Origin of the sequence: Streptomyces sp. NPDC058469 (genome assembly GCF_042721125.1) — a bacterium.
In the GTDB taxonomy this organism is placed as follows: domain Bacteria; phylum Actinomycetota; class Actinomycetes; order Streptomycetales; family Streptomycetaceae; genus Streptomyces.
In genome coordinates this window covers 1-53,112 of record NZ_JBHXME010000028.1, presented here as the reverse complement: position 1 = coordinate 53,112, position 53,112 = coordinate 1, and the positions used below count along the sequence as shown (strand labels likewise).

At 70.3% G+C, this 53,112-nt stretch carries 47 protein-coding genes and 2 pseudogenes; 22 read left to right on the top strand and 27 right to left on the bottom strand.

The features are described 5' to 3' along the window. Nucleotides 1-244: DUF397 domain-containing protein (locus tag ACFWP5_RS15835; RefSeq protein WP_384155659.1), on the bottom strand; the 244-nt coding region annotated here is incomplete at its 3' end. An 8-nt stretch (nucleotides 245-252) separates the two neighbouring features. Continuing rightward, nucleotides 253-1,089 (bottom strand): helix-turn-helix domain-containing protein, encoded by an 837-nt coding sequence (locus tag ACFWP5_RS15830; protein WP_384155656.1) that lies wholly within the window; start codon nucleotides 1,087-1,089, stop codon nucleotides 253-255. On the opposite strand from ACFWP5_RS15830, the gene ACFWP5_RS15825 reads away from it, so the two are divergent. The 6 genes from ACFWP5_RS15825 (at nucleotide 1,057) to rbsD (ending at nucleotide 7,609) form a co-directional block, all read left to right on the top strand. After that, on the top strand, nucleotides 1,057-1,371 hold the full coding sequence (locus tag ACFWP5_RS15825) for an ATP-binding protein (RefSeq protein WP_384155653.1): 315 nt from the start codon (nucleotides 1,057-1,059) through the stop codon (nucleotides 1,369-1,371). The genes ACFWP5_RS15830 and ACFWP5_RS15825 overlap by 33 nt on opposite strands. A 276-nt stretch (nucleotides 1,372-1,647) precedes the next feature. After that, a complete protein-coding gene (locus ACFWP5_RS15820; protein WP_384155649.1) occupies nucleotides 1,648-2,685 on the top strand; it encodes a LacI family DNA-binding transcriptional regulator in 1,038 nt (345 codons plus the stop codon). Next, the gene (locus ACFWP5_RS15815; RefSeq protein WP_384155646.1) at nucleotides 2,682-4,220 is read left to right on the top strand and encodes a sugar ABC transporter ATP-binding protein; all 1,539 of its coding nucleotides are present in this window, start codon (nucleotides 2,682-2,684) and stop codon (nucleotides 4,218-4,220) included. The genes ACFWP5_RS15820 and ACFWP5_RS15815 overlap by 4 nt, the downstream gene beginning before the upstream one ends. After that, nucleotides 4,210-6,156 (top strand): substrate-binding domain-containing protein, encoded by a 1,947-nt coding sequence (locus ACFWP5_RS15810; protein ID WP_384155643.1) that lies wholly within the window; start codon nucleotides 4,210-4,212, stop codon nucleotides 6,154-6,156. The genes ACFWP5_RS15815 and ACFWP5_RS15810 overlap by 11 nt, the downstream gene beginning before the upstream one ends. Nucleotides 6,157-6,203: 47 nt before the next feature. Next, nucleotides 6,204-7,223, top strand: coding sequence for a ribokinase (locus ACFWP5_RS15805; protein ID WP_384155641.1), 1,020 nt, complete (start codon nucleotides 6,204-6,206; stop codon nucleotides 7,221-7,223). Next, nucleotides 7,220-7,609, top strand: coding sequence for a D-ribose pyranase (gene rbsD, locus ACFWP5_RS15800; protein WP_384155638.1), 390 nt, complete (start codon nucleotides 7,220-7,222; stop codon nucleotides 7,607-7,609). The genes ACFWP5_RS15805 and rbsD overlap by 4 nt, the downstream gene beginning before the upstream one ends. A gap of 20 nt (nucleotides 7,610-7,629) precedes the next feature. On the opposite strand, the gene ACFWP5_RS15795 is transcribed toward rbsD, so the two are convergent. The 3 genes from ACFWP5_RS15795 to ACFWP5_RS15785 all read right to left on the bottom strand — a co-directional run bounded on the left by ACFWP5_RS15795 (nucleotide 7,630) and on the right by ACFWP5_RS15785 (nucleotide 10,246). Next, complete coding sequence (locus tag ACFWP5_RS15795; protein WP_384155635.1) at nucleotides 7,630-8,505, bottom strand: hypothetical protein; 876 nt, start codon at nucleotides 8,503-8,505, stop codon at nucleotides 7,630-7,632. Nucleotides 8,506-8,582: 77 nt separating this feature from the next. Further along, a complete protein-coding gene (locus tag ACFWP5_RS15790) occupies nucleotides 8,583-8,993 on the bottom strand; it encodes a hypothetical protein (RefSeq protein ID WP_384155632.1) in 411 nt (136 codons plus the stop codon). Nucleotides 8,994-9,232: 239 nt separating this feature from the next. Further along, nucleotides 9,233-10,246, bottom strand: coding sequence for an ArsR/SmtB family transcription factor (locus ACFWP5_RS15785; protein WP_384155629.1), 1,014 nt, complete (start codon nucleotides 10,244-10,246; stop codon nucleotides 9,233-9,235). A gap of 362 nt (nucleotides 10,247-10,608) precedes the next feature. On the opposite strand from ACFWP5_RS15785, the gene ACFWP5_RS15780 reads away from it, so the two are divergent. Continuing rightward, nucleotides 10,609-10,998: a DUF937 domain-containing protein gene (locus ACFWP5_RS15780; protein WP_384155626.1), complete on the top strand. Its 390-nt coding sequence runs from the start codon at nucleotides 10,609-10,611 to the stop codon at nucleotides 10,996-10,998. Between the two features lie 116 nt (nucleotides 10,999-11,114). On the opposite strand, the gene ACFWP5_RS15775 is transcribed toward ACFWP5_RS15780, so the two are convergent. The 4 genes from ACFWP5_RS15775 to ACFWP5_RS15760 all read right to left on the bottom strand — a co-directional run bounded on the left by ACFWP5_RS15775 (nucleotide 11,115) and on the right by ACFWP5_RS15760 (nucleotide 14,995). Beyond that, complete coding sequence (locus tag ACFWP5_RS15775) at nucleotides 11,115-11,471, bottom strand: hypothetical protein (RefSeq protein WP_384155623.1); 357 nt, start codon at nucleotides 11,469-11,471, stop codon at nucleotides 11,115-11,117. A 379-nt stretch (nucleotides 11,472-11,850) separates the two neighbouring features. After that, entirely contained in the window at nucleotides 11,851-12,651 is an 801-nt protein-coding gene (locus ACFWP5_RS15770; RefSeq protein ID WP_384155708.1) for a sugar phosphate isomerase/epimerase family protein, read from the bottom strand. A 35-nt stretch (nucleotides 12,652-12,686) separates the two neighbouring features. Further along, a complete protein-coding gene (locus ACFWP5_RS15765; RefSeq protein WP_384155620.1) occupies nucleotides 12,687-13,841 on the bottom strand; it encodes a dihydrodipicolinate synthase family protein in 1,155 nt (384 codons plus the stop codon). Next, a complete protein-coding gene (locus tag ACFWP5_RS15760) occupies nucleotides 13,838-14,995 on the bottom strand; it encodes a Gfo/Idh/MocA family protein (RefSeq protein WP_384155617.1) in 1,158 nt (385 codons plus the stop codon). The genes ACFWP5_RS15765 and ACFWP5_RS15760 overlap by 4 nt, the downstream gene beginning before the upstream one ends. Nucleotides 14,996-15,255: 260 nt before the next feature. Here ACFWP5_RS15760 and ACFWP5_RS15755 point away from each other — a divergent pair, with 260 nt between their 5' ends. Further along, the gene (locus tag ACFWP5_RS15755; RefSeq protein WP_384155614.1) at nucleotides 15,256-16,302 is read left to right on the top strand and encodes a LacI family DNA-binding transcriptional regulator; all 1,047 of its coding nucleotides are present in this window, start codon (nucleotides 15,256-15,258) and stop codon (nucleotides 16,300-16,302) included. Between the two features lie 370 nt (nucleotides 16,303-16,672). Here ACFWP5_RS15755 and ACFWP5_RS15750 read toward each other — a convergent pair whose 3' ends face one another. Continuing rightward, complete coding sequence (locus ACFWP5_RS15750; protein ID WP_384155612.1) at nucleotides 16,673-16,939, bottom strand: DUF2625 family protein; 267 nt, start codon at nucleotides 16,937-16,939, stop codon at nucleotides 16,673-16,675. Next, nucleotides 16,930-17,118 (bottom strand): annotated as a pseudogene (locus ACFWP5_RS15745) (DNA mismatch repair protein MutT); the annotation flags it as partial. The pseudogene ACFWP5_RS15745 and the gene ACFWP5_RS15750, both read right to left, overlap by 10 nt. Nucleotides 17,119-17,250: 132 nt before the next feature. Between ACFWP5_RS15745 and ACFWP5_RS15740 the strand changes: the two are divergent. Further along, on the top strand, nucleotides 17,251-18,288 hold the full coding sequence (locus tag ACFWP5_RS15740) for an NAD-dependent epimerase/dehydratase family protein (RefSeq protein ID WP_384155609.1): 1,038 nt from the start codon (nucleotides 17,251-17,253) through the stop codon (nucleotides 18,286-18,288). A gap of 63 nt (nucleotides 18,289-18,351) precedes the next feature. Here the strand turns inward: ACFWP5_RS15740 and ACFWP5_RS15735 are convergent, their stop codons facing one another. Together ACFWP5_RS15735 and ACFWP5_RS15730 are read right to left on the bottom strand one after the other, a co-directional pair. Beyond that, nucleotides 18,352-19,020 (bottom strand): Type 1 glutamine amidotransferase-like domain-containing protein, encoded by a 669-nt coding sequence (locus tag ACFWP5_RS15735; protein WP_384155606.1) that lies wholly within the window; start codon nucleotides 19,018-19,020, stop codon nucleotides 18,352-18,354. Between the two features lie 151 nt (nucleotides 19,021-19,171). Next, nucleotides 19,172-19,720 carry a GNAT family N-acetyltransferase gene (locus ACFWP5_RS15730; RefSeq protein ID WP_384155603.1) on the bottom strand — a complete coding sequence of 183 codons (549 nt, stop codon included), beginning with the start codon at nucleotides 19,718-19,720 and terminating at the stop codon, nucleotides 19,172-19,174. Between the two features lie 117 nt (nucleotides 19,721-19,837). Between ACFWP5_RS15730 and ACFWP5_RS15725 the strand changes: the two genes are divergently transcribed. The 6 genes and pseudogenes from ACFWP5_RS15725 (at nucleotide 19,838) to ACFWP5_RS15700 (ending at nucleotide 24,000) form a co-directional block, all read left to right on the top strand. Then, nucleotides 19,838-20,773, top strand: a complete 936-nt coding sequence (locus ACFWP5_RS15725; protein ID WP_384155600.1) for a GNAT family N-acetyltransferase — start codon at nucleotides 19,838-19,840, stop codon at nucleotides 20,771-20,773. Between the two features lie 24 nt (nucleotides 20,774-20,797). Next, a complete protein-coding gene (locus ACFWP5_RS15720; RefSeq protein WP_384155598.1) occupies nucleotides 20,798-21,598 on the top strand; it encodes a sugar phosphate isomerase/epimerase family protein in 801 nt (266 codons plus the stop codon). Between the two features lie 70 nt (nucleotides 21,599-21,668). Then, nucleotides 21,669-21,932 carry a hypothetical protein gene (locus tag ACFWP5_RS15715; protein WP_384155595.1) on the top strand — a complete coding sequence of 88 codons (264 nt, stop codon included), beginning with the start codon at nucleotides 21,669-21,671 and terminating at the stop codon, nucleotides 21,930-21,932. Beyond that, entirely contained in the window at nucleotides 21,929-22,315 is a 387-nt protein-coding gene (locus ACFWP5_RS15710; protein ID WP_366432601.1) for a hypothetical protein, read from the top strand. Before ACFWP5_RS15715 ends, ACFWP5_RS15710 begins: the two co-directional genes overlap by 4 nt. Before the next feature lie 61 nt (nucleotides 22,316-22,376). Continuing rightward, nucleotides 22,377-22,679, top strand: a pseudogene (locus ACFWP5_RS15705) (sugar phosphate isomerase/epimerase family protein); the annotation flags it as partial. A 79-nt stretch (nucleotides 22,680-22,758) separates the two neighbouring features. Then, complete coding sequence (locus ACFWP5_RS15700; RefSeq protein ID WP_384155592.1) at nucleotides 22,759-24,000, top strand: MFS transporter; 1,242 nt, start codon at nucleotides 22,759-22,761, stop codon at nucleotides 23,998-24,000. A 45-nt stretch (nucleotides 24,001-24,045) separates the two neighbouring features. On the opposite strand, the gene ACFWP5_RS15695 is transcribed toward ACFWP5_RS15700, so the two are convergent. Together ACFWP5_RS15695 and aroA are read right to left on the bottom strand one after the other, a co-directional pair. Further along, nucleotides 24,046-24,633, bottom strand: coding sequence for an RBBP9/YdeN family alpha/beta hydrolase (locus tag ACFWP5_RS15695; protein WP_384155589.1), 588 nt, complete (start codon nucleotides 24,631-24,633; stop codon nucleotides 24,046-24,048). A 73-nt stretch (nucleotides 24,634-24,706) separates the two neighbouring features. Further along, nucleotides 24,707-25,948, bottom strand: a complete 1,242-nt coding sequence (gene aroA / locus ACFWP5_RS15690; RefSeq protein WP_384155586.1) for a 3-phosphoshikimate 1-carboxyvinyltransferase — start codon at nucleotides 25,946-25,948, stop codon at nucleotides 24,707-24,709. Between the two features lie 436 nt (nucleotides 25,949-26,384). Between aroA and ACFWP5_RS15685 the strand changes: the two genes are divergently transcribed. Further along, a complete protein-coding gene (locus ACFWP5_RS15685) occupies nucleotides 26,385-28,169 on the top strand; it encodes a glycoside hydrolase family 3 protein (protein ID WP_384155583.1) in 1,785 nt (594 codons plus the stop codon). Between the two features lie 111 nt (nucleotides 28,170-28,280). After that, nucleotides 28,281-28,943, top strand: a complete 663-nt coding sequence (locus ACFWP5_RS15680; protein WP_384155580.1) for a hypothetical protein — start codon at nucleotides 28,281-28,283, stop codon at nucleotides 28,941-28,943. A gap of 62 nt (nucleotides 28,944-29,005) precedes the next feature. Here the strand turns inward: ACFWP5_RS15680 and ACFWP5_RS15675 are convergent, their stop codons facing one another. The 5 genes from ACFWP5_RS15675 to ACFWP5_RS15655 form a co-directional block, all read right to left on the bottom strand. Further along, the gene (locus ACFWP5_RS15675) at nucleotides 29,006-30,436 is read right to left on the bottom strand and encodes a S28 family serine protease (RefSeq protein WP_384155577.1); all 1,431 of its coding nucleotides are present in this window, start codon (nucleotides 30,434-30,436) and stop codon (nucleotides 29,006-29,008) included. 136 nt (nucleotides 30,437-30,572) lie between these two features. Continuing rightward, nucleotides 30,573-30,953, bottom strand: coding sequence for a hypothetical protein (locus ACFWP5_RS15670; protein WP_384155705.1), 381 nt, complete (start codon nucleotides 30,951-30,953; stop codon nucleotides 30,573-30,575). Nucleotides 30,954-31,141: 188 nt separating this feature from the next. Next, complete coding sequence (locus ACFWP5_RS15665; RefSeq protein ID WP_384155574.1) at nucleotides 31,142-34,873, bottom strand: ABC transporter ATP-binding protein; 3,732 nt, start codon at nucleotides 34,871-34,873, stop codon at nucleotides 31,142-31,144. A gap of 157 nt (nucleotides 34,874-35,030) precedes the next feature. Then, a complete protein-coding gene (locus ACFWP5_RS15660) occupies nucleotides 35,031-36,098 on the bottom strand; it encodes an esterase-like activity of phytase family protein (RefSeq protein WP_384155571.1) in 1,068 nt (355 codons plus the stop codon). A 46-nt stretch (nucleotides 36,099-36,144) separates the two neighbouring features. After that, entirely contained in the window at nucleotides 36,145-36,957 is an 813-nt protein-coding gene (locus ACFWP5_RS15655; RefSeq protein WP_384155568.1) for a serine hydrolase, read from the bottom strand. A gap of 184 nt (nucleotides 36,958-37,141) precedes the next feature. Here ACFWP5_RS15655 and ACFWP5_RS15650 point away from each other — a divergent pair, with 184 nt between their 5' ends. From ACFWP5_RS15650 to ACFWP5_RS15640, 3 genes are all read left to right on the top strand, one after another. Further along, nucleotides 37,142-39,424 carry an ArnT family glycosyltransferase gene (locus ACFWP5_RS15650; RefSeq protein ID WP_384155565.1) on the top strand — a complete coding sequence of 761 codons (2,283 nt, stop codon included), beginning with the start codon at nucleotides 37,142-37,144 and terminating at the stop codon, nucleotides 39,422-39,424. Nucleotides 39,425-39,664: 240 nt separating this feature from the next. Continuing rightward, nucleotides 39,665-40,450 carry an endonuclease I family protein gene (locus ACFWP5_RS15645; RefSeq protein WP_384155562.1) on the top strand — a complete coding sequence of 262 codons (786 nt, stop codon included), beginning with the start codon at nucleotides 39,665-39,667 and terminating at the stop codon, nucleotides 40,448-40,450. A 301-nt stretch (nucleotides 40,451-40,751) separates the two neighbouring features. Continuing rightward, the gene (locus tag ACFWP5_RS15640; protein WP_384155559.1) at nucleotides 40,752-41,534 is read left to right on the top strand and encodes a VOC family protein; all 783 of its coding nucleotides are present in this window, start codon (nucleotides 40,752-40,754) and stop codon (nucleotides 41,532-41,534) included. A gap of 57 nt (nucleotides 41,535-41,591) precedes the next feature. Here ACFWP5_RS15640 and ACFWP5_RS15635 read toward each other — a convergent pair whose 3' ends face one another. From ACFWP5_RS15635 to ACFWP5_RS15620, 4 genes are all read right to left on the bottom strand, one after another. Next, nucleotides 41,592-42,386: a GntR family transcriptional regulator gene (locus ACFWP5_RS15635; protein ID WP_384155702.1), complete on the bottom strand. Its 795-nt coding sequence runs from the start codon at nucleotides 42,384-42,386 to the stop codon at nucleotides 41,592-41,594. A 163-nt stretch (nucleotides 42,387-42,549) separates the two neighbouring features. Beyond that, nucleotides 42,550-44,235 (bottom strand): thiamine pyrophosphate-binding protein, encoded by a 1,686-nt coding sequence (locus ACFWP5_RS15630; protein ID WP_384155556.1) that lies wholly within the window; start codon nucleotides 44,233-44,235, stop codon nucleotides 42,550-42,552. A gap of 69 nt (nucleotides 44,236-44,304) precedes the next feature. Further along, nucleotides 44,305-45,273, bottom strand: coding sequence for an agmatinase (speB, locus tag ACFWP5_RS15625; RefSeq protein ID WP_384155553.1), 969 nt, complete (start codon nucleotides 45,271-45,273; stop codon nucleotides 44,305-44,307). A gap of 83 nt (nucleotides 45,274-45,356) precedes the next feature. Beyond that, complete coding sequence (locus ACFWP5_RS15620) at nucleotides 45,357-46,832, bottom strand: sodium:solute symporter (protein WP_384155550.1); 1,476 nt, start codon at nucleotides 46,830-46,832, stop codon at nucleotides 45,357-45,359. A gap of 145 nt (nucleotides 46,833-46,977) precedes the next feature. Between ACFWP5_RS15620 and ACFWP5_RS15615 the strand changes: the two genes are divergently transcribed. Both ACFWP5_RS15615 and ACFWP5_RS15610 read left to right on the top strand, forming a co-directional pair. Beyond that, nucleotides 46,978-48,543: a PucR family transcriptional regulator ligand-binding domain-containing protein gene (locus ACFWP5_RS15615; protein ID WP_384155547.1), complete on the top strand. Its 1,566-nt coding sequence runs from the start codon at nucleotides 46,978-46,980 to the stop codon at nucleotides 48,541-48,543. Between the two features lie 108 nt (nucleotides 48,544-48,651). Then, on the top strand, nucleotides 48,652-49,440 hold the full coding sequence (locus ACFWP5_RS15610) for a phosphatase (RefSeq protein WP_384155544.1): 789 nt from the start codon (nucleotides 48,652-48,654) through the stop codon (nucleotides 49,438-49,440). A 31-nt stretch (nucleotides 49,441-49,471) separates the two neighbouring features. Here ACFWP5_RS15610 and ACFWP5_RS15605 read toward each other — a convergent pair whose 3' ends face one another. The 3 genes from ACFWP5_RS15605 to ACFWP5_RS15595 are packed head-to-tail and all read right to left on the bottom strand — an operon-like array spanning nucleotide 49,472 to nucleotide 52,513. Further along, on the bottom strand, nucleotides 49,472-50,443 hold the full coding sequence (locus ACFWP5_RS15605) for a cation diffusion facilitator family transporter (protein ID WP_384155541.1): 972 nt from the start codon (nucleotides 50,441-50,443) through the stop codon (nucleotides 49,472-49,474). Nucleotides 50,444-50,447: 4 nt separating this feature from the next. After that, nucleotides 50,448-51,320 carry an acyl-CoA thioesterase gene (locus ACFWP5_RS15600; protein WP_384155538.1) on the bottom strand — a complete coding sequence of 291 codons (873 nt, stop codon included), beginning with the start codon at nucleotides 51,318-51,320 and terminating at the stop codon, nucleotides 50,448-50,450. 35 nt (nucleotides 51,321-51,355) lie between these two features. Then, nucleotides 51,356-52,513, bottom strand: a complete 1,158-nt coding sequence (locus ACFWP5_RS15595) for an acyl-CoA dehydrogenase family protein (protein ID WP_384155535.1) — start codon at nucleotides 52,511-52,513, stop codon at nucleotides 51,356-51,358. Between the last annotated feature and the right edge of the window lie 599 nt (nucleotides 52,514-53,112).

The window sequence follows — 53,112 nt, the reverse complement described above, 5'->3', positions numbered from 1 at the left end:
GCCGCGTACTTTTCGTCCTCCCATACGGTGCGGGCGAGTTGAGCCGTGCGGCGCAGCGCGTCGTACGCGTAACCCTGCGCAGGGCTTCGATGAAGGCGGTGAAGGTGGGGGTGGGGAAGGTGAGGGTGGCTCGGGCGGGGGTCTTTGAGTCGCGGACGGCTATGTGAGTCGGGGAGTTTGCGATCTCCACACAGTTGTTCCCGTCGTCCGGGCCCGAGTAGGACGACTTCCGCCAGTTGCCCATGGCATGCCTCACAACTCTTTCGCCAGCCTGTTGATGAAGTCACGCGACCGTTCCGGGGCGAGTGACACCGCTTCCACCTTACGGAAGCGCGTTCGAAAGGCGCCGAGCTGTGCTTCGGAGTCGATGAAAGCCGAGCCATGGGGTACGTCGCGCACCACCGTGTCCAGTTTCGGAACTTGGCCGCCCGCGTACGTCATGGCGCTCGCGGCTCTGGCGAAGCCGTCCAGGTCGAACGGGATGACACGCACGGTGATGGTGTCCGATCGGGAGAGTTCGAGGAGCTTGGCGAGTTGGGTTCGGGAGGCTGCGCGGTCACTGACCCTGATCCGCAGGGCCGACTCGTGGATCACCAACTCGTACGGAATGTTGGTCTGCTGACGTCTCATCCGGTGACGGACACGCAACTCAAGCTCGTCGTGAGTGAGTTCGGGCACCCTGGCGGAGAAGACCGCGCGGGCGTAGTCCTCCGTCTGCAGCAGACCCGGTACGTACAGGATCGCCACCTCCTGCAGAAACGTGGCGTGGTGGTCCAGTTCGGCAAGGTCCAGGAACGACGTGGGCAGCAGGCCCCGGTACTCCTCCCACCAGCCGCGCGTACGGTCGGTGGCCATCGCGACCAGGGCGTCAATGAACTCCTTGTCCGTACAGGCGTAGTGGGAAGCGAGACGGCGTACCCGTTCCTCACTCACGCCGACGAGTCCAGATTCGATGTGGCTCATCTGAACGCGGTTCGCTCCGAGCAACGCTGCCGCCTCGACGGCGGTGAGCCCCGCCGCCTCGCGGAGCCTGCGCAGTTCAATCCCCAGGCGCATGTGTCGTGCGGTTGGTTCGCGCCTCTGGACCATGAATTGCTCCTCGCGACCGAGCTGGTCGGCAACGCCGTACTGCACGCGAAGGGGCCCGCCGCCCTGCGCGTGGGCTGGGCGGCGGGGGTGCTGCGGCTCGGGGCCTGGGACGCCGACCCCGAACCGCCGGAGCCGCCGCGGGCGTTGGAGGAGCTCAGTGACTCGGAAGACGGCCGCGGCCTCGCACTGGTCCGGGCCTGCGCCGACCAGTGGGGCTGGCAACCGCTGCCCCGGAACGGCAAGCGGGGGAAGCTCGTGTGGTGCGAGCTTGGCGCCGCCTGAGGCGACCACCGGGGTCTTCGAGCTTGGGCAGTACGCCCCCAGCCCTCCCGACGGGAACCTCCCCGGGAAAGTGTGACACTTCAGCGCCCAGTGTCACACTTTCCCGGGCCGCACCCCCTCCTGGCGCCGAGAATCCTCGCGCACCGCCGCCCAGACACCCACCCCGCGAGCCAGTCCGACACCGTTCATCACAATCCGGTCTCAAGGTCTTGTTAACTCGCATGTAATCGATTCCAATCCTCCATGTAATCGATTCCACGAGGAGGTGGAACGGCGATGGCGAGCATCAAGGACGTCGCCGCCGGGGCCGGGGTTTCCGTGGCCACGGTGTCGCGGGTGCTGAATGACCATCCGTCGGTCAGTGACGACGCACGCACGCGTGTGCTGGCCGCCGTAGAGGCGCTGGGCTACCGCCCGAACGCCGTCGCCCGTTCGCTGCGCACCGATCAGACCCGCACCCTCGGCCTGGTCATCAGCGACGTGCTCAACCCGTACTTCACCGAGCTGGCCCGCTCCGTCGAGGAGGAGGCCCGCGCGCTCGGTTACAGCGTCATCATCGGCAACGCCGACGAGCGGCCCGAGCTGCAGGACCACCACGTACGGACCCTGCTGGACCGTCGTATCGACGGGCTCCTCCTCTCCCCCACCGACGGCGGCTCCGCCGGGATGCTGGACGCCGCGCGCGCGGGGACCCCGATGGTGTTCGTGGACCGGTGGATCCCGGGCATGGACGTGCCCGTCGTGCGGGCCGACGGACGGGCCGCCATCCGGGATCTCGTCGCGCATCTGCACGGGCTCGGGCATCGCAGGCTCGCCATCATCGCCGGGCCCGCTGCCACCACCACCGGCAGTGAGCGCGTCGCGGCCTTCCGGGACGCGCTCGCCGAGTACGGGATGCCGCTCCCGGACGCCTACATCGGGCAGGGCGACTTCCAGGCCGAGAGCGGGCGGCGGGTCACCGAGGGCTTCCTCGATCTGCCCGAGCCGCCCGAGGTCGTGTTCGCCGCCGACAACCTGATGGCCCTGGGTGCCCTGGACGCCGTACGCGCGCGTGGGCTGCGGGTTCCCGAGGACCTCGCGCTGGCCGCGTTCGACGACATCCGGTGGTTCGTGCACACCGATCCGCCGATCACCGCGATCGCCCAGCCCACCGGCGACCTGGGGCGGGCCGCGGTGCGCGCCCTGGTCGACCAGATCGAGGGGCGGGCCCCGCAGTCCGTCACCCTCCCCGCCCGGCTCGTCGTGCGCCGCTCGTGCGGTGAGCGCGGCGACTCCAACCCCTCGCAACCCCCTGTTCGAAGGAGCCAGTCGTGAGCGACCAGGACGAGTTGCTGCGCATCGAGGGCATCCGCAAGACCTTCCCCGGTGTCGTCGCGCTGGACGGCGTCGACTTCGATCTGCGCCGGGGTGAGGTCCATGTGCTGCTCGGTGAGAACGGTGCGGGCAAGAGCACCCTCATCAAGATGCTCTCCGGCGCCTACCGCCCCGACGGCGGCCGCATCCTGGCCGGCGGCGAGGAGGTGCGCATCCACAGTGCGCAGGACTCCGCGCACCTCGGGATCGCCACCATCTACCAGGAGTTCAACCTCGTTCCCGATCTGACGGTCGCGGAGAATATTTTTCTGGGACGGCAGCCGCGTCGCCTCGGGATGATCGACCGGAAGCGGATGGAGGCCGATGCCGCCGTTCTGCTGAAGCGGGTCGGCGTGAACGTGTCTCCACGCGCGCGTGTCCGTGAACTCGGTATCGCGCGGCTTCAGATGGTCGAGATCGCCAAGGCGCTCAGTCTCGACGCGCGCGTGCTGATCATGGACGAGCCGACCGCCGTGCTCACCTCGGAAGAGGTCGAGAAGCTGTTCTCCATCGTGCGCCAACTGCGCTCGGACGGCGTCGGGATCGTGTTCATCACCCATCATCTTGAGGAGATCGCCGCCATCGGTGACCGCGTCACCGTCATTCGGGACGGCCGGTCCGTTGGGCAGGTGCCTGCCTCCACCCCTGAAGACGAGCTCGTACGGCTCATGGTCGGGCGGTCCATCGAGCAGCAGTATCCGCGTGAACGGGCCGACGCCGGCGCCGCGTTGCTCACCGTCGAGGGGCTCACCCGGGACGGGGTCTTCCACGACATCAGTTTCGAGGTGCGGGCCGGTGAGGTCGTCGGTATCGCCGGGCTCGTCGGAGCCGGTCGTACCGAGGTCGTACGGGCTGTCTTCGGGGCCGACCCGTACGACAAGGGGGCCGTCACGGTCTCCGGTGACCTGGTCCCCAGGCACGACGTCAACGCGGCGATGACCGCGGGCATCGGGCTGGTGCCCGAGGACCGCAAGGGCCAGGGGCTCGTGCTCGACCAGTCCGTGGAGGAGAACCTCGGGCTCGTCACCATGCGCGCCGCCACCCACGGCGGGCTCGTCGACCTCAAGGGGCAGCGCGAGGCCGCCGCGCGGATCGCGAAGCAGCTGGGCGTACGGATGGCCGGACTCGGCCAGCAGGTACGGACGTTGTCCGGCGGCAACCAGCAGAAGGTCGTCATCGGCAAGTGGCTCCTCGCCGACACCAAGGTGCTGATCCTCGACGAGCCGACGCGCGGCATCGACGTCGGCGCCAAGGTCGAGATCTATCAGCTGATCAATGAGCTGACAGCCGCCGGCGCCGCCGTCCTCATGATCTCCAGCGATCTGCCCGAAGTTCTCGGCATGAGTGACCGGGTGCTGGTCATGGCCCAGGGGCGCATCGCGGGCGAACTGTCCGCCGACCAGGCCACCCAGGACTCCGTGATGGCACTCGCCGTCAGCACACCCAGCACACCAACCCAAGCAACTACCGCTGTGGAGGGCCACCGTGGCCACTGACACGCTGAAGAGCACGCCGGGCGCGAGTGGCGCCTCGGGGATCCGCCGACTGCTCCTGGACAACGGGGCGTTGACCGCGCTCATCGTCCTGGTCATCGCCATGTCGGCGCTGTCCGGCGACTTCCTGACCACCGACAACCTCCTCAACGTCGGTGTCCAGGCGGCCGTGACCGCCATCCTCGCCTTCGGCGTCACCTTCGTGATCGTCTCGGCGGGCATCGACCTGTCGGTCGGTTCGGTGGCGGCCCTGTCGGCCACCGTGCTGGCCTGGAGCGCCACGCAGCACGGCGTCCCGGTCGTCCTCGCCGTAATCCTCGCGATCGCCACCGGCATCGCGGCCGGCCTCGTCAACGGCTTCCTCATCGCCTACGGCAAACTGCCGCCGTTCATCGCGACGTTGGCGATGCTCTCGGTGGCGCGCGGTCTGTCCCTGGTGATCTCACAGGGCTCCCCGATCGCCTTCCCCGACTCGGTCTCGCACCTCGGCGACACCCTCGGCGGCTGGCTGCCGGTGCCGGTGCTCGTGATGATCGCGATGGGGCTCATCGCCGCCTTCATCCTCGGCCGGACCTACATCGGCCGCTCCATGTACGCGATCGGCGGCAACGAGGAGGCCGCGCGCCTCTCGGGGTTGCGCGTGTCCAAGCAGAAGCTCGCGATCTACGCCCTGTCCGGCGTCTTCGCCGCCGCCGCGGGCATCGTCCTCGCCTCCCGGCTCTCCTCCGCGCAGCCGCAGGCCGCCGACGGCTACGAGCTGGACGCGATCGCGGCGGTCGTCATCGGCGGCGCCTCCCTCGCGGGCGGCACCGGCAAGGCGTCCGGCACGCTCATCGGCGCGCTGATCCTCGCGGTGCTGCGCAACGGCCTCAACCTCCTTTCCGTGTCCGCCTTTTGGCAGCAGGTCGTCATCGGTGTCGTCATCGCGCTGGCGGTGCTGCTCGACACCGTGCGGCGCAATGCGGGCGCAACTCCCGTCGCCGGTGCGGGCGGTGGCGGCAAGGGCAAGCAGGCGACGACGTACGCACTCGCGGCCGTCGTGACCGTGGCGATCGTCGGCGCGACCTCGTTCCTGCACAACGACTCCTCTACGTCCGCGAAGCCCAAGCTCGGTCTGTCGCTCTCCACGCTCAACAACCCGTTCTTCGTGCAGATCCGGGCCGGTGCCCAGGCCGAGGCGAAGAAGCTGGGCCTGGACCTGACGGTCACGGACGCGCAGAACGACGCGTCCCAGCAGGCCAACCAGCTGCAGAACTTCACCAGTTCCAACTACGGCGCGATCATCGTCAACCCGGTGGACTCGGACGCGGCGAGCAACTCCGTGAAGGCCGCCGACAAGGCGAAGATCCCGGTGATCGCCGTCGACCGTGGCGTCAACAAGGCGGCCGTGGACACCCTCGTCGCCTCCGACAACATCGCGGGCGGTGAACTCGCCGCCAAGACCATCGCCGAGAAGCTGGGCGGCACCGGCAAGATCGTCATCCTCCAGGGCCAGGCGGGTACTTCGGCGGCGCGCGAGCGGGCGGAGGGCTTCGCCAAGGGGCTGAAGGCCTACCCCGGCATCCAGGTCCTGGCCCAGCAGCCGGCCGACTTCGACCGCACCAAGGGCCTCGACGTGATGTCGAACCTGCTCCAGGCCCACCCCGACGTCCAGGGCGTCATCGCCGCCAACGACGAGATGGCCCTCGGCGCGATCAAGGCGCTCGGTTCCAAGGCCGGCAAGTCGGTCTCGGTCGTCGGCTTCGACGGCACCCCCGACGGCCTGACCGCCGTCAAGCAGGGCACGCTGTACGCGTCCGTGGCGCAGCAGCCGAGCCAGCTCGGCAAGATTGCCGTGGACAACGCGCTGCGCGCGGCTCAGGGCAAGAAGGTGGAGACGACGGTCAAGGTGCCGGTGAAGGTGGTCACGAAGGAGAACGTGGCCGGGTTCACCGGCTGACAACGACCGGATCAACACTCCAAGTCACCACTGTGGGGAGTCAATTGATGTACGACTACGACCTCCTGGTCGTGGGATCGGCCAACGCCGACCTCGTGATCGGCGTCGAGCGGCGGCCGGGCGCCGGTGAGACGGTCCTCGGTTCCGACCTGGCCGTCCACCCCGGCGGCAAGGGCGCCAACCAGGCGGTCGCCGCCTCCCGGCTGGGAGCCCGTACGGTCCTGCTGGCCCGGGTCGGCGACGACGCGCACGGCCGGCTGCTGCTCGACTCGCAGCGGGCCGCCGGTGTCGACACGGTGGGCGTGCTCGTCGGCGGTGCGCCGACCGGGGTCGCGCTGATCACGGTGGACCCGTCCGGCGACAACAGCATCGTGGTGTCGCCGGGGGCCAACGGAAAGCTGTTCCCCATCGACATCCAGGCCGCCGCGTGTCTCTTCCAGGCCGCCCGGGTGGTCTCCGTACAGCTGGAGATCCCGTTGGAGACGGTCGTGGAGGTCGTACGGAATCTGGCGGACTCAAGCCGCTTCGTGCTGAACCCGTCGCCGCCCCGGCCACTCCCGTCCGAAGTACTGGCCGCCTGCGACCCGTTGATCGTCAACGAGCACGAGGCGAAGGTGATCCTCGGGGACGCGTGTGTGAGCGAGCGGCCCGAGGACTGGGCGCGGATCCTGCTGGCGAAGGGGCCGCGTTCGGTGGTCGTGACATTGGGCGCGGAGGGCGCGTTGGTGGCCTCCAAGGACGGGGTCACGCGGGTGCCGTCCGTGACGGTGGACGCCGTGGACACCACGGGCGCGGGCGACGCGTTCACCGCGGCGCTGGCCTGGAAGCTGGGCACGGGCGTCGGCCTCGCGGAGGCGGCGGTGTACGCGGCCCGGGTCGGGGCGGTGGCCGTCACGAGGAAGGGCGCCCAGGACTCCTTCCCGACGGCGGACGAGGTCGCCGCACTGTGCTGTGCCGGCCCGGGGGACGCAGCATCCGACAGCGGCTCCGCCGCGGGCCGGACCCCCGGCAGCGAAGACGAGTCGGGCAGCGTGTCCGGAACACCCGAGCGAGGCGAATCCCCGTGAAGAAGGCAGGGATTCTCAACCGTCATCTCTCCGGTGCGCTCGCCGAGTTGGGGCACGGGGACGGGGTGCTGGTGTGCGACGCCGGTATGCCGATCCCCAAGGGGCCGCGGGTGGTGGACCTGGCGTTCCGGGCCGGGGTGCCGTCGTTCGCGGAGGTGCTGGACGGGCTGCTGGCCGAGCTGGTGGTGGAGGGCGCGACGGCGGCGAGCGAGGTGCGCGGCGCCAATCGGGCGGCCACGGCGCTGCTCGACGCCCGCTTCCCCGACCTCGATCTCGTCTCCCACGAGCGGCTCAAGGAGTTGTCGGCGGGTGCGCGGCTGATCGTACGGACGGGCGAGGCGCGGCCGTACGCGAACGTGCTGTTGCGGTGCGGGGTGTTCTTCTAGGGCCCGATCCAGGCTCGGGGTCAGGGTTCCGGGAACACCAGGGTCAGCCCGTACTGTCGCTCGGCGCGGTGCACGGCCGGGAGGAGTCTCGTGCGGAGGGTGCGGATCTCGGCGGTGCGGGCGGTGCGGAAGCCGGTGCGCAGGTGCAGGCGGGCGGGGGTGCGGACGGCCTCGACGGGGCGCATGCAGGTGGCGTAGACGCGACCCGACTCGGCTTCCACAGCCGGGAGTTCGGCCGCGGTGGCGGACTGCTGGCGGGCGTCGGCCATGGCCATGAAGGCCTGCTCGTCGCGGGCCTCGACGCCGTGCGCGGACAGGCAGCGGGACAGCCCTCGTCGGGCCCGGACGGTGGCGGGATCGCGATCCACGGAGCCGAGTTCGCCGAACCACCGCTGTTCCACCGGCAGGTAGATGTCACTCAGTACGGCCGCGGCCTGCGCGCCCTCGGCCCGGCAGCGGCGCACCTCCGCCGCGGTGCCGGTGTGGGCCGTGGAAGGGGCGGTCGTGGTGGCGGGGACGGCCGCGCTGGTGCTCAGGCCGTGCCGGGCGATGAAGTCCAGGTCGGGCAGGGCGAAGAAACGGATGAACGCGAGGGGGATCTCCTCGGGCAACGCGAATCCACCCCTGCGCGCGCAGTCGGCGGCGGCCGCCCGGCCCACCTGCTGCCCGAACACGTACAGGCCCTGGGTCCACCGGGTCTCGGCGCCCGTGGCCGGCAGGACCATGCGCACGGGGTCGTCCGGCAGGGTGTGGCCGAGGCGGGCCGGAGTCACCGGGGCGGCCCGGGTGCCGGACGGCCGGTCGGCGACGTCGGCGGCATGGGCGGAACACGCGGTGACGAGCAGCGCGACGGCCACCGCGAGGGCCGCGCGCACCAGGACCGGGCGCCGGAGCATCCGGGCACTCCTCTCCTCCCGCCGACCGGGGGCACCGTCCGGCGTGGACGGCACCCCCGGCGGATGCGGGACCGGGGTCAGTGGACGACCTTGACGGTGTCGCCGCCGTTCGCGGCACTCGCCACCGTGAACAGAGTGTTGTCGGAGACGTTGGTGCACAGCAACTCGCTGTTGACGGCGTAGCTGCCGTCATAGAGCCAGATGTAGCCCGCGTCGCAGGTTTTCCAGGAGCTGGTGGACGTGTGGTAGAGGCGACCGGCGTAGCCGTCGTAGCCGTAGACCGTCTTGTCGTCGACGTAGACGAGGTTGAGGTCGTTGCAACTGCTGGTCGACGACTTCCGCACCTGGGTGCCGACGCCCTCGTAGTTTCCGGTGGACAGGGTGCTCGTCGCACAGGCGGCCGGTGCGGCGGACGCGGTCGGCGCCAGGACCAGACAGGTGGCCGCGGCGACGAGCGCGAGCGCGCCGGCCGCGATGGCGTTCTTCATGGGTTCCCCCTTCGACAGTGGTCACGGGCGGGGCGGTTCGCTGCCCCCGCCGGTGCTTCGCCGGACACGTTGGCAGCGTGGGCCCGGTGCGGACGAGCACCTTCGAACTGGCTCGAATGTCGCTGGCCGGGCGGCGGAGGCCGTTGTTCCACCGGTGGCTGTGGGGCGGTCGGGGCGAAGGGTGTGGGTGGTGTTCGGCGCGCGAGGGTGCCGTGTGACGCGAAAGCGACTGCGCGGGCCTACGACTCGGCGGGCGCCGCGCGTACGGCCGGTGCGGTGGGGACCGGCCGGCGGAGCAGAGCCGCCCCGAGCGGGGTGAGTGTGTGCAGCACGGTGTTGCCGACGCGATGGCTGGTGGTCAGGCCGGAGTCGCGCAGGACCGTGGTGTGGTGGGTCGCGGTGGCGGGTGAGATGCCCAGGCGGCGCGCCAGTTCCGAGGTGGTCGCGCCGGACGCGACGCCGCGCAGTGCCGCCGCCCGGGTCCGGCCCAGCAGTGCGGCGAGGGAGGCGTCGGCGGGACGCACGGGGGCGGGCGGGCGCTTGTGGTGCAGGGGGTAGATCAGCACGGGCTGCAGCTGCGGGTCGGCCATGGAGACCGGCGACTGCCAGCAGAAGTAGGTGGGGACGAGGCGCAGTCCGCGGCCGTCGAGATACAGGTCCCGGTCCTCGACGTAGTCGATGTGGAGCACCGGCGGGTGCCAGCGCATGGACGGCGAGAGGCCGGAGAGCAGTCCGTCGACGCCGGTGTCGAGGACCTCGTGGGCGCGCAGGGCCCGTTCGCCGGTGAGCTCCGTGTGGATGCGGTCGTGGTGGGGGGCGACGACGGCGTCGTAGTAGGCGCGCAGGACCTTGGCCAGCTCCTCGCGCGCCGGGCGCTCCACCAGACGCGCGGCCCAGGTGGGCACCCCGCTCGAACTGCGCAGCAGGCCCAGCTCATGGGCGACCCGGGCGGGCGGGGTGTCGACGACCGCCGCGAGCCCGCGGTCCAGGCCGTCCGCCGACTCGGCGGGGGTGAGGAAGTCGGGCAGGTACCGCGCCCGGGGCAGAAGCGGGACGAGCAGCCGGCGTACGGCCGCGCCGAGCGGCGTGCCCGCGAGGGTGGCCCGGGCGCCGCGGTGCCAGTCGGCGTACGCCCAGCGGCCCTGGGTGGTCTGCAGCCGGTGCAGGGTGCAGACGACCTCCCAGAGCGGGTCGGGGTCGCTCGCGAGGCGGAGGCGTCTCAGGTCTTCGGGAGAGAAGTGGATCCGCAGCACTGCACCCGCCCCCGGCTCGGTCGTCCTTCGCCACATGATGGAGCGTGGGCGACGACCGTCACGGAGGCAACGTACGGATTCGGCCGCTTCTTCTTGTCCCGTCCGACGCGCTGGTTCCGGCCGGGGCACGGCGTGGGCGGCGCGAAGGCGGCACAAATTCGAGGGGGCCCGGTCCGTCGACCAAGCCCCCTCGGGTTTTCCCCTCCAGCATCAGAACCCCCGCGATCCCCCCAGATCCCCCTCCAAGAGTCCTGATGCCAAGTACGACCCGCATGGTGGGGAGAGGGTTGTACGACATCTTGAGAATTCTTCAAAACGGCTTCCGGGTGCCGACGAATCGGGGCGGACGTAGCGTTTCAGGCATGAGCGAAGACTCTGCTACGACCTTCCGCGACGACGTCCTCGACGAGCTGGGCGGCGACAAGGTCCAGGAGATCGCGGGCCTGCTGGGGACGGACGAGGCGGGCGCCCGGGACGTGGTCGGCACGACCGCGTCGGCGCTGTCCGGCGAGGCGGCGGCCGTCGGGACCGTGGAGACACCGCAGGAGGCTCCGCTCCAGGGCGTGGCCACGCTGGGCGGTTTCGCGACCGGTGGGCTCATGGCCGGGGTGCTGGCCAAGGCGGCCAGGCCGGTGGCGAACGCCGTGGCCAAGAAGACGGGGCTGCCGCCGGCGACCGTCACGCGGGTCGTCGAGATGCTGGTCCCGGTGGTGCTGACCGTGCTGACCAAGCGGGCGGCGAAGAAGAAGTAGCCCGTGCGGTGCGGGTGTTGGCCGGTCGGTACGGCATACTCCTGACCTCCTGTCCCACCCCGGATCGAACGGGGTGGGGCAGGGTTCAGGGGTGTGTCAGTGCGGGGCGGTCGGCGTCAGCGGACGGTGACCGAGACCGACTTGGACACGGCGGCGCCGTCCTTGACGCGCAGGACCTCGACGCCCTTCTTCTGGAACTTGTCGGTCAGCTTGTAGGCGCTGTGGCCGACCTTGGCGGTCACGGGCAGGGACTTCCACGTCGCACCGCTCTTGACCTGGAGCGTCACCTTGGTGCCCTCCTTCAGACCGGCGGTCTTGCCGGTGAAGGTGACCACGTCGCCGAGCTTCACGGCGGCGTGGTTGGCCTTGAGGGTGATGCTCCGCGCCGGGGCGGGCGCGGCGACGGCGGAGGTGGCGCCGGCGGCGACGAGCGCCGCGGAAACCACGGATACGGCGGCGATACGCACGTTCACAGATAACTCCTTGTTTTGTTTCTCGAATTACTTCTCTTATGCATCTCTCAGGCTTCTCTCATACGGGAGAAAGCCCGGAAGGCCGCGCTTCCGGGCTTTCTCCCGGCCCCGCGGCGAGCACGATCCTACAGACATGACCTGGGGAGATACGGTTCCGGAAAGCTCCGAAAAACCTAAATCGACAGGCTGGTCACAGGAATTGCGCACACCGCACCGACCCTGATCTGCATTTATAAGGAGGAGCTGTGTGAAGGTGGCTCTCACATTCCGGCAGCCGCCGGACGCGGACATGAAACTGCCCCGCACCGACGAATCGCCGATGCGGGGCAGAACACTCAGACAGTGACGAACTGCCGGTGCGAGCGGGTCGCTCACGGACTCATCGGATCACGTGCTCCACGAACCGCGCCGCCGTCTCGGCGAGCACCTCGCGCCCGTCCCGTGCCCACAGCCCGTCGTTGAACAACTCGACCTCGATGGGCCCGGTGTATCCGGCGGCCTCGACGTACGACAGCCACTCCCGCATGTCGATCGCACCGTCCCCGATCTGCCCGCGGCCGTTGAGCACGCCCTCGGGCAACGGGGTGGTCCAGTCGGCGAGTTGGAAGGTGTGGATACGGCCGCCCGCGCCCGCCCGGGCGATCTGCTCGGGCGCCCGGTCGTCCCACCAGATGTGGTACGTGTCCACCGTCACGCCGACCTGCTGTGCGGGGAAGCGCTCGGCGAGGTCGAGGGCCTGGGTGAGCGTCGAGACCACGCAGCGGTCGGAGGCGAACATGGGGTGCAAGGGCTCGATGGCCAGCCGTACGCCCCGCTCCTCGGCGTAGGGCCCCAACTCCCCCAGCGCGTCGGCGATCCGCTCCCGCGCGCCGTGCAGGTCCTTGGAGCCGGCCGGCAGACCGCCGGACACCAGGACCAGCGTGTCCGTGCCGAGGGTGGCGGCCTCGTCGACGGCCCGGCGGTTGTCGTCGAGGGCGCGGGCGCGCTCGTCCGGGTCGGTCGCCGTGAAGAAACCGCCCCTGCACAACGTTGTCACCGCGAGCCCCGCGTCGCGGACCAGCTTCGCGGTCGCCTCCACGCCGTACGACTGGACGGGCTCGCGCCACAGTCCGACGCCGGGGACGTCCAACTCCAGGCAGGCGTCCACCAGTTCGGGGATGCTGAGCTGCTTCACCGTCATCTGGTTGATGGAGAAGCGCGCCAACTCGGGATTGCTCACTGGGTCACTCCGTACAGGGCGAGCAGGTTCTTCATCCGTTCCTCCGCGAGCTTCGGGTCGGGGAACAGGCCCAGGCCGTCGGCGAGTTCGTAGGCGCGGGCGAAGTGCGGGAGGGAGCGGGCCGACTGGAGGCCGCCGACCATGGTGAAGTGCGACTGGTGGCCCGCGAGCCAGGCCAGGAACACCACGCCCGTCTTGTAGAAGCGGGTCGGCGTCTGGAAGAGGTGGCGGGACAACTCGACGGTGGGGTCGAGGAGTTCACGGAATCCGGCCGCGTTCCCGGTGTCCAGGGCCCGGACCGCCTCCGCCGCCAGCGGGCCGAGCGGGTCGAAGATGCCGAGCAGGGCGTGACTGAAGCCCTGGTCGTCGCCCGCGATCAGCTCGGGGTAGTTGAAGTCGTCGCCGGTGTAGCAGCGGACGCCCTGCGGCAGCCGGCGCCGGATGTCGATCTCCCGCTGAGCCTCCAGGAGCGACACCTTGATGCCGTCGACCTTGTCGGGGTGCGCGGCGATGACTTCGAGGAACGTGTCGGTGGCCGCGTCGAGGTCGGCCGAACCCCAGTAGCCCGCGAGCGCCGGGTCGAACATCGGGCCCAGCCAGTGCAGGACCACGGGCTCGGACGCCTGGCGCAGGAGATGGCCGTAGACCTCCAGGTAGTCCTCGGGCCCCTTCGCGACGGCCGCGAGCGCCCGGGACGCCATCAGGATGGCCTGCGCGCCCGACGCCTCGACGAGGGCCAACTGCTCCTCGTACGCGGCCTGTACGTCGGCCAGGGACGCCGGGCCGGTGAGCTGGTCGGTGCCGACGCCGCAGGCGATCCGGCCGCCGACCGCCTTGGCCTCGGCGGCGCTGCGGCGGATCAGCTCGGCCGCGCCCGCCCAGTCCAGGCCCATCCCGCGCTGGGCGGTGTCCATCGCCTCGGCGACACCGAGCCCGTGGGACCAGAGGTGGCGGCGGAAGGCGAGGGTGGCGTCCCAGTCGACGGCGGCGGGCGAGTCGGGGCTCGTGTCGGCGAAGGGGTCGGCGACGACGTGCGCCGCCGAGAACACCGTACGAGAGGTGAAGGGGGTGCCGGAGGTGACGGCGAGGGGTTCGGGCCGGGGTTCGTAGGACCGCAACCCGCCCTTGGAGTCGGGGAGTCGGATGGTCACAGGGTGATCTCCGGTACGTCGAAACGGCGGCCCTCGGCGGACGACTTCAGGCCCAGCTCGGCGAGCTGGACGCCGCGGGCGCCGGCCAGGAGGTCCCAGTGGTACGGGGCGTCGGCGTAGACGTGGCGGAGGAACAGCTCCCACTGGGCCTTGAAGCCGTTGTCGAAGTCGGTGTTGTCGGGGACTTCCTGCCACTGGTCGCGGAAGACCTCGGTGGCGGGGAGGTCCGGGTTCCAGACCGGCTTGGGGGTCGAACTGCGGTGCTGGGCACGGCAGTTGCGCAGACCGGCGACGGCCGACCCTTCCGTCCCGTCGACCTGGAACTCGACGAGTTCGTCGCGGTTGACGCGGACGGCCCAGGAGGAGTTGATCTGGGCGATGGCACCGCTGTCGAGTTCGAAGATGCCGTAGGCGGCGTCGTCGGCGGTGGCGTCGTAGGGCTTGCCGTTCTCGTCCCAGCGCTGCGGGATGTGGGTGGTGGCGATGGCCTGGACGGACTTGACGCGGCCGAACAGCTCGTGGAGGACGTACTCCCAGTGCGGGAACATGTCGACGACGATGCCGCCGCCGTCCTCCGCGCGGTAGTTCCACGACGGGCGCTGGGCGGTCTGCCAGTCGCCCTCGAAGACCCAGTAGCCGAACTCGCCCCGGATGGACAGGATGCGGCCGAAGAAGCCGCCGTCGATGAGCCGCTTGAGCTTGAGCAGACCCGGGAGGAAGAGCTTGTCCTGGACGACGCCGTGCTTGATGCCGGCGGCGTCGGCGAGGCGGGCCAGTTCCAGCGCGCTCTCGAAGTCGGTGGCCGTCGGCTTCTCGGTGTAGATGTGCTTCCCGGCCGCGATCGCCTTCCTGAGCGCCTCCTCGCGGGCCGAGGTGACCTGGGCGTCGAAGTAGATCTCGACGGTCGGGTCGGCGAGGACCGCGTCGACGTCCGTGGAGACGTTCGCCGGGTCCAGTCCGTGCTGCTCGGCAAGCGCCTTCAGCGCGTGCTCGCGGCGGCCTACGAGGATCGGTTCCGGCCACAGCACGGTTCCGTCGCCCAGGTCTAGACCACCCTGCTCGCGCAGTGCGAGGATCGAGCGGACGAGGTGCTGTCGGTAGCCCATGCGCCCGGTCACGCCGTTCATGGCGATACGCACCGTCTTGCGTGTCACGTGTTTCCCTTCGTCCGCATGCGTTTCAAGAACGCAGCAAGCGCTTTCTATATATGCAGAAGCTAGCCTTTGCCCACTGGTCTGTACAAGACCGTGATGGGGTCGAGTTGTTCGAGGGGGCGAACAGCGGGGGCAGATGGCCTTATCGTCTGCTCGGACGGGGGCTTCCTTTGGGCAGCCTGTGTACGACTGAGCAGCCTATGTACAACGGCGTACGACAAGATGCGCGACCGAAGATGCGCGACCGGAGGACGAACAACATGACGGTGACCCTGGCGGACGTGGCGGCCCGCGCCCAGGTCTCCCCCGCGACGGTGTCGCGCGTACTGAACGGCAACTACCCGGTCGCGGCCACCACCCGTGAGCGCGTGCTGCGGGCGGTGGACGATCTCGACTACGTCCTGAACGGGCCCGCGAGCGCACTCGCCGCGGCCACCTCCGACCTGGTCGGCATCCTGGTCAACGACATCGCCGACCCCTTCTTCGGGATCATGGCGAGCGCTATCCAGTCCGAGATCGGGGGACCCGGGGGGCGTGCGGGCGGGGAACGGCTGGCCGTGGTGTGCAACACGGGCGGCGCCCCGGAGCGCGAGCTGACGTACCTGACCCTGTTGCAGCGGCAGCGGGCGGCGGCGGTCGTGCTGACCGGCGGCGCCATGGAGAACGCGCCACACGCGGCGGCGGTCGCGGCGAAGCTGCGGAAGCTGGGCGAAGCCGGGACGCGGGTGGTGCTGTGCGGGAGGCCGCCGGCGCCGGACACGGGGGCGTTCGCGCTGACCTTCGACAACCGCGGGGGCGGGCGGGAGCTGACCGAGCACCTGATCGGGCTTGGGCATCGCCGGCTGGGCTACATCGCGGGCCCGGAGGAACGGACGACGACGCGGCACCGACTTGAGGGCCACCGGGAGGCGCTGGCCGCGCACGGGATCGTAGAGGACCCGCGATGGACCGTGCACGGGCGGTACGACCGGCGGTCGGGGTACGAGGCCACGCTGGAGCTGCTGCGGCGGGATCCGTCGTTGACGGCCGTGGTCGCGGCGAACGACTCCGTCGCGGTGGGGGCGTGTGCGGCGCTGCGGGAGTCGGGGCGGCGGATTCCGGACGACGTCTCGGTCGCCGGGTTCGACGATCTGCCGTTCAGCGTGGACGCGGTGCCTTCGCTTACGACGGTGCGGTTGCCGTTGTCGGAGGCGGGGGCCCGGGCGGGGCGGATCGCCATGGGGCGGGAGGAGCCGCCGCCGGGGGGGATCGCCACGGTTCGGGGGGAGTTGATGGTTCGGGGGTCTTCGGGGGTGCCGCGGAAGTAACGGCGGTCGGGAGTGGGCGTGTTGGGGCGCGGTGTTGCCAGGTCTACGCCCCAGGGCCCTTCGCTCGTTTTGGTTCGCTCGTTTTGGTTCGCTCGCTTTGGTTCGCTCGTTTTGGAGAGCCGGATGGCTTGTGGGAGTTGTTCCAGCGGATGGTTCCGGCTCCTCCGATACGGCCCCCAGGCGGTGGCCGCCGCAGGTGTGGAGACCGGCAGTTGCTGTCGGCCATCCTCGCCTCCCAGCGACTGGACCGTCACCGTTGGACCGCGGAGCGGACGGTGGCATGGTTGGCCGGGTGCCGCCGCCCGCGTCGTCGCTATGAGCGCGAGGCGATGCGTTTCCTGGCTTTGCGTCGCCGCTGCCTTGGTCTGCTCTACCGCCGACCGGCCGGGTCGAACGCCTCAGGGAACCGATTCAGGTCGGCCAGGCCCGGCACGTCGTGCGCAGCTCCACTTGCGGGGCTGCCGAAGACCCGTAGCCATCCCTCCTCTACCAGCAGACCACCGCAGTGCAGTACCACCGCGCCCAGGTACGACCTGGCCGTGATCTGCGGCTGAAGAATCGACGCCCTGCCCAGAGCGCTATCGGATGGAAGCACCTCGACAGACACCGGACTCGTGTCAAGTGCTGTCAGTTCCAACCGTCGAGTGAGACCTGTGCCCCGCCTGACACATAGTGCGGCAGGGCGCTGGCGGTGGTGTTCACGAACTCTTCGGGGATGGCGTCGGTGTCGACCCAACTGACCTGCGCGTGCTTGTGCGGTTCGCGGTTTTCGGGTTCGCCGGTCCATTTGAGGGCGGCGAAGACGACAGTAAGGACCCGTCGAACTCCAGGTACGCCAAGCACTGCTCGACCACTTGACGGTGACGAGCATCCAGCGCAGGAGGTGACCTCAATGCATGGGTCTGAGAAGTACTGACCGCCGCCAAGAAGTTGCCCTACGCTCCCCCAATGCCTCGTGCCCTGATCCTCGGCGGAACCGGTCTCGTCGGACGGGCGACCGCGCTGCGGTTGCTGAAGGCCGGTTGGCAGGTGGATGTCACCGGCCGGAACCCCGCTCACATGCCGCCCGAACTGAGCGCGCTCGGGGGCGAGTTCAGGGCAGTGGACCGCGCGGACTCCACCGCCCTGCGGGCCGCAGTCGGCGAGGGAACCGACCTCCTCGTCGACTGCCTCTGCTTCACCACCGCCGACACCCGTTCACTGCTGCCGTTGGCCGCGCACGCGACCTCCACCGTGCTGATATCCAGTCGAGCCGTCTACATCGACGCGGCGGGCAACCACGTCAACTCATCGACCCCGCCCCACTTCTCCGGCCCGATCTCCGAGACCCACCCGACCATGGCCCCGCGCGACGACATCGACTACCGCTCACGCGAGGGCTACGGCGCGAACAAGGTCGCCGCGGAGCAGGTCGCGTGGGAGAGCGGGTTGCCCATCAGTGTGTTGCGGCCGTCGCAGATTCACGGGGTCGGCGCGTCCCCGGCGCGTGAATGGGCCGTCGTCAAGCGGGTGTTGGACGACCGTACGGCCTTGCTGCTGGCCGATCGGGGCGCCGGGGTCGTCCACACCTCCGCCGCCGCGAATCTCGCCGCGCTCATCGAGACGGTCGCCGAGCGGCCGGGTAACCGCGTCCTCAACTGCGCCGATCCGGACGCGCCCAGCGCGCTGGAGATCTGCCGGGCGATCGCGGGGCACTTCGGCCATGAGTGGGAGGAGGTCCTGCTGGACGACACGGCACCTGCCGGCCTGGGCCGTACTCCCTGGGACTCCCCGCACCCGATCGTCCTCGACACCTCCGCCGCGACGGCACTCGGCTACCGGCCGGCCGGTACCTACGCGACCACGATCGCGCCCGCACTCGACCGGCTGGTGGAAGCGGCACGGAACGGCCAACCTCCCGTCGACGACGGGTACTTCGCGGAGTACCTCGACTATGCGGCCGAGGACGCGTTTCTTGCGGGGCGGGGCGGGCGGTCGGGGCGGTGACGAGGAAGGACGAGAGCGGGGAAGCGGCACTGCCCTGTCCAGGGCTCCCCGCCACGCGTTGCGTCACTGATGGAACCGCCACCGGCCTTCAGAGATGACATCCACCTTGCCGTCCCTGACGCGAACGGCCGTGTCGTCGTCGATGAAGTAGATCGGGAAGTCCGCCCGCGCAGCGATGCGATCGGCCCAGGCGTCGTCCCGCTCGGGGAAGTTCGGCGAGTACAGGTGGGGCTTGAGATACCAGTCGAAGAGACCGAACGGCGGCTCCACGGTCGTCGCGCCGAGCACGTGGAGGTCCGCGGTGTCCCCGATGACGTCGGCGGAGTGTCCGGTGAGATGGCGGCTGAAGATCATCGATCCGGCGCTGACCCCCACATAGACCCGGTTCTCCAGCGCCTCAAGGAAGCCGTCGGCCAGGCCGTTGCCGGTGATGCTGCGCGCGAGGTGATAGTGGTTGCCGCCCTCGACATAGATGACGTCGGCGCGGAGCAGCCGGTCGAGCACCAACTGCCGGGGCAGGCCGTTCAGCTCCAGGACGTCGAACTCCCGCCAGCCGAGGCCGTGCAGCCGGTTCATGTCCGCGACGAACCACCCGTGGTCGCCGGGCTCGGCGACGGATGCCGTGGGAACGAACACGATGTTCGCCGATCCGAACGGCTTTCCCAGCATGTCCCGCAGCGCATCCCGCAGCGTCTCGTTGCGCAGGCCACTCGCCGTCAACAGAAAGTTCATCGGGCGAGCCAAGCACGGCTGACGGCCCCGCGCAACGAACCCGGGATCCGCCCATACCGTCACGGCACGGCCGCGTCAGGAGCAGCCACTGAGGCACTGAAGTCCGTCATCCTGGATCGGTCGACTTACCTCCGCTCTCGGCGGCAACCGCTCAACCGGACTGTCCGGCCGACGACCACTCACCCATCCACTGCTCCGCGCCCCACGCCTCGAACCGCCCCACCTCGGTGAACCCCAGCTTCGCCGCGAGCCGCATCGAGCGGGCGTTGGCGGTCTGGGTGCAGAGGATCACCGGCTCGCCGGGAAGCGTGTCGGCGAACCAGGCGAGCGCCGCCGCGGATGCCTCGGCGGCGTACCCGCGCCCCCACGCCTCCGGCAGGAACAGGTAGCCGAGGTCGGCCTCCCCGGCGTCCGGACGGACCTGACTCCGGTGCTCCCCCTCGCGCCGGTTGAACTCGACGGTGCCGATCATCGCTCCGCCGAGTTCGATCACGAAAAGGCCGGGGCGCCGCCCCGGTATCTCGGGCACCGTGCGTTCGAGCTCGTCACGCGGTCGGGGGCCGCCGACGTACGCGCCCACCTCCGGCGATGCGAACAACTCGATGAACGCCGCACGGTCCCGGGCCTCGGACTCGCGGAGCACGAGCCGCTCGGTCCGGATCGGGGCAGGTGGCCACGCGACGGGGCCGAGTCCGGTCATGGCGGGCAACCTATCCCAGCCCAAAACCATGGACGCGCACCCCTCCTCAGTACTACGGTCAGAACCGCCATACCTCTGACTGAGTCAACTACCCTGAGCGACCACCGGGGATCGATCATGACCGTCCAGGACATCCGCGCCTTCAACCGCTTCTATACGAACGTCATCGGCGCCCTCGACTACAGCCGCCACCTCTACGCCCCGTTCACCCTCACCGAGTCCCGCGTCCTGTACGAACTCGCGCACTCCCCGCGTACGGACGCCGCCGATCTCCGTTCCGAACTCTCCCTCGACGCCGGGTACTTGAGCCGGATCCTGAACCGGTTCGAGCAGGACGGGCTGGTCGAACGGGCGCCCTCGGAGCGGGATCCGCGGCGGCGGCAGGTCACGCTCACCGTGCGGGGGCGGGAGACCGCCGAGTTGTTGGCCGAGCGGGCGGACGAATCCGTGGGGGCGCTGCTGGCGACCGTGCCGGACGCCGACCGGCCGCGGCTCGCCGAGGCGCTACGCACCGTACGGACCATTCTGTCGGTGTCGGACAAGCGGCGGCCACGGCCCGAGGACGTCGTGCTGCGGGAGCCGGGGCCCGGTGATCTGGGGTGGATCGTGCAGCGGAACGCGGCGCTGTACGCCGCCGAGTACGACTTCAACGCCGACTACGAAGGGCTCGTGGCGCGGATCGTCGCCGATTTCGCCGAGGATCACGATCCGCATCTGGAGCGGGTGTGGATCGCCGAGCTCGACGGGCGGGCGGTGGGGTGTGTGATGTGTGTACGGGACGATGCTCCGGGTACCGCCCGGCTGCGGTTGCTGCTCGTCGAGCCCGACGCGCGCGGGCTGCGGATCGGGGATCAACTCGTCTCGGCGGTCGTCGAGTTCGCGCGCGGGGTCGGTTATCGCGACCTCGTGCTGTGGACCAACGACATCCTCGGTGCCGCCCGCCGTATCTACCAACGGCATGGTTTCGTCCTCGCCGCCGAGAAGCCGCACCGCTCCTTCGGCCAGGACCTCGTCGGCCAGGACTGGCGGCTCGACCTGCACGAGCCACAGTGAGCGGTGACGAGTAGGGTCCCTGGCATGAAGCTCGCCTTCTCCACCCTCGGTGTCCCGGGCCTCCCCGTGGCCGACGTGCTGCACCTCGCCGTCACGCACGGCTACCACGGCGTCGAGCTGCGCGCGCATCCCGAGGAGCCCGTGCACCCTGGTATCGACGCCGCCCAACGAGCCGACGTGGCCGCCGAGTTCAAGGCATCCGGGGTCGAACTCCTGGGCCTCGCCGGGTATGCGCGGGTGGCCGCACCGGGCGACGACGACGCCGTACTCGCGGAGATCCGTGGACTGCTGGAACTGGCACGGGACTTGGGCGCGCCCTTCATCCGCGTCTTTCCCGGCGGCGGTACCGAGCAGCCCGTAGAAGAGGCCGACGCCACGGCCGCGCGGCGACTCGGTACGGCGGCGGAGTGGGGTGCCGATCTCGGCGTACGGGTCCTGCTGGAGACCCACGACTCGCACCGGACCGGTGCGGACGCGCTCCGCGTGCTCGGCCCGGTCGGGCACCGGCAGGTCGGTGCGCTGTGGGACGTCATGCACACCTGGCTCGGCGGCGAGCAGCCCTCGGAGACACTCGCCGCACTGGGCCCATACCTCGGATACGTCCAGGTCAAGGACATCGCCTCGGCCGACGACACCACCCCACTGCCCCTCGGCTCCGGCGTCCTCCCGCTCGCCGAGTGCGTCGAACTCCTCTCCCGGCACGCATGGGACGGATGGCTGTGCTGGGAATACGAGAAACGGTGGTACGACGCCGCCGCGCCACTCCCCGAACTGCTGACCGCCGGCCACGATCACCTGGCACGGCTGCTCAACGACTCCGCGTAACGCCCCGCCCCGACCTGGGATCCCGGCAGAGCACCTGCCGATGCGTATACGCCAACGTATACTCACCCTTATGTCCGATGCCATGATTCGTGTGCCTGCCGAGGTACGAGACCGCCTTGCCGTCCTCGCCGAGTCCCGGGGTACGTCAATCCGCTCCCTTGTCCAAGAGTTCGCGGAGACCACACTCACGGATGAGGAGCGGCGTGAACGGGCTGAGCGGACGCGCGCCTACCTGGCCGAGCACTTCGGGGTCGAGGTGACGGAGGAGGAGAGCGCGGCGATGGGCCGCAAGCTGCGTGACGCCTTCTCTCACGAACAGGGCATGGCCGCGTGATCCAGCACCACCTCGTAGTGGACACGCCCACGATCCTCGCGCTGTCCGGCAATCGTCAGGTGTCCGCGCTGATCCACCGGGCGCACTTCGAGCCCGAGACCCGCCTCTGGGCCCCCGTCCTGTCGATTCTCGAAGCAGACGCCGAGCACCTGGGGATCGCCGAGCATATCGGCCAGCTCGACGTCATCCACACCGTCGACCTCGACTACCCGGCGATGCTGGCCGTCACCCAGCTGCGCCGCGATGGCGTTCCGCCGGGGATCGCGGCCGCCATCCATGCTGTACGGCATCTTCCCGCGTGGGGCGCGGACGCACTGCTCGCCACCGTCGCCCCGAAGGCGTACGAAGGCCGGGGCCTGCCCGTGCTCGACCTCAACCGTTAGGCGCGGCAGGTCGGCCTGAGTGCGCGGCGCGCTGCTCACCGACCTGGCCGCGACGGTCCTCCGCACCGGCGCGGACGCGCTCCGCGTGCTCGGCCCGGTCGGGCACCGGCAGGTCGGTGCGCTGTGGGACGTCATGCACACCTGGCTCGGCGGCGAGCAGCCCCCGGAGACACTCGCCCCCCTGCTCCTCGGCTCCGGTGTCCTCCCGCTCGCCGAGTGCGTCGAGCTCCTCTCCCGGCACGCATGGGACGGCTGGCTGTGCTGGGAATACGAGAAGCGGTGGTACGACGCCGCCGCGCCACTCCCCGAACTGCTGACCGCCGGCCACGATCACCTGGCACGGCTGCTCAACGACTCCGCGTAAACGACTGGCGGCGCCGACGGGCCGCGGCTTAGGGTCCCCCGGTGCCTCCTCACCCCGCCCCGCGCCCTGTCATGCCCTCATGAGCCTCACCCGGACGTTGATCGACGTCCGGCCGTTGCGGACGTCCCCGGTGTTCCGGCGGTTGCTGATCGGGCGGACGGTGTCCGTGCTGGGCGCGTTCATGACCATGGTGACCGTCATGTACCAGGTCTGGGACATGACCCACAGCACGGTCTGGACGGGTGCGGTCGGGCTGGCGAACGCGGTGCCCACGGTGGTCGTCGGGCTGTTCGCCGGTTCCTGGGCGGACCGCGGCGACCGGCGGCGCATCTACCTCTTCAACACGGTCGGCCAGGCCGTCTGCTCGCTCCTCCTCGCCGTGCAGGGCTTCACCGGTCACGTCCCGGTGCTCGGCGTCCTCGCGCTGATCGCCGCGCAGTCGTGCTTCGGCGCGGTGGGCGGCCCGGCGTCGGGCGTGTTCATACCCCGGCTGCTGCCGAAGGACCAGGTGGCGGCGGGCCTGGCGCTCAACACCATGTCGTTCACGACCATGATGCTCGTCGGCCCCGCGCTCGGCGGCCTGCTGATCGGCTGGGCGGGCATCGGCGCCTGCTACCTGGTCGACGCACTCACCTTCCTCCTCGCCTTCTACGGCGCCTTCGGCCTGCCCGCGCTGCCGCCCGAGGGCGAACCGTCGCGGGCCGGACTGCACGGTGTCCTGGACGGCCTGCGTTTTCTGGCCGGTCACCGGGTGGTGCGCGGCGCGCTCCTCACCGACCTGGCCGCGACGGTCCTCGCGATGCCGGTCAGCCTCTTCCCTCTCATCAACTCCGAGCGTTTCGGCGGCAGTCCACGCACCCTGGGACTGTTCCTGTCGGCGATCTCCGTCGGTGGCATCACGGCCTCCGTCTTCTCCGGCGCGGTCACCCGGCTGGGCCGCCCCGGCCTGGTGATGCTGCTCGGCGCGAGCACGTGGGGCGCCGCGCTGGCGGCCTTCGGCCTGATGACGGACCCGTGGGCGGGCCTCGGGTTCCTCGCCCTGGCCGGCGCCGCCGACTCCACCTCCGTGATCTCCCGCAGCACGATCATCCAGACCCACACCCCGGACGCCCTCCTGGGCCGCGTCTCCGCCGCCGAACAGATCGTCGGCCAGGCGGGCCCCAACCTCGGCAACCTTCGCGGCGGCCTGGTCGCCGGCTGGACCTCGGGCGCGACGGCCCTGTTCACCGGTGGGCTGTTGTGCGTGCTGGCGGTGGCGGGCGTGGGGGCGAGCACCCCTGAACTGCGGACCGGCGGAACGGCTGCGCCGGACGAGCCATGAGCCGCGTCATCGCGCCCACCTGCGCGGACCGGCCCGGAGACAGCCCTACACCGGACGCCCCACAAGCCGTGTCGTCCCGTCCAGGCACCAGTCCAGCACCGCGGGCCACGAGCCGTAGCCCGCGACCAGGTCCAAGTGGCCCGCGCCCGGGATGAGTTCGGTGGAGATGCCGAACGGGTCGCCGTAGGCGGTGCGGGCGTTCTCCGGGCAGTGCGGGTCGTCGTCGCCGGCGACGAGGCGGACGTTTCCGGGAAGGGTGAAGTCGGGGGCGGGCGGGGCGAATCCGGCGACCTCCGGATACTGGGCGACCACGGCACGGGAGGGCGGTCCGACCAGGAGCACCCGGTCCGCCTCACCGCCCTGGACCTGCCCGCGGGCGACGGCGTGCAGCCAGAGCAGCGCCGAGGCACTGTGTCCGAGGACGACCCGCTCGGCGCCGGCGCTGTTCTTCAACTCGTCGAGACAGCGCGCGAGTTCACCCAGCCACACGTCCAGGTCGGGGGCGTCGGGGTCGGGCAGCTGGGGGTAGACGACGTGATGACCGAGTTCACCGAGCCGGTCGGCCAGCCAGTGCTGCCAGTGCTCCTTCGGGCGGTGGTTCTGCCAGCCGTGGAGGATGAGGTAGGAGTTCATGAGGGCGATGGTTTCCGATCACCGGCCGATCGGTCCAACTGAACGCGTACGCAACCCGGTTCTTCTCCGCCCCTCATGCCGGCAACTGCCCCCGCAGCACCCCGAACGCCTCATGGAAACCCGGGAAAGTCTTCCGCACACACCCCGGGTCGTCGAACGAGATACCCGGCACCCGCAACCCGGTCACCGCGAAGGACATGACGATGCGGTGGTCGCCGTAGGACTTGATCTCCGTACCTGTGACGGGAGTTGACCCCGGTCGGATCTCGATCCAGTCCGGCCCTGTCACCACCTCCACGCCCAACCGCCGGAGGCCCTCCGCGCAGGCCTCCAGTCGGTCGCACTCCTTCACCCGCGTGTTGCCGACGTCCTCGATGCGGACCGGGCCGGAGGCGAACGGGGCGATCGCGGCCAGCGTCGGCATGGTGTCCGAGATGTCGCGCATGTTGACCGTGAGGCCGCGCAGCTCGCCCGTGCCGCGCACCCGGGTGCCCTTCGTCCCCGTCTCCACCTCCGCGCCCATCCGGCGCAGTACGTCGACGAAGCCCAGGTCGCCCTGGAGCGCGCCCGCGCCAAGGCCCGGGACCGTGACCTCGCCGCCCGTCACCGCCGCAGCCGCGAAGAAGTAGCTCGCGGTCGACGCGTCCGGCTCGATGCCGTACGTGGTCGCCGTGTAGCCGCCCGGCGGGACCACGTAAACGGTGCCCTCCCTGCGGACCTCCACCCCGAACTCCCGCATCATCGCGATCGTGATCTCGACGTACGGCGCGGAGACCAGGTCCGTGACCCTGATCCGCAGGCCCTTCCTGGTCAGGGGGCCCAGCAGAAGCAGCGCGGTCAGGTACTGGGAGGACTGGCCGGCGTCCAGGACCACCTCGCCGCCCTCTACACCCGACGCCTCGACGCGCAACGGGTGGTGGCCCTCGGCCTCCTCGTGGCGCAGGTCGACGCCCAGGTCGCGCAGGGCCTGGGTGAGCGGAAGGAGCGGGCGGCGGCGCATCTGCGGTGACGCGTCGAAGCGGAAGCTGCCGTGCCCGGCCGCCGCGAGGGTGGGCAGGAAGCGGGCCGTCGTCGCGCCGTCCCGGCAGTACACGTCCGCCTCCGCGACCGCCGGTCCCTGCGGGCGGCCGTCGATCTGCCAGGTGTCCGGGGTCCGGGCCACGCGATAGCCGAGCCGGGTCAGGCCCTCGGCGAAACCCTCGGTGTCGTCCGAGCGGAGGGGGCGCCGGAGGGTGGTGACGCCGTCGGCCGCCGCCGCCAGGAAGAGCGCGCGGGCGGTGATGGACTTGGAACCGGGGATGTCGACTACGGGCATGCCCTCATGATCGGGCGGCGGCCGCCGCCCCGCCGGGACGTCCACGGGATGGACGACCGCCGTTCGCCCGTACGTCCCTGTGCGTGACCGCATCCGTCCCGTTGTGCACCGCTTCACCAACTTCCGGGAATCGGGCCGAAACGGGGAACCCGGACCCCTTCCGCTTCGTCCAAACCGCATGCTGTCGGATGAGTCTCCGTGGTGCGGCGTCGGCCTCGCTGCTGGCTGCGAAAGCTGACAACCCTCTCCTCCGTGCCGCGGCCGGCAGCAAGCCGTCATCGGCGCGCCCCCCTCCAACTGCGCCGATGGCGGCCCCCTGTCTGGGTACTGTGCGTTCCCTTGACTGGCAGAAACTTCCCGGATATTCGTGAAGTCTTGGAAGTTTCCTTCAGCGGATCCGAGGATCCGAAGTGGAACACCTCCGGAAGGAGCGCACGTGCCCTCCAGACGTACCGTCCTCGCCGCGACCATGGGCGTCACCGCGTCCCTCGCGGTCGGCGGCACCGCCCACGCCGACGACAAGAGACTCCGCTCGCTGATCTCCCGCATGACACTGCCGGAGAAGGTCGGCCAGCTGTTCGTGATGCGGGTCTACGGCCACTCCGCCACCGCCCCCGACCAGGCCGACATCGATGCCAACCTGAGCGAGATCGGCGTCCGCACGGCCGCCGAGCTGATCGCCAAGTACCGGGTCGGCGGCATCATCTACTTCACCTGGGCGCACAACACCCGCGACCCCCACCAGATCGCCGACCTCTCCAACGGCATCCAGAAGGCCTCCCTCAGCCAGCCGCGCGGGCTGCCCGTGCTCGTCGCCACCGACCAGGAACACGGCATCGTCTGCCGTATCGGCGCGCCCGCGACGCTCTTCCCCGGCGCGATGGCGATCGGCGCCGGCGGCTCCCTCAGCGACGCCCGCACCCTCGGCCGGATCTCCGGCGCCGAGCTGCGCGCGATGGGCGTCAACCAGGACTACTCCCCCGACGCCGACGTGAACGTCAACCCGGCCAACCCGGTCATCGGCGTACGGTCCTTCGGCGCCGACCCGGACGCGGTGGCCGGCCTCGTCGCCGCCGAGGTGAAGGGCTATCAGTCGGCTCAAGTCGCCGCGACCGCAAAGCACTTCCCGGGGCACGGCGACACCGCCGTGGACAGCCACTTCGGGTTTCCCGTCATCACGCACAGCCGCGAGGTGTGGGAGGCGCTCGACGCCGTCCCCTTCCGGGCGGCCGTCAAGGCGGGCATCGACTCGATCATGACCGCCCACATCATGGTCCCGGCCCTCGACGACTCCGGCGACCCGGCCACCCTCTCCCACCCGATCCTCACCGGCATCCTGCGCGGTGAACTCGGCTACGACGGGGTCGTGATCACCGACTCGCTGGGCATGCAGGGCGTACGCCAGAAATACGGCGACGACCGGGTGCCGGTGCTCGCGCTGAAGGCCGGCGTGGATCAGCTCCTCAACCCGCCCTCGCTGGACATCGCCTGGAACGCCGTCCTCAAGGCCGTGCGGGGTGGGGAGTTGACCGAGGCGCGGCTCGACGAGTCGATCCTGCGGGTGCTGCGGCTGAAGGCGCGGTTGGGGTTGTTCGAGGAGGCGTACGCCAGCCGGGCGGGCGTGGGCCGTACGGTCGGGAGCGCGGCGCACCTCGCCGCCGCCGACCGCATCGCCGAACGGACGACCACCCTGCTGGTCAACAAGGCGGGGCTGCTGCCGCTGTCCCGTCGTACGCACGGAAGGGTTCTGGTGGTCGGCGCCGATCCGGCCTCCCCCACAGGTACTACGGGGCCGCCCACCGGTGTGCTCGCGGCGGCCCTCGGGGAGTCGGGGTTCACGGCGACCGCCCGGTCCACCGGTACCGATCCCTCCGCCGCCGTCGTCTCGGGGGCCGTGGCCGCGGCGCGTGAGGCGGATGCGGTGATTGTGGCGACGTACAACGTCACGGCGAGCAGCTCGCAGAAGACGCTCGTCGAGCAACTGGTCGCCACCGGGACGCCGGTCGTGGCCGTCGCCGTCCGCAACCCCTACGATGTTGCCCAACTGCCAGCAGTCCCCGCCTACTTGGCGTCCTACTCCTGGACCGACGTCGAACTCCGGGCGGCCGCACGGGTGATCGCGGGCCGGGTCCGGCCGCGCGGGAAGCTCCCGGTGGCGGTGCGGCGCGCGGATGATCCGGCGCAGGTGCTGTATCCCGTCGGGCACGGACTGTCGTACTAGAGGTACGTTCCACCCCCGCCCCACCCCCGCCAACTGGCCCAAAGCCCCCCGCACGTCTGGCGTGTGCCCGCTGCCGCGGGTCACGCTGGGCGGGGGCAGTCGGGGGGATCGATGCGTGAGAGATGGTGCGTGGGGGTGGTGTGCGCGGTGCTGCTCGCCGTCCTGACGACGGGCTGCCAGGCCGCGAACGGTTCGGGATCCGGATCCGGATCCGGATCCGGATCCGGTGAGAGTGACGGACGGCTCGGCGGGAAGGCTTCCGCCTCGTCGGCGACCACCCAACCCTCCGGCTACGGCGCGGTGTTCCTCGCCGTCGACGAGTGCAGTTCCTTCGGTACGACGAGTTTCACCGAGGTGCCGTGCACCAGTGAACGGGCCGCCGCACGGGTCATCGCCCGCTACGACGGTGCTGTGAGCGGCGGTCCCGCCTGCCCGGCGACCACGGACTTCGTGCTGCACATCAGCGCCCAGGGATCATCGGGTGCGGGCGGCGACGGGATCGTGCCGAAGGGCTACGCCTGTATGCGCAACCTCGAACCGCCGCACCCCGGCGACCCGGGCGGCGGGGGCGGGCCTCGCACGATCGTCGGCGACTGTGTCTACGGCTCGGGCAGCGGACAGGTCCGTGAGACGGCGTGCGACGGCTCGGGGCAGAAGAAGCCGCAGTACAAGGTCGTCAAAGCCGTGCTCCGGCGCGCGAGTTGCCCCGCGTCGACGGCCCTGTACGTCCAGCTCGGCGGCGGGCAACCCGTGGGCTGCGCCCGGCCGGTGTAGTCGGATGACTGTCAACGGCCGGGCGCGGTACGGAGGTTGAGGACGGGCGTTGAGGACGGGTATTACGGGCGGAGGGTCGGCTCGCGCTGCACGTCCTGCCGGTCCAGCTTCGCGTCGTACGGTGCGAGTGGCTTCGCCTGTGCCGTGGTGGTGGCCGGGACGCCGGCCCAGGCCAGGATGCGGGCGGTGGCGAGCGCCTTCTGGTCGGCGGTCAGGCCGGCGACGTTCGCGCCGTGGTTCAGACCGGGCGCGGTGAAGACGTACGAGTCCTTCGAGCCCTTGCCGACGGCGAAGCGCTCGGCGCCCCACGGGTCGTTCTGGCCGTAGACGAAGAGCATGTGGTCGGCGTGGTGGCGGACCCAGCTGTCCACGTCCCGCATCGCGCCCGGCTGGAACTTCATCGGGATGGAGCGCGGGACGAAGTCGCGGGGCGGCTGGTAGCCGTAGCGGAGGTACTTCTTCTCGATGTACGGGAACTGGATGGTGGGGGCGCCGAGTTGGGTGCCCGCCTGGTAGTAGTACGGGGTGTACGGGTCCAGGCCCTGGTCGGTGTAGAAGGAGAAGCCGGAGATCGTGTCGACCGAGGTCCAGATCTCGTCGTCGGTGGCGGTCGCCGCGTTCGCGGGGATGGTGTCGCAGTCGGAGAGCAGGCTGTACTGCCAGAAGCCCCAGACGTAGTCGAGGACGACGGCTTCGTAGGCCTTGTCCAGGCTGCCGACGGTGGTGAAGGTGTAGCCGTTCTCGGCCGCGTACGCCGCGTACTTCTTCTCCAGCGACGCCCTGCGCACCAGCGCCTCGCGCTGTACGGCGTCCAGCCGGTCGCGGCACTCCTTGGTGCCGACCTTCGTGAAGAAGCGGTCGTAGGCCGAATCCTCGTTGTTCACCGCGTCGTTGGGGGCGACGTAGGCGACGACGCCGTCCATGTCGCGTGGGTAGAACCGCTCGAAGTAGGTGGCCGTCATGCCGCCCTTGGAGCCGCCGGTGGCGATCCAGTTCTTGGTGTAGATCGGCTTGAGGGCCTTGAAGACGCGGTGCTGGTCGCTGGCCGCCTGCCAGATGTCGAGCTTGGACCAGTCGGCCGGCTCGGGGCGCGACGGGGTGAAGTAGCGGTATTCCAGGGAGACTTGGTTGGCGTCCGCGATCCGGGTCGGTTCGCTGCGGCCGGGTGTCGTCGAGACGTTGTAGCCGCCGGTGTAGAAGACCGTCGGGCGCGAGACGTCCTTGTGCAGCACGGTGATGCGCTGCTGGAACGTGCCCTTGGACGGGTGCCGGTGGTCGATCGGCTGGGTGTAGTTCAGTACGAAGTAGCGGTAGCCGGTGTACGGCTTCTCCTGGACCAGGCTCATGCCCGGGATCGCCAGCAACTGGTCCTTGATGTCCGCGGTCTGGTCGGTCCGACCGGTCTGGGCAGCGGTGGCGGTGGCCACCCCGGCCGTGCTCAGCGTGCCTATGAACACGGTGAGCGCCAGCAGCCATCTGAGCGCCTTGCGCATGCAATCTCCCCTGTGAGGCAGTTGTGAACGGGAAGCTATCGGAGCAACTCCCGTCACACCAGAGGAGGTTGTTCACCCAGTGCGCTGACCAGCGGTTCAGCGGTTCAGCGGTTCAGTGGTTCAGTGGTTCAGTGGTTCAACAGAGGATCCAGCCCGAGCTCACCGAGCCGCCGCCCACCGCGCCCTTGACCCGTACGCACCGGTGACCGGCGTGCACGGTGACCGGGCCTGCCCTTCGCGCGTACCGCCCCTTGTCGACGACCGGGCGGTTGCCGCGCGCCTGGACGCTGACCGACATCGTGCGCTTGGCGCCGGAGGCCTTGGGGACGGTGTACGCGCAGACGTAGTCGCCCCGGCGGAAGACGTGGACGGTGCCGGTGGAGAAGGGCAGCGTCGCCACCTCCCGCCCCGGACAGACGGCGGCCGCCTGGGCGGTGCCGGGGGCCGTGAGCGCGAGCAGTCCGGACGCGGTGAGCACGGCCGTGCCGAGCGCCACCCGCCGTCGTAGCGCACCCATGTCCACAGTCGTCCCTCCCGCACAGCAGCCAGACAGCGTACTGATGTACGGACGCAAGACGTACGTCGCATGGTTGCGCGACCGCGAGTGAGCCATAGGGGCGCGCCGGTGTCGAGAGGTCGAGCACGGTCGGGCTCTCGACACCGGCAGAAAGCGCCCCGAAGGCGAACGAGCAAAAAAGGAAGGGGTCAGCGAGGGGCGGTGACCTGCTCTTCCGCCCCAGGCGCACCGACGAACGTGCGCCACAGGTCGGCGTAGTACCCGTCGAGGGCGAGCAGCTCGTCGTGTGTGCCGTCCTCCACGACCTGCCCGTGATCCATCACCACGACCCGGTCCGCGCGGGCCGCCGTCGTCAGGCGATGGGCGACCACGAGGGTGGTGCGGCGGCCTGCGAGGCGGTCGGTGGCCTGGTTGACCTGGGCTTCCGTGGCCAGGTCGAGGGCGGCTGTCGCCTCGTCCAGCAACAGGATGTCGGGGTCCACCAGTTCCGCTCGGGCCAGGGCCATCAGCTGGCGTTGGCCCGCCGAGAGGTTGCGGCCTCGTTCGGCGACCTCGTGGAGGTAGCCGCCGTCCAGCGTGGCGATCATCTCGTGGGCGCCGACCGCACGGGCCGCCGCCTCCACCTCGGCGTCGGTGGCGTCGGGACGGCCGTAGGCGATGGCGTCGCGGACGGTGCCCTGGAAGAGGTACGCCTCCTGGGGGACGACGCCCAGGTGGTGGCGGTACGACGTGATGTCCAGGGACCGGAGGTCCGTGCCGTCCACCGTGACCCGGCCGCCGGTCGGGTCGTAGAAGCGGGCGACCAGCTTCACGAGCGTCGACTTGCCGGCGCCCGTCTCGCCGACGAAGGCGACCGTCTGGCCCGCCGGGATCGTCAACTCGACGCCCCCGATGGCCTCTTCGTCGTCCCCGTACGCGAAGTGCACGCCCTCGAAGGCTATGTCGCCGCGCAGGGAGAGGACTTCGAGCGGTTCGTCGGCCGCTCGTGTGGACGTCGGTTCCTGGAGCAACTCCTGGATGCGGCCCAGGGAGACGGTGGCCTGCTGGTAGCCGTCGAAGACCTGGGAGAGCTGCTGGACCGGGGCGAAGAACAGGTCGATGTAGAGCAGGTAGGCGACCAGCGCACCCGTCGTCAGCGTCGCGGCGTCCACCCTTCCCGCGCCCGCGATCAGCACGGACGCCGCCGCGACCGACGACAGCAGCTGCACGAAGGGGAAGTAGATCGATATCAGCCACTGGCCCCGGGTACGGGCCTCGCGGTAGCTGCTGCTGCGCTCGGCGAAGCGCCGGCCACCGTCCTTTTCGCGCCGGAACGCCTGCACGATCCGCAGCCCCGACACCGACTCCTGGAGGTCGGCGTTGACCAACGACACGCGCTCACGGGCGAGTTCGTACGCCTTCACGCTCGCCCGGCGGAAGAAGAAGGTGGCGACGACCAGCGGGGGAAGGGTCGCGAACACGACCAGCGCCAGCTGTACGTCGATCACCAGCAGGGCGACCATGATGCCGAAGAAGGTGACGACCGAGACGAAGGCCGTGACCAGGCCCGTCTGCAGGAACGAGGACAGCGCGTCCACGTCCGTCGTCATCCTGGTCATGATCCGGCCGGTCAACTCCCGCTCGTAGTAGTCGAGTCCGAGGCGTTGGAGCTGGGCGAAGATCTTGAGGCGGAGGGTGTAGAGGACGCGTTCGCCGGTACGGCCCGTCATGCGGGTCTCGCCGCGCTGCGCCGCCCACTGCACGACCACGGCGACCAGGGCCAGGGCCGAGGCCGACCAGATCGCGCCGATCGCCATCTTGGTCACGCCCTGGTCGATGCCGTGCCGGATCATGATCGGCAGGAGCAGGCTCATGCCCGCGTCCACGGCGACCAGGCCGAGGCTGATCAGCAGCGGGGTACCGAAACCGCGCAGCAGCCGGCGCAGTCCGTACGAGTCCTCGGCGCGCACCGCGCGTGCCTCGTCGATGTCGGGGACGTCGGTCGCCGGGGGCAACGCGTCGACCTGCGCGAGGAGTTCGGGCGTCGCGGGCATCCCGGACAGCGCGGTGTCCTTGGGCTCGCGGTCGCCGGTCCACAGCCGGGGCGTGAGCCCGCGCTCGGCGTCGAACTCCGCGTCCAACTCGTCGCGTACGGAGGTGTCTTCGGCCGGTGCGGCCGGCTGGGCGTGGCCCGGTGAGACACCGCCGAGTTCGTCGGGGTCGGTGAGGAGGCGGCGGTAGAGGGCCGAGCGCTGCTGCAACTCCTCGTGCGTACCGATGTCGGCGAGTCTGCCCCCGTCGAGGACGGCGATGCGGTCGGCGAGGTTGAGGGTGGAGCGGCGGTGCGCGATGAGCAACGTTGTCCGGCCCTGCATGACCTGTTTCAGGGCCTCGTGGATCTCGTGCTCGACGCGTGCGTCCACCGCCGAGGTCGCGTCGTCCAGGACTAGCAGGCGCGGGTCGGTGAGGATCGCGCGGGCGAGGGCGACGCGCTGGCGCTGGCCGCCGGAGAGGGTGAGGCCGTGCTCGCCGACCGTCGTGTCGTAGCCCTCGGGGAGTTCCTTGATGAACCGGTCGGCCTGGGCGGCGCGGGCGGCGGTCAGGATCTGCTCGTCGGTCGCGTCGGGGCGGCCGTAGGCGATGTTGTTGCGGACCGTGTCCGAGAAGAGGAAGGAGTCCTCGGGGACCAGGCCGATCGCGGCCCTGAGGGAGTCGAGGGTGAGTTCGCGGACGTCGTGGCCGCCGATGAGGACGGCGCCGTGGGTGACGTCGTAGAAGCGCGGGAGGAGGAGCGAGACCGTGGACTTGCCGGAGCCGGAGGAGCCGACGACGGCGAGGGTCTCGCCGGGGCGGATCTCGAAGGTGAGGCCGTTGAGGACGGGGCGCTCGTGGTCGTAGCCGAAGGAGACGTCGTCGAACTCGACCGTGGCCGGGGCGTCGGCGGGGAGTTCCTTGGTGCCGTTCGTCATCGACGGCTCGGTGTCGATGAGTTCCAGGACGCGTTCGGTGCCTGCGCGGGCCTGCTGGCCGACCGTGAGGACCATGGCGAGCATGCGGACCGGGCCGACGAGCTGGGCGAGGTAGGTGGAGAAGGCGACGAACGTGCCGAGCGTGATGTGGCCGCGCACCGCGAGCCAGCCGCCGAGGGCGAGCATCGCGACCTGGCCGAGGGCGGGGACGGCCTGGAGGGCGGGGGTGTACTTGGAGTTCTGCCGGATCGTGCGGAGGCGTCCCGCGTAGAGCCGGCGGCCGACCTCCCGCAGCTTTCCGGTCTCCTGGTCCTCCTGGCCGAAGCCCTTCACCACGCGTACGCCACTGACGGCGCCGTCGACGACTCCCGCGACGGCGGCGGCCTGGGCCTGCGCGTACCAGGTGGAGGGGTGCAGCTTGCTGCGGCTGCGCCGGGCGATGAAGCCGAGGGCGGGGGCGACGGCCAGGGCTATCAGGGTCAGGGGCAGGGACAGCCAGGCCATGATCGCGAGGGAGATCACGAAGAGCAGGACGTTCCCGATGGTCATCGGGAGCATGAAGAGCAGGCCCTGGATCAGCTGGAGGTCGCTGGTCGCGCGGCCGACGACCTGGCCGGTGGACAGCTCGTCCTGCCGACGGCCGTCGAGGCGCGTGATCGTGCCGTACATCTCGGTGCGGAGGTCGTGCTGGACGTCGAGGGCGAGGCGGCCGCCGTAGTAGCGCCGGATGTACGTGGAGAAGTAGACGAGGAGGGCGGCGACGATCAGGGCGCCCGCCCAGGGGGCCATGGAGCGGGTGTGGCCGCCGATCACGTCGTCGATGATCACCTTGGTGACCAGCGGGACCACTGCCATGACCGCCATACCGGCGAGGGAGGCGCCGAGGGCCAGGACGACGTCCTTGGGGTATCGCCAGGCGTATCCGGCGAGCCTTCGGGCCCAGCCCTGTGTCTCCCCCTGTTGTGCTGCCACGCGGTGCCTTCCGTTCGCCCCTGATCTGCTGGTCTTACGGAAGGCACCAACGCGAATCGGACCGGATTTCATCCCTCCGCAACAAAACGCTCCGCTGGGTTCGGCCGTCATCACAGTGCGGGTGCGTTGTGGCTGGTCGCGCAGTTCCCCGCGCCCCTTAGGGGGCTACTCGTACCCGGAGGTAATAGAACCTCGTCGTCTGGACCGCGTTCTGGTTGTCGTCGCTGACCAGCAGCACCTTGTAGCGGCCCTTCTCGCGGCCCGTGATCACCATGCCCTCGATGTTGTCGAGGAGGGGGTTCGGCTGGGGCTGCTTCGCGGTGGCGCCGAGGGACGGGCAGTCGGCGATGTCGGCGAGGAGCGTCTTCTTGATGAGGCGGACACCGGACTGGCCCGTCAGGTTCTCGATGCCGCTGGTGTCCGTCGCGTGGCGCGGGTCGGCCAGGTAGAGGCGGACGGTGTTGCCGACGCCGCTGGTGAAGCCGCGCTCCAGGACGAGGAGGCGGCCGTCGGGGAGTGCCTGCACCTCGGGGACGCCGAGGAACGCGGCGTCGGTCTTGTACGCGTACTGGGCGGCGAGCCTGAAGTGGTCGCCCTTGGTCCGGGTCCAGGTCTGGAAGCGGACGGTGCCCGCGCTGTCACCGGCGATCGCGTCCTCCATCGACGCGAGGAGGGTGTGGCCGCCGGGCAGCAGGGTCAGGCCCTCGAAGGTCTGGTTGGAGACGGCCCGGCCGGCCGGGGCGACCAGCAGCGAGGACGGGACCGGGAAGCGGTCGAGGATCGTGCCGTCGGCGGAGTAGCGGCGGATGGACGGCTCGGTCTCGGAGGTGATCAGCCGGGTGCCGTCGCGGTCGATGGCCAGGCCCTCGGAGTCGAGGTCGGCGCCGTTCTCGTCGGCGAGGTGGACGGCACGCTTCGGCTGGAGGGTCTTCGCGTTCAGGTCGAACAGCGAGGACCGGTCCTCCAGGGCGGCGATCGAGCCGTCCTTGTCCACGGCGAGCGCGGAGAAGTTGCCGACGAAGGTGCCGTCGTACGTCGTCTTGTCGAGCGCGTCGGAGAAGCGGTCGATCGAGACGGAGGACGAACAGGCGTTGCTGGTACGGGAGTTGGTGGTACTGGAGGTGCTGGTACTGGAGTTGCCGGCGCTCGCGGGCCCGGCGGCGGTGAGGCAGGTGGCCGCCGCCAGGCCGGCGGTCGCGGTCGCGAGTACGGTTCTCAGGCGCATGGGCGTCACCGTAGGACGGGCGGGTGACGTGCGGGAGACCTCGGGGTTACGCAAGATCCTTGTGGATGGCCTTTGCGACGCCCTGGATCGTCGTGATCCCGTAGCTCATCGTGCTGTTGTCCTGAGTGAGCACGGACATCATGCAGTCGTGGCCGCCGCCGTTGAAGGTGCCCAGGCTGTGGACGCGCCAGCCGTGCGTGGAGCGCTGCAGCCAGCCGTTCTTGACGTGCACGGTGACGCTGGAGGGGGCACCGGACGGAGTGCCCCAGCGCTGCGACGAGATCACCTGGTTCATCAACTTCAGGATGTACGCACGGGAGTTGTCGCTCAGTACCGTGTTCTTGGCGGTGACCAGCTTGAGCAGCTTCTGCTCGTCGGTAACGGTCTCCTGGGTCAGGCCCCAGTAGTTGTTCGCGCCGGGCTTGGTCTGGGTCATGCCGGCGGCGGTCAGGAAACCCTTGATCTTCGTCAGGCCCAGCTGCTTCCACAGGGTGGAGGTCGCCGTGTTGTCCGACTTGGTGATCATGGCCTTGGCGAGCGTCGTCTCGCGTGACGTCAGCAGGCGGTTGTGCTTCTTCGCGTCCCACAGCAGCGTGGCGAGGACGGTCACCTTGACGGTGCTGGCGGAGTCGTAGGCGCTCGTCGCCCGCAGGGTGCAGGTGGTGTTGGTGGTGCGGTCGTAGAGGCCGACGGCGACGGTTCCCTTGCGGGTCGCGAGGGCCGCGGTGATGTCCTTCTTCAGCTTGGCGGCGAGGCCGGCCTTCGCCGACGTACAGCTGACCGTCGGGGTGGCCGCGGCAGCGGGCGTCGCGGCGGCCAGGACGGGTATGAGGATCCCGGCGCCCGCGCCGACGGCCATCGCTCTGGCTCGGCGGGATGTCCAATGAGACTGAGTCATGCATGACTTGACTCACAGGAAGGCGTGAAAGGTTGTACGGGTTGGGGAACGGTTGTGCGGCGCGTTACTCCCCCCTGTGCGAATTCACAGCCAGCCGCCAGGTACGGCACAGCAGTCACCCACCCTGCCTTTGCACGATGCGTGGGTGACATCTGCCACCGATCCACACCCCCACACCGACCCCGCGTCCGCCGACTGGCCGCCGCCGGCCCCACCCGCCGAGGCGCCGCCCGAAAAGGCGCCCCGCTGGTCGTTGCCCGCGCTGATCGCGATCATGGTCCTGGCGGCCGTGCTGTACTCCTGGAACCTCTCCGGATCCAGCCTGAACAGCTTCTACAGCAGTGCCGTCTACAGCGGCACCCAGAGCTGGAAGGCCTGGTTCTTCGGCTCGCTGGACGCGGGCAACTTCATCACGGTCGACAAGCCACCCTTCTCCCTGATGGTGATGGGCCTGTCGTGCCGGATCTTCGGCTTCGGCACCTGGCAGATGATGCTGCCCGAGGTCGCCGCCGCACTCGGCACGATCTGGATCCTGCACTCCTCCGTGAAGCGGTACTTCGGGCACGTGGCCGCGGCGATCGCCGCGCTGGTCCTCGCCCTGACGCCGATCACGGTCGCCATCAACCGTGACAACAACCCCGACACCCTCCTCGTCCTGCTGATGGTGGCGGGCGCGGCCCTCGGCCTGCGCGCCGTGCGCACCGACCGGCTGCTGCCGCTCATCGGCTCCGCGGCCTGCTTCGGCTTCGCCTTCAACACCAAGCTCCTCCAGGGCTACATCGCCCTGCCCGCCGTCTTCGCCGTGTACCTGTTCGCGTCGAAGCTCGGCTGGAAGAAGAAGATCGTCCAACTCGCCCTGGCCACGGTCGCGTTGGCCGTCTCCAGCTTCTGGTGGGCCACGGCCGTCTCGCTCGTCCCCGCCGCGGACCGCCCGTACATCGGCGGCTCGACCGACGGCACCGCCTGGGACCTGATCATGGGCTACGACGGCTTCGGCCGCGTGTTCGGCGGCGACGGCAACGGCGGCGGAGGCGGCGGCGCGGGTGGTGGCGGAGGCGGCGGTACGTTCGCCGGCACCGCGGGCCTCGGCCGTATGTTCAACGACATCCTCGGCGGCCAGATCTCCTGGCTGATCCCCTTCTCGGCCATCGCCCTGATCGCCGGACTGGTCCTGGTCGGCCGCGCCCCGCGCACCGACCCGACACGCGCCGCGCTGGTCATGTGGGGCGGCTGGACCCTGCTGCACTACGTCACCTTCAGCATGGCCCAGGGCACGATGCACCCGTACTACACGACCGCGCTCGCGCCGGGCATCGCGGCCCTGTGCGGTGGCGGCGGCGTCATGCTGTGGCGCGCCTTCCGCGGCGACGACGCGCGCTGGTCGTGGGTCCTGCCGGCCGGCCTCGCGGTCACCGGGATCTGGGCGATCGTGGTGCTGCGCCGGGCCTCCGGCTGGAACACCTGGCTGTGGCCGACGATCGGCGTCCTCATGGTCCTCGCGATCGTGGGCCTGTTCGTCTTCCGCTCCGGCAACCGCGGTCGGCTCCTCACCGCGTCCATCGCGGCGGCGATCATCGCCGCGCTCGCCGGTCCGACGGCGTACGCCGTGACGCCGGCCGCGTCCAGCGGTACGGGCGGCGGCATGGGCGGCACCAACCCGACGGCGGGTCCGTCCACCGGCGGCGGTTTCGGCGGGGGCGGCGGGGGCGGCACCCGCGGCGGCTTCGGCGGCGGCGAGGCTCCCGGCGGCACCCGGCAGGGTGGCGGCCGGGCGAGCGGCGAGGCTCCCGGCGGGATGACTCCGGGCGGCGGCGGCACCGGTGAGGTGCCGCAGGGCGGCGGGGCCCCGAGCGGGGCGCCGAGCGCCGGAACCGGCGGCACGGCCGGTGGTCAACAGGGCGGTACCAACGGGGAGATCCCCGGCGGCGGTACGGCCTCCGGCGGCACCGGCACGGCTCCGGGCGGCGGCACCGGCGGTACGCGCGGCGGCTTCGGCGGCGGCGGTATGGGCGGCACCACGTCCACCGCGCTCATCTCGTACCTGGAGAAGCACCAGGACGGCGCCAAGTGGCTGCTCGCGGTGTCCAATTCGCAGAGCGCGGGCCAGCTGATCCTCAGCACCCACAAGCCCGTCATCTCCATGTGGGGCTTCACCGGCTCCGACAAGGCGATGACCCTCGCCAAGCTCAAGGAGCTGGTGAAGAAGGGCGAGTTGCACTACATCCAGCTCGGCGGCGGCGGTATGGGCGGCAACAGCACCCTGAACACCGAGATCACCGCGTGGGTGCAGAAGAACGCGACGGCCGTGAAGGAGAGCGCGTACGACAAGAGCGCGTCGACGGAGAGTTCGGGGTCCAGCTCCAGTTCTTCGACCTCCACCACCAACACGTCGACGCTGTACCGGCTGGACGCGTCGGACGTGAAGTGACGCCGACGGAAGTGACCCCGACGTAGGCAGCGACGAACGGCCAACGGCCCCCGACCACACGGTCGGGGGCCGTTTTGGTATGACAACCAACCGTCTACCCGCAGTCAACTCGCGTAGACACAGGGCAAATTGTCGCTTCAGGTCACCGGATCGACACGTCCCGTTTATTTACTCGACCGCATGAACATGTCACGCTCCCGTTTGCCGCCCCATTCAACCCGCGTAGATGGGACACTCTTTATGCTGGCGACTCGCATGCACCGCTGGAAATCGGTGGCGTTGGCCACGGCCGCCGTCCTGGTCGGCCTCGCCGCGCCGACGCTGACCGCGACCCCGGCGTCGGCCACGACGACCGCGTACGACTCGACGTACTACAAGAACGCGGTCGGCAAGACGGGTACGACCCTGAAGTCGTCGCTGCACACGATCATCAGCAGCAACGTCACGAAGATCTCGTACGCCGCGGTCTGGAACGCCCTCATGGCCACCGACCAGGACCCGAACAACAGCAGCAACGTGATCCTGCTGTACAGCGGTGTCTCCCGCGCCAAGTCCCTCAATGGCGGCGACGTCGGCGACTGGAACCGCGAGCACACCTGGGCCAAGTCCCACGGCGACTTCGGCGAGGTGACCGGCCCCGGCACCGACCTGCACCACCTGCGTCCCGCGGACGTCCAGGTCAACAGCATCCGCGGAAACCTGGACTTCGACAACGGCGGCGGCAGCACCGTCGACTCCGACTCCTTCGCGCCTCGCGCGGCGGACCGGGGCGACGTGGCCCGCATGATCCTCTACATGGCCGTGCGCTACGAGGGTGACGACGGCTTCGCCGACCTGGAGCCCAACGAGAAGGTGGGCAACGGCAGCAACCCCTACATGGGCAAGCTCTCCGTCCTCAAGGCCTGGAGCGAGGCGGACCCGCCGAGCGCCTTCGAGGAGAACCGCAACCAGGTCATCTACGACACCTACCAGCACAACCGCAACCCGTTCATCGACCACCCGGAGTGGGTCGAGGCGATCTGGTAGAGCCGGATCAACCGGGCTCCGCGACGCACTGCGCGACGGACTCCGGTGACGGACTCCGGTGACGGACGGAATCGGCCGCACGGGTACGCCACCCGTGCGGCCGATCTCGCGCAGGGACTCCGGCGGGACCGCCGGCCGCTCAGTGGCGCGGGCGTTGCGCCGTTCGATGGAAACCGAGGTCCTGTCACTGCTCATACGCGGACGACAGCAGCCGGGACGGCATCGTGGCCCCCGCCCCGATTCGCCCGTCGGGATACACCCGTCGGGATACACCCGTCCCGCAGTCCCGCAGGAGGACCTCATGCTCGGCACCGACTTCACCACCGGCTCGCCCAACTGGCTCGACCTCGGCAGCCCCGACACCGAGGCGGCCACCGCGTTCTACGGCGCCGTCCTCGGCTGGCAGTTCGTCTCGGCCGGTCCTGACACGGGCGGCTACGGCTTCTTCCAGGTGGACGGGAAGACCGTCGCGGCCCTCGGACCGCTCACCGAGGAGGGGGCCAGGTCCGCCTGGATGATCCACTTCAAGACCGACGACATCACGGCCACCGTCCAGGCGGTCACGGCCGGCGGCGGAACCGTCCGCGTGGACCCCACGGACGTCATGGGCGAAGGCACGCTGGCCCAGGCCACCGACCCGCAGGGCGCCCAGTTCGCACTGTGGCAGCCGGGCAGGACCGCGGGCCTGGAACTCACCTCCGCCCCCAACACCCTGCTCTGGGCGGAACTGCACGCCCCCGACCCGGAGGCGGACATCGCCTTTTACCAGACCCTGTTCGGCTGGCGCAGCCAGGAGATGCAGGCACCCGGGATGACATACCGGGTACTGAGCACCAGCGCAGGCGACCAGCAGGACGCGTCCTTCGGCGGGGTCGCGCCACTGAACGCCGGCGAGGGCGAACTCCCGCGCTGGGTACCGTACTTCCACTCGACGGACGTCGACGCGACGATCACGGCGGCGCAGTCCAACGGCGGTTCCGTCCTCATGCCGGCGACCGACGTACCGGAGGTCGGCCGGATGGCCTGGCTCGGGGACCCCTTCGGAGCGGTGTTCGCACTGCTGAAGCCGGACCCGCGGATGTGACGCCGCCGACGGGAGAAGCTCCGGCTCAGGGGCGCCCTACGGAGGGTGCGGAGCGGCTCAGGCCTCGAAGTCGAACTCCAGCACATACGCGGCCGAGTCCAGCACCATGGAGTTCACCTCGACGGCAACTCCCGCAGTGTCAAAGGCAGTTCGCGCGATCAGCATGACCGGCACGCCCGTCGGCAACGCCAGTCGCTCGGCCTCGTCACCGCTGGGCATCCGGGAACGGACCTCCTCCCGGAAGTGGACGGGCTTACGCCCGAGTTCCTCCAGCCTCGCGTAGACGCCGCCAGGACCGGTGTCCGGTCGAGCGATGGGCATGCCCGATGCGAGGTCGGCCGCGAGGAACGAGGTGGCCAGCAGCACGGGCTTGCCGTCGAGGACGTACCGGCGACGGCGCACACAGACCCGTCCCCCTTCACCCAGCCCCAGCACTCCCGCGATCGCGGCCGGGGCGTCCTCCTCACCCACCTCGACGGAATCGACGAGGAGTTCACGATCCCCGGCATCGGCCGACCAGATGGAACGCCCCTCACCCCACTGCGCGTGCGCGAGACGTTCGAGCCCACGCCGCCGGATCGGCTTGAAGTCCCGGACGAACACCCCGGCTCCCTTGCGCGCCTCGACAATGCCTTCCGCCTGCAGCACACCGAGGGCCTGCCGGGCGGTCATCCGCGCCACACCGTGCTCGGCCATGAGGTCGTTCTCACCGGGAAGCCGCTCACCGGGCCCGTACTCACCAGCCTCGATGGCCTCCCGCAGCCGCGCCGCGATGCGCTGGTACTTCGGCTGACGCCCCGTGTCCCCGCCGCTGGAGGGACGCACGCCCGAGGACGTGGCGCTGGACCGCATCGCGCGTGGAGTCCCGCTGTCCTTCTCCTCTTCGTTGGGGGGCGCCCCGGAGGCGATGGCCCTGCTGGCGCGAGCCATGTTCGACGGACCTTCCGACCTGGCCGCTCGATAACAGAACAAGGCCTGCACGCACGGCCGGCCCGACCTGCCCCCGAACCAGCCCTCACTCCAAATGCGTGGCCGCGAACATCCGCAACACAGCCGGGAGTACGACCACAGAGGGACCCGGCTCCCCCAACGCCTTCGCCAAGTCCGACTCCAGCGCCTCCGGAGTCGTACGAACCCCCCGCACCCCGAACGACTCCGCCAGCGCCACATAGTCCGGCCGGACCAGTTCCGTCGCCGTCGCCTCCCCGAACGCGTCCGTCATGTACTCGCGGAGGATGCCGTAGCCGCCGTCGTCGACGATGAGCCAGGTGACGTTCAGGTCGTACTGCTTGGCCGTCGCCAACTCAGCAATCGAGTACAACGCACCCCCGTCCCCCGACACCGCCAGCACCGGACGCGTCGGGTCCGCCGCCGCCGCGCCCAGTGCCGCCGGGAAGCCGTAGCCGAGGCCGCCCGCGCCCTGGGCGGAGTGGAGGTGGTTGGGACCCTTCGCGTCGAAGGCCGACCAGGCCCAGTAGGCGAGGATCGTCATGTCCCAGAAGGACGGGGAGTTGGCGGGCAGCGCCCTTCGTACCGACTCCAACACACCCTGTTCCAGGGTCAGTTCCTGGGCGGCGATGCGGTCCCGGACCTTCGCCAGCACGTCCCGTACCCGCTCGGCCGCCGCAGTGTCCGCTCGTTCCGTCACCGTCTCCAGCAGCGCCTGCAACCCGTGCCACGCGTCCGCGTGGATCCCCAACGCCGGGTGGTTCGACTCCAGTTTGCCGAGGTCCGCCTCGATCTGGATGACCCGGCCTCGCGGGGCGAACGTGTGGTAATTCGACGACAGTTCGCCCAGGCCTGAACCCACCACCAGTACTACGTCCGCGTCCTCCAGGAAGTCCGTCGTGTGGCGGTCCTCCAGCCAGGACTGGAGCGAGAGGGGATGTGTCCAGGGGAACGCGCCCTTGCCGCCGGGCGTCGTGACGACCGGGGCCTGGAGTTTCTCCGCCAGTTGCCGCAACTTCTTCGAGGCGTCCGCGCGGATCACTCCCCCACCGGCGATGATCGCCGGACGGGTCGCGCGCGACAGCAAGTCGGCTGCTACGGCGGTCAGTTCGGGGCGCGGGACCAGGTCCTCCGGTGTCGCGTCCACCGCCGTCACCACCGGCAGCAGAGTAGGAGCCAACAGCACATCCTGCGGGATCTCCACCCACACCGGGCCGTGCGGAGCCGTCAGCGCCGACTTCCATGCCTCGGCGATCGCGGACGGGATCTGCGACTGGGTGCGGACGGTGTGGACCGACTTCACCACGCCCCTGAACGAGGCGGACTGGTCCGGGAGTTCGTGGAGGTAGCCGTGGCGTCCGCCGCCCAGGCCCGCCGTCGGGATCTGGCTGCTGATCGCCAGGACGGGGGCCGAGGCCGCCCGCGCCTCCTGGAGCGCCGCCAGTGAGGTCAGCGCGCCCGGGCCCGTGGACAGCAGCAGCGGGGCCGCCTCACCCGTGATGCGGCCGTACGCGTCCGCCGCGAACCCGGCGTTGTTCTCCACCCGTAGGCCGATGTAGCGGAGGTCGGAGCGGCGCAGGGCGTCGAACATGCCGAGCGCGTGCTGGCCGGGCAGACCGAAGACGGTCGTCGCGCCGAGGCCCGCCAGGGTCTCCACGACCAGGTCACCGCCGTTGCGCCCGGGGGGCGGGTTCAGCGCGGCGGAGATCTGCGCGGCCGTCGGGCGGAGTTCCAGGTCGTGGTCGTGCGTCACGTGCTCTCTGTCTCCCTACGACGTCCCTCTACGACGTCTCTCTGCGCGTCACCAATTGCCTGTCCGGCGTTACGAGTTGCGCGCCTCCGCGATCTGCCGGGACATGATCGTGATCAGGTCGTACGCGGTGTGCGACGCGGCCACCGACGTGATCTCGGCGTGGTCGTACGCCGGTGCCACCTCGACGACGTCCGCCGACACCAGGTTGCAGGATGCCAGGCCGCGCAGGATCTCCAGAAGTTCGCGGGAGGTCATGCCGCCGGCCTCGGGCGTGCCGGTGCCGGGTGCGTGGGCCGGGTCGAGGCAGTCGATGTCGATGGAGATGTAGAGGGGCCGGTCGCCGATGCGCTGGCGCAGCTGGTCGGCGACCTCGTCGGCGCCCCGGCGGTAGACGTCCGCGGACGTGACGATGCCGAAGCCCATCTTCTCGTCGTCCTTGAGGTCCTGCTTGCCGTACAGGGGCCCGCGGATACCGACGTGCGAGAGCGCCTCCGTGTCGAGGATGCCCTCCTCCACCGCCCTGCGGAACGGCGTTCCGTGCGTGTACTCGGCGCCGAAGTACGTGTCCCAGGTGTCGAGATGGGCGTCGAAGTGCAGCAGGGCCACCGGGCCGTGCTTCTTCGCCACCGACCTCAACAGCGGGAGCGCGATGGTGTGGTCGCCGCCCAGGGTCATCAACCGGGCGCCGGTGCCCAGGAGTTCGTCCGCCGCAGCCTCGATCGTGTCGACGGCCTCGTTGATGTTGAACGGGTTCGCCGCGATGTCACCGGCGTCCGCTACCTGTGCCAGCGCGAACGGGGACGCGTCCTGCGCCGGGTTGTACGGCCGCAGCAGCCGGGACGCCTCGCGGATCGCGTTGCCGCCGAAGCGCGCGCCCGGCCGGTACGAGACTCCCGCGTCGAACGGCACCCCGACCACGGCCACGTCGGCGGTGCCGACCTCGTCCAGCCGCGGCAGCCGGGCGTAGGTCGCGGGTCCGGCGTACCGCGGGGTGCGGGAGGAGTCGACCGGGCCTCGGGGCGTCTCGTTGCTGGTCATGGGCACTGCCTTCTTTCCTACGCTTCGACGCGTATGGGCTTCTTTGTACGACCTGGTGCAGCTTTGTGCGGCTGGCTACGACTTTACTGACCGGCGGCGACCGGCTCGGACGCGAGATCGGGTGCACCGCGCCCCGCGAGACGGTCCCGCCAGGCGGCGAGTACGGCCGCGTCGGTCGCCGGCGTGGCGAGGGAGACGGTCACATAGGCGGCCAGAGACAGCAACAGGCCGTAGTAGACGGGCTCGTTGGCGAGGATGCCGTAGGTCGCCATCAGGCCGACGACCGCGAGCCCGCCGACGGCCACGGCGGCCAGCGCGCCCTGCGCGGTGCCGCGCTTCCACAGGAGTCCGCCCAGGATCGGGACGAGGAGTCCGCCGACGAGGAGGTTGTACGCCACCGTCAGCGCCTCCACGACGTTGTTCAGCGCGATCGCCGTGACGATCACCGCGACGCCCATGACGAGGATGAAGACACGGTTGCCCCGCACCTCGTCGTGCTGCTCGTCCCGCTCCTCGCCGTCCCGCCGTACGGCGCCGCGCAGCCGCGACCAGATGTCGTTGTTGGCCACCGTGGCGCACGCGATCAGCGCGCCGGACGACGTCGACATCACGGCGGCCAGTGCGGCGGCGAGCACCAACCCCCGTACACCCATCGGGAGTTCGTCCTTGACGATGGTCGCGAAGGCGTCGTCCGGGCTGCCGAGGTTCGGATAGAGGACCTTGGCGGCCGTGCCGATGACGGCGCCCGCGACGGCGTAGACGAGGCAGTAGGTGCCCGCGACCGTGCCGCCCCACTTGGCTGTCTTGTCGCTGCCCGCCGTGAACACGCGCTGCCAGATGTCCTGGCCGATGAGCATGCCGAACGTGTAGATCAGGACGTAGGTGAAGATCGTATCGCCGCCGATGCCCAGCGGGTCGAAGTACTCGGTGGGCAGCTTCGCCTTCATCTCGCTGAAGCCGCCGGCCTTGACGACCGCGATCGGCAGGAGCAGGAGCAGCACGCCGATCGTCTTCACCACGAACTGCACCATGTCCGTCAGCGTGATCGACCACATGCCGCCGAGCGTCGAGTACGCGACGACGATCGAGCCGCCGAGGACGATCGCGAGGGTGCGGTTCATGTCGAAGAGGACGTCGAAGATCGTGGCGTAGGCGATGGTGGACGTGACGGCCAGCATCAAGGTGTACGCCCACATGACGATGCCGGAGATGACCCCCGCGCGGCCGCCGTACCTGAGATCGAGCATCTCGGAGACGGTGTACACCTTCAGGCGGGCGATGCGGGCGGAGAAGAAGACGGAGAGGGCGAGCAGGCCGAGGCCGATGGTGAAGACCATCCAGGCGCCGGAGAGGCCGTACTGGTAGCCGAGGCCCACGCCTCCGATGGTGGACGCGCCGCCGAGGACGATCGCGGCCATGGTGCCGGAGTACATGACCGGGCCCAGGCGGCGGCCCGCGACCAGGAAGTCGCTCTTGGACTTGGCGCGGCGCATGCCCCACCAGCCCATGGCCAGCATGCCGGCCAGGTAGACGACGATGATGGTGTAGTCGACGGCCATACGGGGGCCTCCTTCGCACATTCTCGGGGGGCTTGCGACCACTCTCGGGTGGCTTGCGTCGCGACTGACCCTAGGTGGCCGGAAAGCGGCTGCGAAGTGTACGTTTCATCCATCCGAGCCCGAGGTGATGGAGGAAACGTCCACCATGCCGGACCTCACGGTTCCGCCCACGCCACCTACACCGCCCACCCCACCCGTGCCCCTCGCCGCGCTCCTGGCCCGCGAGGATCTGGGGCTGCGGCAGATCGCCGGGCCGTCCGACCCGGACATCGCGATCCACTGGGCGCACACCTCGGAGATGCCGGACCCGTATCCGTACCTGCTGGGCGGCGAGCTGCTGCTGACGGCGGGCGTCCACATCCCGGAGGCGGCCGGCTCGGGCACGTACTTCGCCGACTACGTCTCCCGGATCGTCGAGGCGGGCGGCGTGGCCCGCGGCTTCGGCGTCGCGCCGGTCCACGACACCGTGCCGAGGGCCCTGGTCGCGGCCTGCGACCACTACGACCTTCCGCTCCTGGAGGTCCCGCCGCCCACCCCCTTCTCCCGGGTGGCCCGCGCGGTCTGGCAACTGATGGCGCAGGCCCGCCTCGCCGAACTCCGCCGCGTCACCGAGGCCCAGCAGAGCCTCGCCGCAGCGGCCTCCCGCCCCGACCCGATCCCCTCGGTCCTACGCCAACTCGCCCAGCGGGTAAGCGGCCGAGCGGTGCTGTACGGCCCGGCCGGCACGGAGATCGCGACGGGGGCGGGGTCGGCTACGACGGGGGCGGAGACGCGGGAGGCGCTGGCGGGGCTGGCGCGCGTCGTACGCCCCACTGCCACCCCCTCTTCTTCCACGTCCCCGGTCCGCACCTCCGCCGAAAGCCCGCCGACGAACCGCCCTGCCCCCACGCCCACCTCCGCCACCGACACCGTGCCCGGCGCCCACCTCGCCGCCTACGCCCTCGGCACCGGTCAGGGCTTCGTCCTCGGGGTCGCCGCCCCGCAGCGCGCCCCCGGCGACCACACCATCGCCTCCGTCGCCGCCGTACTCCTCTCCCTCCTCACCGGCGAACACCAGAGCCGCACGGGAGCGGACCGTTCCTCCGCGCTCGTACGGCTGCTGCTGGGCGCCCCGCCGGAGGACGTCGCGTCGCTGCTCGGCGGGGACCGGTGGGTCGTAGTCCACGCACGACCGGACGCGCACGCGCCGGACCCCGTCACCGCCTCCGCGCTGGGCGCCGCCCTCGGTTCCGCGCTGATCGACCTGGCGCCGGACGTCGTACGGGTCCTCGTCCCCGGCGATCGTGACCCCGCCCCGCAACCCGGCTGGACCGTCGGTGTCAGTGCCGCCGTCTCTCCGCAGGACTGGCCCGCCGCCGACACCCAGGCGGCTCGCGCCCTCGCCCGCGCCCGTGCGACCCGCGTCCCGCTGGTCCGGCACGGTTCCTCCGGCCGCGCCGGTCTCGCCGGTCTCACCGAACTGGTCCCGCACGACGAGGCCGAGGCGCACGCCCGTACCCTCCTCGCGCCGCTCGCCGCCCACCCCGCGCTCACCGAGACCCTGCGCACCTGGCTCTCCCTGCACGGGAGTTGGGACCGTACGGCGGTCGCCCTGGGAGTGCACCGCAACACCGTGCGGCAGCGGATCGCCCGGTGCGCGGCGCTGCTGGACGCGGACCTGGACGATCCGGACGTACGGATGGAGCTGTGGTTCGGCCTGCGTCATCTGTGAGCGGCGATCTGTGAGCGGTCACCTGTGAGTGGTCGCCCGCGAGTGATCCACATCCCAGCGTTCGGGACGCCGGGCACGCGCACATCCCTCTGCTTCACAATGGGAAGCATGCCGATACCCGGGACCCCCAGCCGCGCCGAGCTCGTCGACCACCTTGTGAAGACCCGTATCGCGGGCGACGTGGCCACGCCTCGCGAGAACAACCTCTCCCACTACCGCAAGCTCGCGAACGGCGACCGCCACTACTGGTTCGGCCTGGAGCTCGGTGACCGTTGGACCGACGAGCAGGACGTGCTCGCGGTGATGGCGGAGCGGGTGGGTGTGAACGACGATCCCGAGTACCGATACGGCCAGGACACCATCGACCCGGAGCTGACGGTCGAGGGGCTGGACCGGCTGGCGGCGCGGCTGCGCAAGGCTGCCGACGGGCAGCAGCGGGTGCTCTTCGCGACCGGTCACCCGGGTGGCCTGCTCGACGTGCACCACGCCACGGCCGCCGCTCTGCGTACGGCCGGCTGCGAGATCGTCGTGATCCCGGACGGGCTGCAGACGGAGGAGGGGTACGTCATGCAGTTCGCGGACGTGGCCGTCCTGGAGCACGGCGCGACGCTCTGGCACACGCACTCCGGTGAGCCGATGAAGGCGATCCTGACCGCTCTGGAGCGCGAGGGCCGCCCGCTGCCGGACCTGGTCGTCGCCGACCACGGCTGGGCGGGTTACGCGGGCCGCCACGGCGTCGACTCCGTGGGGTACGCGGACAGCAACGACCCGGCGCTCTTCCTGGCCGAGTCGGAGGGCACCGTCCAGGTGGCGGTCCCGCTCGACGACCACGTGGTCAGCCCCAGGTACTACGACCCGATGACGGCGTATCTGCTGGCGGAGGCCGGGCTGTCCTGAGCACCTGGCTCGGCTCGGCTCAACCCCCTTGTCACGGCCAGGGGTTCAGCCCCTCCGCCCGCCGCTGCGCGTACCCCGGTGTCGGGTCCAGATAGACCCGGTTCACCGACGGGAACGCCTCCCGCAGTCGCTGCTCGGCCTGTTCGCAGGCCCACTCGATCTGGGCGGCCGTAGACCTGTCCCGGAAGTCGATCTTCGCGGCGACCAGCGCCTCGCGCGGGCCCTGCACGAGGGTCGTCAACTCCAGTACGGCCTCGATGTGTTCGACCCCGAGCAGCTCCGCCTTGATCCGCTCGCGCATGGCCTTGGGCAGCGGGCGGCCGATGAGGAGTTCCGCGTTGGAGCGGCCCAGCACCCAGGCGACGTAGAGCAGCAGGGCGCCGATGCACAGTGAGGCGGTGCCGTCCCAGGCGCCGGAGCCCGTGAGCTGGCCGCCGAGCAGGCCGCCGGCCGCGAGGAGGAGGCCGACGAGGGCGGCGGAGTCCTCCAGGACTACGGCCTTGACGGCGGTGTCGGGGGTGTAGCGGAGGTAGCGCTTGAAGGAGGCGTCGAAGCGGGCCGCCTCGCCGCGCGCCTGGCGTACGCCCGTCCTCAGGGAGTAGCCCTCCAGGAGGAAGGCGACGCCGAGCACGATGTAGGAGATCAGCGGGTCGCCGAGGTCCTCGCCGGCGACGAGGGTGTGGATGCCGTCGTAGATCGAGAAGACCGCGCCGCCGACGAAGGTGGCGACGGCGGCGAGCATCGCCCAGATGTAGCGCTCGGGGCCGTAGCCGAGGGGGTGTTCCTCGTCGGCGGGTTTCCCGCTGCGTTTGAGGGCGGTCAGGAGGAGGAGTTCGGTGACGGTGTCGGCGACCGAGTGCGCGGCCTCGGAGAGCATCGCGCTGGATCCGCTGATGACGCCGGCGACCGCCTTGGCCAACGCGATCCCCAGGTTGGCGACGGCCGCGACGATCACCGTGACGGTGGACTCGCCGCCGCCCTCACCGTCCTCTGCTTCTGTCATGTCCTCAGTGTTCCCGAGGAACCCGGACCACGCCCTCCTGAATGACGGAGATGGCCAGTTGACCGTCCTGCGTGAAGATCCGGGCCTGCCCGAGCCCACGCCCGCCGGACGCCGACGGCGACTCCTGGTCGTAGAGCAGCCACTCGTCCGCGCGGAACGGCCGGTGGAACCACATCGCGTGGTCGAGGGAGGCTCCGACCACATCTCCTACGGCCCAGCCGCCGCGGCCGTGCGCGAGGAGCACGGAGTCGAGGAGGGTCATGTCGGAGACGTAGGTCGCGAGGACGACGTGCAGGAGCGGGTCGTCGGCGAGCTTGCCGTTGGTGCGGAACCAGACCTGGGAGCGCGGTTCGCGGGGCGTGCCGAACTGGCCGTACGGCGGTTCGTCGACGTAGCGCAGGTCGATGGCCTCGCGCGCCTCCAGGAACTTCTCGACGACCTCGGGGGCGATGTGGTCGTAGCCGCGCAGCCGGTCCTGGGAGGTGGGCAGGGTGACCGGGTCGGGGGCGGACGGCATGGGGGCCTGGTGCTCGAAGCCCTCTTCGTGTTTCTGGAAGGACGCGGAGAGGGCGAAGATCGGCTGTCCGTGCTGTACGGCGACGGTGCGGCGGGCGCTGAAGGAGCGGCCGTCGTTCATGCGCTCGACGGTGTAGACGATCGGTGCGCCCGGGTCGCCGGGGCGCAGGAAGTACGCGTGCAGGGAGTGGGCGAGGCGGTCCTCGGGGACCGTCCGCCCGGCGGCGACGAGTGCCTGGGCCGCCACCTGTCCGCCGAACACGCGGGGGACGACGGCGGCCTGGGACTGACCGCGGAAGATGTTCTCCTCGATCTGCTCAAGGTCGAGCAGATCGAGGAGAGACTGAAGTGCCTGGCTCATGGCACCTTTTCTACGGGCCGGTAATTTCGGGGACCTTACAGACCCATGTCCTTCGCGATGATCGTCTTCATGATCTCGCTGGTGCCGCCGTAGATGCGGTTGACGCGGTTGTCCGCGTACAGGCGGGCGATCGGGTACTCGTTCATGAAGCCGTAGCCGCCGTGCAGCTGGAGGCATTTGTCGATCACGCGGTGGGCGACCTCGGTGGTGAACAGCTTGGCGCTGGCCGCCTCGGCGGGGGTCAGCTCACCGGCGTCCAGGGCCTCGGTCGCGCGGTCGACGACGGCCTCGGCGGCGTCCACCTCGGCCTGGCAGGCGGCCAGTTCGAACTTCGTGTTCTGGAACGCGGCGACGGGCTGGCCGAAGACCACGCGCTCCTGCACGTACTGCTTGGCGAACCGGACGGCGGCCTTGGCCTGCGCGTACGCGCCGAAGGCGATGCCCCAGCGCTCGGAGGCGAGGTTGTGGCCGAGGTAGTAGAAGCCCTTGTTCTCCTCGCCGAGGAGGTCCTCGACCGGGACCTTCACGTCGACGAACGCCAGCTCGGCGGTGTCGGAGGTCTTCAGGCCGAGCTTGTCGAGCTTGCGGCCCACCGAGTAGCCCTCGGCCTTGGTGTCCACCACGAAGAGGGAGATGCCGTGGCGGCGGTCCTCCTTGGTGGGCGCGGAGGTGCGGGCGCAGACGATCATGCGGTCGGCGTGCACGCCACCCGTGATGAAGGTCTTGGCGCCGTTGAGGACGTAGTGCGTGCCGTCCTCGGAGAGCTTGGCGGTGGTCTTCATGCCCGCGAGGTCGGAGCCGGTGCCCGGCTCGGTCATCGCGATCGCCCACATCTCCTCGCCGGTGACGAACTTCGGCAGGAACTTCTTCTTCTGCTCGTCGTTGGCGAGCAGCTTGATGTAGGGCAGGCCCAGCAGCACGTGCACACCGGAGCCGCCGAAGGAGACGCCCGCGCGCGCGGTCTCCTCGTACAGGACGGCCTCGAACTTGTACGAGTTGATGCCCGCGCCGCCGTACTCCTCGTCCACGCGGATGCCGAAGACGCCCAGCTCGGCGAGCTTGTAGTAGAAGTCGCGCGGCGCCTGGCCGGCCGCGAACCACTCGTCGTAGACGGGGACGACCTCGGCCTCGATGAAGGCCCGGAGGGTCTCCCGGAACGCCTCGTGGTCCTCGTCAAACACCGTACGGCGCACCTGCCGCCACCTCCAGCTACGTCAAGGGTCCATGTCTAAGCGCTTGCTCAGAACATCACGGTACCGGCGAGTAGGGGGAGCGTCCAGCGGAACGGGCACGTAACGCTGGTCACGCTGTCGCTCCGCTCATCCACCCGCTCTCTGCCCACCCACCCGCCCGACTCGGTAGGCCAAGCGGCCCCGACACGGGGCTCCGCCCCGGACCCCGACGAATCCGCGACCCCGGCCCGGCCTCGACCCCAGCCCGACCCCGGCCCGGCCCCGGCCCGGCCCCGGCCCGGCCCCGGCCCCGACACGGTCGCAGCACCCGACTGCGCTCGGGCCGGCGCTCAGCTCCCGCCGACGCTCGCGCCCGCGCCGCGCTCAGCTTCCGCCGGGCTCGGACCCGCCGGAAGCCAGCTCCCACCGAGGCCCATCTCCCACCAGAGGCCAGCTCCCACTGGGGCTCATCTCCCACCGACGCTCACGCCCGCCGGCGCCCAGCCCCCGCCGGTCTCGGACCCTCCGGAGGTCAACTCCCACCGAGGCCCATCTCCCGCCAGAGGCCAGCTCCCACTCGGTCTCAACTAACGCCAGCGCCTCCCGCCCCGACGGCAGCG

Coding starts and splice junctions, on each gene's coding strand:
- ACFWP5_RS15640 (WP_384155559.1), top strand. CDS start 40,752: ATGCTCGGCACCGACTTCACCACCGGCTCGCCCAACTGGCTCGACCTC.
- ACFWP5_RS15770 (WP_384155708.1), bottom strand. CDS start 12,651: ATGACGGTGAAGCAGCTCAGCATCCCCGAACTGGTGGACGCCTGCCTG.
- ACFWP5_RS15620 (WP_384155550.1), bottom strand. CDS start 46,832: ATGGCCGTCGACTACACCATCATCGTCGTCTACCTGGCCGGCATGCTG.
- ACFWP5_RS15660 (WP_384155571.1), bottom strand. CDS start 36,098: ATGCGCCTGAGAACCGTACTCGCGACCGCGACCGCCGGCCTGGCGGCG.
- ACFWP5_RS15725 (WP_384155600.1), top strand. CDS start 19,838: ATGACCGTCCAGGACATCCGCGCCTTCAACCGCTTCTATACGAACGTC.
- ACFWP5_RS15670 (WP_384155705.1), bottom strand. CDS start 30,953: ATGGGTGCGCTACGACGGCGGGTGGCGCTCGGCACGGCCGTGCTCACC.
- aroA (WP_384155586.1), bottom strand. CDS start 25,948: ATGCCCGTAGTCGACATCCCCGGTTCCAAGTCCATCACCGCCCGCGCG.
- ACFWP5_RS15830 (WP_384155656.1), bottom strand. CDS start 1,089: ATGGTCCAGAGGCGCGAACCAACCGCACGACACATGCGCCTGGGGATT.
- ACFWP5_RS15695 (WP_384155589.1), bottom strand. CDS start 24,633: ATGAACTCCTACCTCATCCTCCACGGCTGGCAGAACCACCGCCCGAAG.
- ACFWP5_RS15655 (WP_384155568.1), bottom strand. CDS start 36,957: ATGGCCGTCGGCGCGGGCGCCGGGATCCTCATACCCGTCCTGGCCGCC.
- ACFWP5_RS15780 (WP_384155626.1), top strand. CDS start 10,609: ATGAGCGAAGACTCTGCTACGACCTTCCGCGACGACGTCCTCGACGAG.
- ACFWP5_RS15610 (WP_384155544.1), top strand. CDS start 48,652: ATGCCGATACCCGGGACCCCCAGCCGCGCCGAGCTCGTCGACCACCTT.
- ACFWP5_RS15700 (WP_384155592.1), top strand. CDS start 22,759: ATGAGCCTCACCCGGACGTTGATCGACGTCCGGCCGTTGCGGACGTCC.
- ACFWP5_RS15600 (WP_384155538.1), bottom strand. CDS start 51,320: ATGAGCCAGGCACTTCAGTCTCTCCTCGATCTGCTCGACCTTGAGCAG.
- ACFWP5_RS15720 (WP_384155598.1), top strand. CDS start 20,798: ATGAAGCTCGCCTTCTCCACCCTCGGTGTCCCGGGCCTCCCCGTGGCC.
- ACFWP5_RS15680 (WP_384155580.1), top strand. CDS start 28,281: ATGCGTGAGAGATGGTGCGTGGGGGTGGTGTGCGCGGTGCTGCTCGCC.
- ACFWP5_RS15735 (WP_384155606.1), bottom strand. CDS start 19,020: ATGAACTTTCTGTTGACGGCGAGTGGCCTGCGCAACGAGACGCTGCGG.
- ACFWP5_RS15605 (WP_384155541.1), bottom strand. CDS start 50,443: ATGACAGAAGCAGAGGACGGTGAGGGCGGCGGCGAGTCCACCGTCACG.
- ACFWP5_RS15805 (WP_384155641.1), top strand. CDS start 6,204: ATGTACGACTACGACCTCCTGGTCGTGGGATCGGCCAACGCCGACCTC.
- ACFWP5_RS15790 (WP_384155632.1), bottom strand. CDS start 8,993: ATGAAGAACGCCATCGCGGCCGGCGCGCTCGCGCTCGTCGCCGCGGCC.
- ACFWP5_RS15795 (WP_384155635.1), bottom strand. CDS start 8,505: ATGCTCCGGCGCCCGGTCCTGGTGCGCGCGGCCCTCGCGGTGGCCGTC.
- ACFWP5_RS15740 (WP_384155609.1), top strand. CDS start 17,251: ATGCCTCGTGCCCTGATCCTCGGCGGAACCGGTCTCGTCGGACGGGCG.
- ACFWP5_RS15755 (WP_384155614.1), top strand. CDS start 15,256: ATGACGGTGACCCTGGCGGACGTGGCGGCCCGCGCCCAGGTCTCCCCC.
- ACFWP5_RS15635 (WP_384155702.1), bottom strand. CDS start 42,386: ATGCGGTCCAGCGCCACGTCCTCGGGCGTGCGTCCCTCCAGCGGCGGG.
- ACFWP5_RS15675 (WP_384155577.1), bottom strand. CDS start 30,436: ATGCGCAAGGCGCTCAGATGGCTGCTGGCGCTCACCGTGTTCATAGGC.
- speB (WP_384155553.1), bottom strand. CDS start 45,273: ATGACCAGCAACGAGACGCCCCGAGGCCCGGTCGACTCCTCCCGCACC.
- ACFWP5_RS15730 (WP_384155603.1), bottom strand. CDS start 19,720: ATGACCGGACTCGGCCCCGTCGCGTGGCCACCTGCCCCGATCCGGACC.
- ACFWP5_RS15715 (WP_384155595.1), top strand. CDS start 21,669: ATGTCCGATGCCATGATTCGTGTGCCTGCCGAGGTACGAGACCGCCTT.
- ACFWP5_RS15645 (WP_384155562.1), top strand. CDS start 39,665: ATGCTGGCGACTCGCATGCACCGCTGGAAATCGGTGGCGTTGGCCACG.
- ACFWP5_RS15820 (WP_384155649.1), top strand. CDS start 1,648: ATGGCGAGCATCAAGGACGTCGCCGCCGGGGCCGGGGTTTCCGTGGCC.
- ACFWP5_RS15615 (WP_384155547.1), top strand. CDS start 46,978: ATGCCGGACCTCACGGTTCCGCCCACGCCACCTACACCGCCCACCCCA.